Genomic DNA, 55,023 nt, shown 5'->3' on the forward strand with positions numbered 1-55,023 from the left:
CGGTGATGTTGCCGCCGCACGCCAGAATGTGGCCGGACACGGCGGCGACGATGCCGGGCCGGTCCTGGCACGACAGCGTTAAGATAAACGGCTGAACGGGCATCATGTCTCCGCAGGTTTAGGGGCGGCGTCCATGCCGAAGGTCCGCACGCGTAGATCGTCGACCGCATAGCTGCGCACGCTCGTCCAATAATGATAGGCCGCCCAGAAACCGGTGAGCGACAGCGCCAGCAACGCATAGCGCAGCGATGCGGCATTGCCGCCCAGCGGCCCGGTCAGCATGTCGCTGATCCAGCCGACGACGGTGGGCGCGATGATGAGGTTGGCGACATTGGCGGTGAGCAAACTGATCGCCATGCCTTGTGCGCGCATCGGGGCCGGCATGAAATTGAGCAGCAGCGCCATGGTCGGGCCGACATAGAGATAGATCGCGGGCACCACGATCCACAGCATCGCCGTCGCCACGGTGAGCGAATGCGTCCAGTAAATCAGGAAGGACGGGATCGTCGATGCCGCGACGATGACGGCGAGCAGCCGGGCGATCCATTTCGGATCCTGCATTTGCGGCAGCGCGAGGATGGCGCTGGTGGCGATCGTCGCGACCGTGCCCGCCCAGAAATAGATCGTGCCGAGGCGCGCGCCTGCCTCTGCGGTGGACAGGCCGTAAGCGCGCTCGAAATAGGTCTGCGTCCAGAACAACAGGCCCCAGCCCCACAGGCAAATCACCGTGCCGGCCGCGTTGATGTGCCACGCAGATCGCTGTGTCCACAGGAAGCGGCACGTCTCGACAAAGCTTGCAGCGGGGGCGCTGTCTTCGGTGACCAATTCGAAGCGGCCGCGTACCGGCTCGCGCACGGTCAGCAGGATCAGCAGGCCGAAAATCACGCCGGGCACGCCGAGCGCGATGAAGGCCGCGCGCCAGCTATGGAAATGCTCGACGATCGCACCCGCCAGGCTCGACCCCATCCACGCACCAAGCGGCAGGCCCAGCGCATAGATGGTCAGCGCATAGGCGCGCCTTCCGCGCGGGAAATTGTCGGCGATGATCGAGGTCGAGGGCGGGGTGCCGCCCGCCTCGCCGATGCCGACCGCGATCCGCGCCAGCAGGAATTGCACATAGTTTTGCGTCAGGCCGAGCAAAGCGGTCGCTGCCGACCAGAGGATCATCGCGCCTGCGACGATGTTCCGCCGATTGGCGCGATCGGCAAAGCGCGCGATCGGCAGCCCAACGAAGATATAGAAGAAGGCGAGCGAAACGCCGGTCAGCCAGGCGACGCCTGAATCGCTGAGGCCGAACTCCTTGCGGATCGGTTCGAGCACGGTGGCGACCACGTAGCGATCGGCGATATTGACCGCATAGACCAGCCCCAGCACGAGGACGACATACCAGCGCGCCGATTCCAGGCGCGGTGTCGTCGATGTCATCATGCTGGCCCCCATTGTGTTCGTTTCCCCGCCGTCAGCTGCCGTCGGGACTGTTGCACGGTGCAGGCGGCGGTTCGGTTACCCCGATGGCGCGCGTCCACAGATCGACCAGACTAGCGGCGTAACTGCTTGGCAGATAGACCTCACACGCGGTGTCGCTGATCGGCGCGATCCACACCGGCACATGGTGGATCGTTGTCGCGGCGATCTGGCCGGGGCCGAAATCCGGATTTTCGGAATCGAACCAGCCGCTCACGCTCAGCAGCCCGCGCCAGCCGGGGCCGGTGAGCGTGGCGCGGATCAGGCCGCCGCCAAGGGGCGACAGCGCGCCACGATCGGCGATGTGCGCGGTGATTGCGGGCGCGTGCTGCGCGGCGTCGATCAACCACCAGCGTCGCGGCTCGACCGGCAGGGTCCGCCCGGTTGGAAGATTTGGCGGCTCCGAATCGTCCCACAGGTCGAGCGCGATGACATCGCCCGCTGCGGCTATCGCCAGGGTAACCCGCGCCTCAGTCACGATAGCGTGTCCCTTCGGCATCGTAGAAAAGCGGTGCCGTAACGGTAACGCGGGCCGACTGGCTGCGGGTGGGAGACGTGGCGACCAGGCTCTCGCCGATCCGCATTCTCCCTCCGGCGAGCAAGCCCAGCGCGACCGCGCCCTCGCCCAGCACGCGCCCGGTGGCGGAGGTGACATGGCCCAGCACCGGCTCTCCGGTTGCGGTGACGAGCATTGCGCCTTCCGGGATCGGCGTGTCGCTGGTCAGGCCGACGAGCTGCAGGCGATCGGGGGCCGACAAGGCTGGGCGGGTCAACCCCGCCGCGCCGATGAAACCGCCGCTCTTGCGCAGCATCCGTTCAAGCTGGAGGTCGTGCGGGGTGGTGCGGCCATCGGCCTCCGCCCCGATCACGATATGGCCCTTTTCGATCCGCAGAAATTCGAGCGCCTCCAGCCCATAAGGCGCACCGCCGCGCGCACGGGTCGCCGTCTCCAGCGCATCCCACACCGTGCCAGCATCGCTCGCCACCGCATAGAGTTCGAAGGCGCGTTCGCCGCTATAGCTGGCGGCGAGGATCAGCACAGGCACCCCTGCGATTTCGGCATAGGCCAACCCCATATGCGCGGGCGGAGTGATGCCGGTCAGTTCGGCCAGAATGTCCTTCGCGCACGGTCCGGCCAGTGCGATCCCGGCGAAATGCTCCTGTTGCGCCACCACCGACACGCGCAAATGCGGGGCGAGCACGCGGTGGGCATAGCTGAGATGCGCCTCCATCCGCTCGGCCCCGCCAGTCGAACTGGTCAGCAGATAGCGGTTTTCCTCCAGCCGCCAGACGGTGCCGTCATCCATCACCATGCCGTCTTCGCGCAGCATGAAGGTGTAGCGCCCGCGCCCGACCGCGAGCTTGGCGATGCCGGTCGCGCACACGCTTTCGAGCAACGCCGCCGCATCCGGCCCGACCACCGCGAATTTGGCGAGCGTCGAGATATCGACGATCCCGGCGACGGTGCGCACTGCACATGCTTCGCGCACCGCCGCCTGATGCAGCGTTTCCCCCGCCACCGGATAGGCGCGCGGCCGGTGCCACAGCCCGAGCGGCTGCCAGAGCGGGGCGAGGCGTTGGTGGCGATCATAGAGCGCCAGCCTCCGGCTCGGCGCGGCATGGCCGCCGCCATCGGCCCCGGCCAGCGCGCCCAGCGTCACCGGCGTGAACGGCGCGCGGAAGGTGGTGAGCCCGGCTTGCGGGATGGTCACCCCGGCGACGCTCGCCAGTCGCGCGAGCGCGGCCATGTTGCTGGTCTTGCCCTGATCGGTCGCCATGCCGAGCGTGGTGTAGCGTTTGAGATGCTCGACCGAGCGATAGCCTTCGGTCCAGGCGAGATCGATATCGGCGGCGGTTACGTCATTCTGGAAGTCGATGAAGCTGGTTTTGGGGTTTGGCAGGTCGGCAACAGCCGTGCCGACCGGGGGAAGATCGCCCGCGGCCGCGCCGACGCTCGACACCGCTTGCCGGGAGGCACCGGGCACGAACGCCTGGATTTCCTCGTGCCAATCGAGCGCGCCACCCGCCTGACTGTGGAGATGGACGACGGGGGTGAAGCCCCCAGAAACCGCCAGCAAATCGGCCTCGAAGCGCGTACACTCGGTCCAGATATCGGCCTCGACCGAGTGCAAATGATGCCGTCTGCCCGAGGTCGAGATCGGGAAGGCGTTGGTATGGACCGGGTGCGCGGCGGCGTTGGCGATGGCGCTTTTTTCGGCGCGCGAATCCAGAATGGCGACGACGGTGCCGCCCGCCGCTGCAATCGCATCGGCAGTGGCATAGGCATCGTCATTGTTGGTGGCGATGACGACGCGCTGGCCCGGCAGCACTTTGAACCGTTCGATATAGCGGCGCACCGCTTGCGACAGCATCACGCCGGGCCGGTCATTCCCGGCAAAGGTCAGCGGCCGCTCGATCGCGCCGGTCGCGAGCACGATGCGGCGCGCGCGAACATGCCATAGCCGCTGTGCGGGCTGACCGGGAGCGGGCGACTGGCCGGGCTCCACCAGGCGCTGGACGAGCGTGACGAAGCCATGATCCCACACACCCGTTGCGGTGGTGCGCGTCAGCACGCGCGCTTCGTCGATCGCTTCGCTCACTATGCGGTCCTGTTCGACCAGCAGCACGCGCTCGCCTGCTTGCACCCCGGCACGCGCGGCGGCGATACCGGCGGGGCCGCCACCGACCACCAGCACATCGCAAAAGGCCGAACGGTGTTCGTAAGGGTCGGGGTCGGGCGTGGTCGGCGCCTTGCCCAGCCCGGCGGCGCGACGGATGAAGCGTTCGTACAGCAACCAGCGTGAGGGCGGGCCGAAGAAGGTCTTGTAATAGAAGCCCGCCGTCAGGAAGCGCGCGGCGAGCCCGTTGATCGCGCCCAGATCAAAAGCAAGGCTCGGCCAGCGATTTTGGCTGTGCGCGACGAGGCCGTCATAGACATAGACGTCGGTCGCGCGCGTATTGGGTTCGCGCCGTCCGCCTTCGCCAACCGTGACCAGCGCATTGGGCTCCTCAACGCCCGCACTCAGGATGCCGCGCGGGCGGTGATATTTGAAACTGCGCGCGACCAGGCCGATGCCGTTGGCCAGCAACTCCGCCGCCAGCGTATCGCCGGTGCGCGCGCGCAGCGGAACGCCATCGAAGGTGAAACGCAGCGTCGGCTCCGGGCCGCCGGGCAAGCGCGATGGGCCGCTCATCGATGCAGCGCCGGGTCAAAGGCGGCGACCGATGTGATTTCGTGCGTCTGGCGGTGGCGGCGCAACACCAGCCACTGCCGACAGCCAAAGGCGTGTCGCCACAATTCCTCATCGAAGCCGCGCGGATTGGCGCGCGCGTAGAGCCGCCGGACAGTTTCGTCTGCGGGCATATCCAGCGTCACGACCGAATCGAGCGTGCGTTCATAGCTGAACTCGCTCTGCGCGCGCGCTCCGCAAGAGGGGCAATCGATCTGCAGCATCAGCGCAACTGCGGCAGGACGCCGACGCCTGCTTCATCGATGGTCGCGCCACGCGCAAAGCGGTCGAACGCAAAGGGTGCGGCGAGCGGGTGGTTGTCGCCGGTCGCCAGCAAATGCGCGTAGCACCAGCCCGAAGCAGGCGTCGCCTTGAAGCCGCCGTAACACCAGCCGCCATTGAGATAGAGCCCGTCGACTGGCAACGCCGACAGGATCGGCGATCCGTCGAAGCTCATATCGGTCGTGCCCGCCCAGCACCGCACCATCCGCAAGCGCGACAGCGCGGGCACAAGCGCGATCGCTTCCGCCGCTGCTTTTTCGATCCTTGGTGGCAGGCCGCGCTGGGCGTAGCTTGGGAAGTGATCGGGGTCGCCGCCCAGCACGATCCCGCCTTTGTCCGACTGGCTGATATAGCAATGCAGCGACTGCGACATGATGACGGTGTCGATCATCGGTTTGACCGGCTCGGTGACGAAAGCCTGCAACGTCTGCGCCTCGATCGGAAGCTGGAGGCCCGCGAGCGCCGCGACCGGGCCGCTATTGCCCGCCACGCAAATGCCGATGCGACCGGCAGCGATGGCCCCCCGCGTCGTCACGACACCGCTCACCCGCCCGCCGGTCATGGCGAAGCCGGTGACTTCGCACTTCTGGATCACATCGACGCCCAGCGCATCGGCGGCGCGCGCATAGCCCCAGGCGACGGCATCGTGCCGCGCGGTGCCGCCCCGGCGCTGGATCAGCCCGCCGTGAATCGGGAAGCGCGCATCGGGTGCCATATCGAGCAGCGGCACCAGTTTTTGCACCTGCGCGCGCGTGAGCAAATCGGCATCGATCCCGTCGCAGCGCAAGGCATCGCCGCGCTGCGCCAGCACCGTCATGTCGCCGTCCGAATGGCCGAGGAACAGCGCGCCACGCGGGGAAAACATGACGTTGAAGTTGAGCGCGTCGCTCATCCCCTCCCACAAATCGAGCGCGAAATCGAACAAATCGTGCAGGGGTTTCTGGCGGTAGTTAGAACGCACGATCGTCGTGTTGCGCCCGGTATTGCCGCCGCCGATCCACCCCTTTTCGAGCACCGCGATGTTGCGCAGGCCGTGAACCTTGGCGAGGTAATAGGCCGTGGCCAGGCCATGCCCGCCGCCACCGATGATGACGATGTCATAGGATTTTTTGGGCTCAGGGTCGCGCCACGCCCGCTCCCAGCCGCGCTGCCCGGTTAGGCCCGCCTTGAGCAGCGCCAGTGCCGAATAGCGCTTCATGCCGCCCACCCGCGCTGCTCGCGCCAATCGGGTTCCAGACCCTTGAAGCGCGCCAGACCAAGCTTGGTAATGTCGGCGAAGGAGCAGGTGCCGTCGATGACGAGATCGCGAAGAGCATGGCCGCTGGCGGGCGATAGGCCAAAGCCGACCCCCGACATGGTCGCGACGGTAACGTTGGCGGGATGGTCGAGCCGGTCGAGGATCGGGCGGCCATCGGGGGTATTCTCGATCACCCCCGCCCAGGAGCGAATGACGTTCAGGTGCGCGGCCTTGGGGAACATCTCCGCGACACGGCGGGCGAGGTTGCGGATCAGCGGCGAGGTCGGGCGCGCTTTCGGGCCGGTCTCATCCACGTCGATCCACTCATGCGGTCCGCCGCCAAAGGCGAGATTGCCGCGCAGCGTCTGCCGCCCGTACAGGCCATTGCCATCGACGCCACCGATCGACATCAGCGGGGCGGGTTCGGTCACGATCATTTCGGCGCGGGCCGAGGCGAGCGGGAACTCGACGCCAAGGGGGGCAAGCAGCATCCCCGATTGCGGCCCCGCCGCCACGACCAGGGCATCGCAGGCGATCCGCCCGCGCGGCGTATCGATCGCGACGACCTTGCCGCCTGCGGTCTCGATCGAGCGGGCCGGGCAATGTTGCAGGATGCGCCCGCCCAAATCCTGCAGCGCCCAGGCATAGGCCTGCACCGTGCGCTGCGGATTGGCATGGCCGCCGAAGCGCAGATGAATGCCGCCGAGGCAGCTCTGGTCGGTCAGCGGCACCATTTCCTGCGCCTGCTGGCTGTCCAGATCATCGACGCGGTAGCCCATCGCGCTGCACATCCGCCCGACTGCGCGGTAATGGGCGAGCAGGTCCGGATCACGTTGGATGATGATGCGTTCGCGCTGATATTCGGTCGGGTAGCCGAGCAAATCGTCCATCTGCGGCCACAACCGTTGCTCCTCGGCGAAGAGCGGGCTCTGGTAATGCGAGGCCCCGCCGCCATTGCGGCCCGAGGCTTCCCAGCCGACGATGCCTTTGTCGAGCACGACCACGTCGAACCCGTCGCGCGCCAGCCACCAGGCCGCGCTGAGCCCGGTGACGCCCGCGCCAATCACGACGACCGCCGCGCCCTTGGGAAGCTCTGCCTCAGACATGCATGTTGCCGCCCAATCCCGCGACATGCTCCGCCTCTTCCGCCGTGCCGATCACGGCATAGGGCGTCCATTGCGTCGGGATGCCGAACCACACGTCCCATCCCGCCGTCATCGCGGCGCTTTCCTGCCAGTCGGCAAGGATGCCGAGCGGCACGGGCCGCACCGGCGCGCGGAAGCTGGCGACGGGCACCGCAGCGAGCGGGATGCCTTGCTGTTCGGCGAGCAGGCACGCCACCTGATCGCGGCAACGCCGCCCCTGGCACGCGCCCATCCCGGCGCGGGTCAAGCGCTTGATCTGGTCGGGATGGGCGGGCCCGTCGTTGATGAGCGACGCGAGCGAGCGCGCTGCCATTGCCTGTGGCCGCTCGAGATAGCGGGGCGGCTGCACGCCAAGCACATCGGCGCGGGTGACCTCTTCGCACTGGCAGACAATCGTATCGGGGGTGGCGGGCTGGCTGAGCGCGGTGGACCAGGCCTGGAGATAGGCGGGGTCGGGCCGGGTGACGGTGGCGGCGTCGCCGATCAGGCGGATCGTTTCGCTGGGGCGGGTGCCTGCCGCATCGAGCAATTCGGTGGCCGGAGTGAGGCCGAGCGCGAGCACGATCGTGTCGCAGGGGATTTCCAGCGCGCCTTCCTTCGCCGGGGAAGGAAGACGGGTTAGGGTAACGCCTTCAACTCCATCGATCCCGCTGCGGGTCGCAGCGATGTTGTGCCCCAGCAAAATCGGAACCCCCGCCGCCGCCACTTGCGCCGCCAGCGCTGCGGGGCCTTGCACCGTCTCCGCCACCTCGACCAGCGCCGCAACCGCGATCCCGCGCGCGAGCGCGAGCAGCGCCGTTTCCAGCGCCAGCGCGCCCGTTCCAAGGATCACGATCCGCTGACTCGCCAACGCATCATAGCGCGTCAGCAATGCGGCAAAGCCTTGCGCGCCCATCACCCCCGGCTGGTTCCACCCGGCAAAGCCCAACACCAGATCGCGCGCGCCGGTCGCCAGCACCAGCCGCCCGAACCCGACCATTGTCGCGGCTTCGGCATCGGCAATGCCCAGCATCGGCTCGGGCAAGGCGCGCAGTGCGGGGCCGTTGACATACAGTCCCCAGGCACAGGTGCCGAGCCGGACATCGACCCCGGCGGCGAAAGCGGTTTCGAGCGCCGGATTGCTGGCGAACACCTGCTCCAGCATCCGCGCGGGCTGTTGCACCGCCGCCGTCATGCGACCGCCGTAGAAATAGGGAACGTCACTGCCGATCAATGCGCCCGGCACCGGATTTTCGTCGATCAGCAACACCGACGCCCCGTCCGCCGCTGCCGCAATCGCCGCCGCCGTGCCTGCGGGGCCTGCGCCCACTACCACCACATCGAAGCGCGCATCGGGCGCGGGCACCTTGCCGTCGATCGCGTGGAAATCGCGCACCGTCATACCGCGTCGAGCGCTTGGGCAAGATCGGCCAGCAAATCCTCGACATGCTCGATCCCGACCGACAGCCGTAGCGTGGCATCGGTAATCCCGCCCGCCGCGCGTTCCGCAGGGGTGAGCGCATAATGCGTCGTGGTCGCCGGATGCGTGATGAGCGTTTCCGATCCGCCAAGGCTGACTGCAAAACGCAGCAGCGTCAGCCGGTCGAGAAAGCGGAACGCCTCCGCCTCGCCGCCGACCACCGCGAAGGAAAAGGTCGATCCCGCCGCCTTGCATTGGCGATCATACACCGCGCGTGCGGCGCTGCCTTCGGGCAGGAAGCCGAGATAGAGGATGCTCGCCACCTTGGGGTGATCGCGCAAAAATTCGGCGATGTGGCGGGCATTGTCCATTGCGCGCTCGACCCGCACATGCACCGTTTCCATCGATCGCAGCAGCAACCAACTGGTATAGGGGTCGAGATGGCTGCCAAGCGTGGTGCGCAACAGCCGGAGCGGCGCGACCAACGCTTCGCTGCCGCTGACGCCGCCCGCGAGCAAATCGCTATGGCCACCACAATATTTGGTCAGGCTGGTCATGCACAAATCAGCCCCCAGCGCGATCGGGCGCTGCATCAATGGCCCGAGCAAGGTGTTGTCGACCACCACCAACGGGCGCAGCCCGGTGCGCGCGCCAACGGCGTCGGCAATGTCGACGACCAAGGCGATGTCGACGATCGCGGCGGTCGGGTTGGCCGGGGTTTCGATCACGATCAGCTTGAGCGGCCCGTGGCTGAGTGCTTCCTCGACCGCAGCCGCGATGCTGGCGCGGTCGCACCCGTCGGTAAATTCGGCATGGCTGACGCCGAAGGCGGGCATCAGCCCGGTATAGAGCCCATTGGTGCCGCCATAGATCGGTCGGCTGAACACCACGCTGTCGCCGGGGCGCAAATGCGCGAGGGCGATCGCCGAATGCGTCGCCATGCCGCTGTTGAACACAGCGGCGGCTTCGGCCCCGTCCAGCGCCGCCAGCCGCGCCTCGACCATGTCGAGGCCGGGGTGGCTCAGCCGGGCGTAGATATGGCCGGGGCGCCCGACTTCGGGGCCGGTGCCCTCGAAATACGCTTCGTGAATGTCCTTCGCTTGCCTGGCCGAGGCGTAGGCGAAAGTCGAGGTCATGTAGATCGGCGGCTTGGCGGCGTTGGCGGCGCTGGCCGGATCGTAGCCCGCGCGCACCGCGAGCGTTTCGGGACGCCACACGGGAGGAGTCTCGTCGCTCATCGCGCCGCGCGATCAAGATAGGCGTTGGCCTTGGCGCAATACCAATCGACGAAGCGCATTGTCAGCGATTCGGCATCGGGGCTGTACGGGCCCGGCGTATAGCCCGGCGAATTGACGCCAAGCTGGTTATTTTCGGCCAGCTCCTTGTCCTGCAAATTGGTGCGCGTCCACAGGTCGGTCAGCGAGGCGATGTCATAGTCCACACCCTCCACCGCATCTTCATGCACCAGCCATTTGGACACGACATGCGTTTCGGTCGGCGACACCGGATATGCGCTGAAGGCAAAGGTATATTCGGCGGTCGAATGGCAGAAATTGTTGGGTTCGATCGCCCAGCGCAACGAGCCGGTATCGCCGCCGCCAATATCGCACATCAGCTTATTGACGGTGAATTGCCCGTCGGTGCTCATCGCCACCGTGCCGTCATTCAGCGGAAAGCGCACCGCTTGCCACCAATCCTCGCCCACTGGCCCCATCGGCATCGCCAGATCGGCCATGCGCCGTTCGAAGCGGGTCGCGGTGTCATCGGCGAAATCGAAATAGGCCGAGGCATTGATCGGGAAGGATCGCGAGAGTTCGGGGTGGCCGCTCGCGCAATGATAGCATTCGCGGCCATTTTCCATCACCAGCTTCCAATTGGCATATTCGACCAGCGTCGCTTGATGCGCGAGCTTGGCATGGCCAAGGTTGTGCGGCGCGAGCAGCGGCGTCAGGTCGCGCCGTATCGTGGCGATGTCGGGTGGCGTTTCGGCAAGGCAGACGAACACGGCCCCGGCAACGCGTTCGAGATGGATCGGCTTCAGGCTGTGCTCGCCCTTGTCGAAGACTTCGGGCATCCGTCCCGCCGCGAGCAGACGCCCGTCCAGACCATAGGTCCAGCTGTGATAGGGGCAGATCAGTCGCGCGACATGGCCTTCGCCGGGCTTGCACAGGATCGATCCGCGATGGCGGCAGCTATTGTGGAAGGCGCGCAATTCGCCGTCGCGGCCGTGGACCACCAGCACTGGCCAGCGACCGATCATGAAGGACAGATAGTCGCCGGGCTGGCGCAATTCCGCCTCGAACCCGACGAACAGCCACGACTGGCCGAAGATCGCCGCCAGATCGAACTCGAACGCTTCCTGACCGGTATAGAGCGCCTGGGGCAGCGAATGGCCGACCGGACGCGCCTGTAGCAGTGCCGAAATATCCCCGAGGTTCAAAACCGAAATCCTCCCACCTGCCCACCATAGAAGAGTGACATGGCGAGGAGGCGATGCTGAAATCGCATTTGCGCATGGCGATATGCCAAAAGCTGTGGGGTCCGGGCGCCGCCGCCCCGCACCGTTGCGCCGCCCGAAAAAACACGCTTGGTATCGAAAAACGGCATAGCCGCGCGTAAGGCTTGCCATGTGCCACCAGCCAGCAGGGGGATTCCCATCGCACGCACCACACCTGTCAACCGGCGCTGGTTGCCGCTGAACGCGCTACGGGCATTCGACGCGGTCGGCCAGCGGCTGAGCTTCACCGCCGGCGCGCAGGCGCTCAACGTCTCGCAAAGCGCGGTGAGCCGCCATGTTATCAGCCTGGAGGAACTGCTCGGCCACAAATTGTTCGATCGTTCGGGCCAGGCGCTGGTGCTGACCGAAGCGGGCAAGGTGCTGCTGCCCGAAGTCGGCAAGGCGTTCGACCGGCTGGAGCAGACGATGAACGCGATCTGCGCCAATCCCGCCGCCAGCCGTCCGATCCGCATCCACATCCCGCCGACGCTGTTGCAGCAAGTGGTGATGCCGATGATCCAGGCCTTCCACGCCGAGCATCCCGACATCCGCATCGATATTTCGAGCTCGCACGCGGTCGGCTTGCCCAGCACCGAGACGGATATGGCGATCGTGTTCGATCGCCCCAATATCGACGATCGCGTCACCGATCTGTTGTGGATGGTGCGCGTCGCCCCGGTGTGCGCTCCGCAGACCGCCGAACGGCACCGGGGCAAGACGCTGGAGCAGTTCCTGGCCGATGCGCCGTTGCTCCACGTCAAGCTGGAGGGGCAGCCGCGCGGACTGTTGTGGAGCGCTTATGCCAATCAGTGTCGCATCGCGCTCGACTCCGACCGTGGCCTTGCCTTCGACGCCAACGCACTGGCGGTCAGCTATGCGATGCAGTCGGATGGTGTGGCGCTCGCCGATATCGACATGTTCGCGCCCGAAATCGCCGCAGGCCAGCTTGTCATTCCCTATGAAGCGGTAATCAACGACGGGTTCGGTTACTATCTGAAACTGCGTGCCGACGATCTGGCCGACCCGACGATCAGCATGGTGCGGAGCTGGCTGATCGCGCACTTCGCCGCGCGAGGCCACGCGAAAGCGTAAGGTCGGCAAACGAAGCGTTTGAAATCGCGATCATTATGAGGGTGTTTCCGCCCACCGCACGCGCGATAGCAAAAAAAGTTCCATAACGCCGATTATCCCGTCCGGTTTTCGCGCGTCGGTATCGTTTTGTTAACGAGGAGATCTCGTTTGCCGATGCCGACCGCGAAACACTTTACGGGAGTCGACACCCGTTTTGCGCGGCCGGGCGGTTGGCGCAGCCTGTCGGGGGGCACCTGCGCAACGGCGAACCGAGCGCGCGCCTTGTCGGCAGTCGCCGCTCTCTCCTCGACCTATTGACCACGCTGACCAGCGCAGGAACGACACATGTTACTCGAATCGCAGGACTATCAAGGCTGGAATTCGCCGTGGGAGCCCAACGCGACCAGCGTCGATCGTGGCCCTTGTGCGTGGACCGTGCTGATTCCCTTTTTCAACGAGCGGAATTTCCTGGACGGGACCTTGGCCAGCCTTGCCGCGCAGGACGTGCCGTTCGAGCTGATTCTGATCGACAATGGCTCAACCGATGGCAGCGGCGATGTTGCGGCGGCGATCTGCCAGCGGCTCGGTCTTTCCTTCACGCTGCGCGTCGATCGCCGTCCAGGCAAGGTGAACGCGCTGCAAAGCGGGATCGAATGCACGCAAACGCCGTTCGTCGCGACGTGCGATGCCGATACGCTGTATCCGACCGATTATCTGCGCAAGGCGCAGCATCTGCTCGAAACGTCGGGTGCAGTGGCAGGCGGTGCCTATTTCGTCACGCCCACCGCGACCGCAGAGGATCACGCCCAGGCGGCGCAGCGCATGGCGCGCGCGGCCAAGCTGCTGCCAGCGCAGTGCCATACCGGCGGGGCGGGGCAAGTGTTCCGTACCGATGCGCTGCGCCGCGCGGGGCAATTTGATGCCAGCCGCTGGGGCTATGTGCTGGAGGATCACGAAATCATGCACCGCATGGCGAAGCTTGGTCGGCTGGCGTATGGCGGTGCTCTGTGGTGCGCGCCGTCACCCCGCGAACGCGATCGGGAATCGATCCGCTGGACGTTGCTGGAACGCGTTCTGTATCATGTGACTCCGAAGCCCGCCCGCGACTGGTTCTTCTACGATTTCCTCGGTCGTCGGCTTGCCGCACGCAAATTGACGAGCGACCGGATTCGCGAACGTCAGTTTTACGCGCAGACGGATTTTGCCAACCGTTCGGCCACACCAGCCTGATCGTCGGTAAATGTATGTGCGCGCTTGCGAAGTGACGCGCGGCGCGCTCTAGACGGCAGAATGCCGTGGCTGCTTCTTCATCGATGACCGAGGCCGGTCTCAAGGCGGTGTTCCTGGCGGAACGGCCGATGTTGTTGCGCTTGCTCGCGGCACGTCTCGGCAATCCCGCCGATGCAGAGGATGCGCTGCAGGATATTTGGCTCAAGCTCGACCAGCACGGCGCGCCGCCCGTCGCCCAGCCGGCCGCCTATCTGTATCGCATGGCTACGAATCTGGCGGCGGATCGGCGGATCGCATCGGCGCGGGCGGGCGCGCGCGACACCGCATGGCTGGAGGTGCAGCCTGCGGCCGAGGAGCATCCCTCGATCGAGCATACCCTGTTGGCGCGCGAGCGGCTTGCGCGACTCGAAGCCGCGCTCGCCGCGATGCCCGAGCGGATGAGCCAGGCCTTGCGCCTGTATCGCGTCGAAAACCTGCCCCAAAAGCAGATCGCCGAGCGGCTTGGCATGACGGTTAGCGGTGTCGAAAAGCTGTTGAGACGGGCTGTTAAAGAAATTCACGCATATAAACTGGCGGGCGAGGCGGAATCGGGCGATGTGTATCGTCTATCCGATGAAGGGGACTCTCATCGTGGCCGTTGAAGACGCGACTATCGTCGACCGCGCCATCGACTGGCATTTGCGCCAGGGCGATATGGGGGAGGCTGACTGGCGCGCTTTCGTCGCCTGGTTGGAGGAAGATCCCGCGCACGCGCAGGCCTTCGACACGGTTGCGCTCGACATGGCGATGTTGTCCGAACGCGCCGATCTTTTTCCCGCGCAACCCATGGTGGTAGCGCCAGTCGTGGTGCGGCCACCGACTCGACGTCTCTGGGCGTGGGTTGGCGGAGGGGCAGCGGTTGCGGCCGCAGCCAGTGTTACGCTGATGGTGGCACCGATCGGGTTCGGCAGTGCGAGCGCCGCCTATGCTGTTGAAACCAAGCCAGGTCAGCGGCAGGATATCGCGCTGAGCGACGGTACGCGGATTGAGCTGAACGGCGCGAGCCGGTTGGTGCTGGACCGCAACAATCCCAGAGTTGCCACGCTCCAGGCGGGCGAGGCGACTTTCCATGTCCGCCATGATCCGCGCGATCCGTTTACGGTGCGATCCGGCACGATGACGGTCCAGGATCTGGGAACCGTCTTCAATGTCGAACGCGATGGCGCGCGGTTTGATGTGCAGGTCGCTGAAGGGTCGGTTTTGTTCCAGCCGCGCCAGCAAGCGGTGACGCTGCGCTCGGGCGCTGCGGTCTCGGCGCGGGAGGATCTTGGCAGCGTGACGGTGATGAAGATCGACGCCGCCAAGGTCGGCAGCTGGCGAAATGGGGTGGTTGCCTTTGGCGGGGAACCGTTCGGGCGTGTCATCACTTCGGTCAGACGGATCGACGGAGTCATCCTTTCGATTGAGCCGAGCTTGTCGCAGCAGCCCTTTACCGGCATGGTCCGCTTCACGGGTGAAGCGGCGCGGGATGTTCCGCACATTGCCGCGCTGGTTGGGGCTGAGTGGCATCACGATGGCGAGCGATGGACCATCTCGCCGAAATAGCCGTAATTTGCTGTGCCTGAACAGAAAAACAAAACGGCTGGGACGTCGCATCGTCGCCTTTGTGTTTTTCGCCAGCATACCGGTTGCAGCGGCCGCCGATTCGCCGCGCGTTGCGGTCCCCGCTGAACCGCTCGACCAGGCATTGACGGCGCTGGCGCGCCAAATCGGCTTCGACATCATTAGCACCGAGCCGGGCCTGGCGCGGGTTCGGACCCGGGGCGTGACCGGCCAGATGCCGCCACGCGAAGCCTTGCGGCGGCTGCTGGATGGCACAGGCTATCGTGCGGTGGCGGTCGATGGCCGCAGCTACCGCATCGTACGGGCTCCGCGACTGGTCCTTCATCCGCGCCTGTTGGCGCGGCGGATTCCGGAACCGGCGTCAGGCGACGACATCATCGTTACCGCGGGCAAGCAGAAATCTACCTTGCTTCGGTTCCCCGGCAGCGTGCTCATGGTCGGCGGGTTTTCTCCGGGTGCATTGGCGGGGCGTCCCATCGATATGGACGAGGTCGCGCGGGGTACGCCGGTCTTGCAGAACACCGAGCTCGGCGTCGGTCGCAACAAGATTTTCATTCGCGGGGTTGCCGACAGCAGCTTCAACGGTGCCACGCAATCCACCGCGAGCATCTATTTCGACGAGGTGCCTCTAGGATATTCCGGGCCGGAGCCCAGCCTCAACCTTTACGATATGAAAGGCGTCGAGGTGCTGGAGGGGCCACAGGGGACCTTGTACGGATCGGGGGCGATCGGCGGGATCATACGGCTGACGCCCAATCCGGTTGATTTGCGGGTGGCCTCGGCTTCGCTGAGCAGCGGTGCGACCGCGACCGAGGGCGGTGGCGGCGGTTTCGATGTTGCTGGTATGGCCAACTTACCGTTGATCGAGGACCGCGTGGGCCTGCGCGTGGTCGGCTATCGGGACCGCGATGGCGGGTTTATCGCAGACCAGACGAGAAAACTTTCGAATATCAACCGCACCGACACGGTTGGCGGACGCGCGACACTCGCGGTCGATCCGGGTGGTGGATGGGGCGTCGAACTGGGTGCGCTAACGCAGCGAATCGACGCCGCAGATGCGCAATATGCCGAGCAGACGGTCGGCCCGCTCGCACGGCGCTCGCTGGCTCAGCCCTATAGCAGCGAGATCAAACTGCTGCGTGGCGTGGTGCGCAAACATTGGGACAACGGGCTCGATCTGATTTCGGCGACGGGCTATGTCGAGTTGCAGACGTCGGACACCTTCGATGCCACCCGCGCGATCGGCAGCAAGGGGCCGACGATCTACACCAACGAACAGTCGAATGTCTTGTTCGTGCAGGAGGCGCGACTGTCGCGCGCGGTGCCGGATCATATCGGCTGGTTGGTCGGCGTCGCGTTCCTGCATGATCGCGATATCCAGGCGCGGGCGCTCGGGCCGCCTGATCAGCCGCTCGATATCATCGGCGTGACCAACATGACCGACAGCCTCTCGGCTTTTGGCGAGGCGAGTTGGCCGGTGTCCTCGCGGCTGACGCTCACCGCCGGTACCCGCTTTACGGCCGCTCGAACCGATGGCGAGCCCTCCGTGCGCCCGCGCAACAACAGCTTCATCAAGGGGCGCGCCACCCGACGCGTCGATCCGACGCTGGGGCTGTCGTGGCTGATCGATAAGCGCACCGCCGTATTCGCGCGACTGCAATCGGGGTATCGCACGGGGGGGCTTGCCGTCGCGACGGGTGTTGGACGCGTTCTCGATTTCCGCTCGGACTCGATTCTTGTCGGCGAGGTCGGGATCCGCAAGCAACGCACCGGTCCGACCGGATTGGAACTTACCACTGCCGTGTCCTATGCGCGCTGGCGCAACATTCAGGCCGATTTATACAATACGCGGGGCCAGCCTTATACCGCCAATGTCGGCAATGCGGACATTGTCGGTTTGGAGGCTGCCGGCGATTGGGCGATCGTGCGCGGGCTGCACGCCAACTTTGCGTTTCTTTACACCTACAATGTCGTCGACGGGCCGCTTGCGCAATTGTCCGTGCGCGCCAATCGCAGATTGCCGGAGACCCCCGCCTTTGCCGGCAATGGGGGGCTGACCTACCGCTGGACGCGAGGCCGATCGTCGACCTTCAGTGCCGGGGTGTCGGGCCGCTATGTCGGGCGGTCGCTACTGGGAACGGGCGACTTCCTGGACGTCAGCCAGGGTAAATATGGGGTGCTTGACGCGCAGATCGGGTGGCATTGGCGCAATCTCGATGTGTCGTTGACTGGCGACAATCTCGCCAATGCGACGGCCAATCGCTTCGCCCTTGGCAATCCGACCATTCTGGCAACGCGGCAGCAAACGACGCCGCTGCGCCCGCGCAATGTTCGGCTGGGGGTATCGATCGCCTGGTAACGTGGTGTCCGCTACAATAGTGCGTGTCGCGCGCCTATTGCGGCCGCGTGGACAGTGGGACGTTGCCGGGGCGGTAGCGTTGCTCGATATGGTTCGCCAGATCGTCGGGGTAGAAATAGACCGGGCGCAGCGCACCCGTTGCATAGCGCGCGGCCTGATCGTTGAAGTGCGGTGAGGCCGGATCGCCGCTCTCTCCGCCTGCAGTCACCGCCCAGGCACGCAGCTTTGGACCGAATTCGACCACTGCGACAAAGCTGTTGCCGCTTGATCCGTAGAGCTTCCTGGTATTGGGATAGGGCTTGGCACCGAATGAAGCGAGGCTCCCCCATTGCGCCGAGGTGAACGGTACGGGGATGCTGGGCCTGGCATCGTCAAAATGTGGGGCGATGGCATCGTCGAGCCGCTGGAATCGATTGATCTTCCCCCAACCGACCCGCCAGTCGCCAAAGTCGCGGTTCAATCGATCTACCGCCTCGCCCAAAGCGGCGAGCTTGCGTTCGGCCGAGACTTGCGTGGCGATCGCTGCAGGCACGTTGATTTGTTCGGATTGGATGAAGCTGCCGACGTCGCGCCACATCTGGCCAGCCCATAGCACGCCAAGCGTCGTCGCCACCGAGTTCGCGCCCCAGCGATAGTCCCATGCCTTCAGTGTCGCGATCGGCTCGGCGAGTTTGGCGCGGCGCGGGTCTTTGCTCGGCAGCGTGTCATACGCCTTTACGAGTGGCGGAATCAGTTCGGCAAAGGCCGGCAAGTAGCTGTCATACGCCGCCGCGATCAGGCGCTGCGGTGTAAAGTCGCGATGCCCGGTGAGTAGCAGGTCGGCATGGACGCCGCGCTGGTTCGGGCCGAATTGATCCATGTAGCGCGGATAGTCCTTTGCCTTGGGGCTGTCCGGCCCGGCGGCGCTCCACGGCCAGTCATTGGTGTTGCGCACCCAGCCGATGCCGGGATTGATCGCATTGGGGAGCGACGCGACCGTGTGCAGGCCATTCCAGTCGGTCGCCGGGTCGGCCCCATCGACCGCATGGGTGTAATCAAAGCGATCGTCGCGCACGGGTACGAATTGCGGGTGGAGATAGGCGATTTCGCCCTTGGCATCGGCGAACAGCGTGTCGTTGGACGAATTGGCCTGGCGTTCGGCGACCTGCATGTAGCTGGTGAGATCGTGCGCCTTGGTGCGCAGCCAGCTTTGCTCGAGCGCGGGCACCGGCTTCGACATCAACGCCTCTGCAATCCATTTGCCGCCGCGTTCGGCAACGATCGGACCGTGGTGTGAGGCATAGGTCGTGAAGCTGCGCGACGCGAGCGTTCCGTCCGGCAGGCGATAGGCGAGGGTGATCGGTTTGGTTCGGTACGGGCGGACATCCTTGCCATAGACATAGAAGCGCCCGAAGCGCGTCAACGCGGTTTGTTCGGTAAATTCATCGACATTGTCGACGCCGGACGAGGTGTGCATCCACCCGGCCTGTTCGTTGAAGCCCTGATAGATGAAGAACTGCCCCCAGGTGGAGGCACCATAAGCGTTGAGCCCCTCGCCGCTGGTCATTTGCAATTCTGACCGGAAATAGAAGCTGGTGTGCGGGTTGATCAGCAGCAGTGCGTGGCCGTCCACGGTGTTTTTGGGGGCGATGGCGATGCCGTTCGATCCGCGCGGCTCGCGCGGCACCGGGCCCGCGTCTTCCGCCGCAACGGCGATCCTCTGTCCGCCATAGAAAGCGGCGAGCTCCGCCAGCGAAATGCGTTCGATATCGCCACCGATGCTGCCCTCGGTGAAGGACAGCGCCATCCACGGCTCAAAGTGCGTCAGCACCTTGGGATGCACTTGCGGATGGGTCGCCAGATAATAGTTCAGCCCGTCGGCCCAGGCTGTCATCAGCCGTTGCAACCAGTCTGGGCTGGCGCGGTATTGCGCCTGCAGATCGACCGGATCGACATAGAGCCGCTGGCGCAAATCGGCCCAGATCGCCCCTTCGCCTTCCGCTTCCGCAGTGCGACCGAGGGCGGTCAGGTAGTTGGCTTCGATGCGGCTGAAATCGTCCTCCGCTTGCGCATAGGTCGCGCCGAACACGGCATCGGCGTCGCTTTGGCCCACGACATGGGCGATGCCCCATGTGTCTCGGGTGATCGTGACGCGCGCGGCTTGCTCCTGCCAGTGCGCCTGGTCGCTCGGCGCAGGTGCCGCAGCGGTGACGAGGAAAGCGGTCGCTGCGAACAGCGCGCGGGCGGATCGGGCGGTGGTCATGCGAGGGAGGCTATCGGGCATTATGCGCGACGACAATCACCGTGTGGGGGCGAGAGATGTTTCAAATGGGTGGTCGAACCGCTTGCTGGGCGCGGCGCGTGGGTATCGTTGCGGACGACATCCGATTTGGTAAATGCGCCCGAGTAGCGGTAGCCTGTAATAATAGTGAAGTTTATCAGGTATATACCAAAATCAATTGGGTATTTTACGGATGCTCTATTGCATTGGCGCACCGTCGTTCTCATTTCTACACACGATTACGAGCAGGCCTGCCGGAGAAGCGGGCTGCGTGGCGGGGGTGCATTCAGACCATGATGCTCGTAGGGATCAAAGCGCCGATGATACCAATGCTTGGCCGTATGGGCTTGATCCCGTTTGCGACCGCGATTGTGGCCTTGTCCGCCTGTTCGTCAAAGGCACCGCCGCCACCGCCAACCCCGCAGGTCAGCGTAGCATTGCCGCTGCAACGCGATGTCGTCGACTGGGATGAATATGTCGGTCGGTTCGAGGCGATTCAGGACGTTCAACTGCTCCCACGCGTGTCCGGCACCATCGACCGGATCTTTTTTGCCAACGGTCAGCGCGTGCGGGCCGGTGAGGCGCTGTTCACGATCGACCCACGCCCTTATGTCGCAGCACTGGCGCAAGCGCGCGCTCAGGTTGCCAAGGCGCAGGCCGCGCTGACCAATGCGCAATCCGAATTGGCGCGCGCGGACAAGCTGTTGGCCGCCGAAGCGATCAGCAAGGAAGAATATGAGACCAAGCTTGCCGCGGTGCGCACCGCGCAGGCCGATTTGGGCGCTGGCCGCGCCAATGTGACGACGGCTGAGCTCAATCTTGGTTTCACCACGGTCCGTTCGCCGATCACCGGCGTCGTTTCGGATCGCCGCGTGAGTAAGGGCAATTATGCAACGGCGGCGACGACGGTGCTGACGCGCGTCGTATCCACCGATCCGATCTGGTTCTCCTTCGAAGGCGCGGAGAGCTTTTACCTGAAATATCTGCGCCAGGCCAAAACGGGCGAGCGCGGCTCCTCTCGCAACACCCCCAATCCGGTCGAGGTGCAGCTCGGCGACGAGAAGGGGTATCGCTGGCATGGGCGCATGGAGTTCGTCGATAATGCTATCGATCCCAATTCGGGCACCATCCGCGCGCATGCCGTTATCGCCAATCCCGATGGTTTCTTGACGCCGGGGCTGTTCGGTCGCGCGCGTTTGCTCGGCTCAGGCCATTATCACGCGATGCTGGTGCCCGATGAGGCGATTCTCACCGACCAGACCCGCAAGCTGATTTACGTCGTTGGCCAGGATGGCAAAGTCGTCGCGCGTCCGGTTGAAACCGGCCCGCAAGTGGAAGGGTTGCGCGTCGTCAAATCCGGCCTCGCACCGACCGAGCATGTCGTGATCGACGGCATTACGACGTTGCAACCGGGCATGGCGGTGAAGCAGAATTTGGTGAAGATGCGGCCAAAGGCGGCCGATACAGCGCCGCAATCCACCCAGGAAACAGCCCCGCCCGCTTCTGACGCAACCGCCAATTAAGGCCCCGCGCCCGTGAAATTTCCCCACTTCTTCATAGATCGACCGATCTTCGCGGCGGTGCTGTCGATCCTGATCGTCGTGTTCGGCGTGATCGTGTATCCGTCCTTGCCGGTCGCGCAATATCCGCAGATCGCGCCGCCAACCGTGGTGGTGAGCGCGACCTTCCCCGGCGCGAATGCGGAAACGCTCGCCGAAACCGTCGCCGCGCCGCTCGAGGAATCGATCAACGGCGTTGAGAACATGATCTACATGTCCTCCTCGGCCACCGGGGACGGGTCGCTGGCGATTACCGTGACGTTCAAGCAAGGCACCAATGTCGATCAGGCACAGGTGCTGGTGCAGAACCGCGTCTCGACTGCGGAACCGCGCCTGCCCAACGAAGTCCGCCAGATCGGTGTGACGGTGCGCAAGAACTCGCCCGACATCCTGCTGGTGGTCGCGCTGACATCGCCCGACGGGTCGTTGAACGAATCCTACGTGTCGAATTATGCGACCACGCAAATCATCGACCGGATCTCGCGCATTCCCGGTGTCGGTGGCGTCCGCAGCTTCGGCGGTCGCGATTACAATATGCGGCTGTGGATCGATCCCGATCGCGCCGCCGCGCGCAATCTGACGGTCGATGAAATCGTCGCCGCTGTCAGCGCCCAGAACGTGCAGGTTGCCGCCGGTGCGGTGGGTGCTCCGCCGTTCAACCAAGGCGGCACCGCCTTCCAGCTTGGCATCCAGGCGACGGGGCGACTGACCACGCCCGATCAGTTCGGCGAAATCATCATAAAGCGCGACACGCAGGGGCGGCTGACGCGGCTGCGCGATGTCGCGCGGATCGAGCTGGGCGCGCAGGACTACACGATCAACGCCGCGCTCAACGGCAAGCACATGACCGCGCTCGGCATCACGCAATTGCCCGGATCGAATGCATTGAGCACGGCCGAAGCGGTGAAGGCCGAAGTCGCCCGTGCCGCGAAGAGCTTCCCGCCCGGCCTGAGCTATTCGATCCCGTATAATCCCACGGAATATATCCAGGCGTCGATCGAGGCGGTCGAGCATACGCTGGTCGAGGCGCTGGTGCTGGTCGCGCTGGTGGTTTTGCTGTTCCTGCAAAGTTGGCGCGCGGCGATCATCCCGATCGTGGCGATCCCGGTTTCGTTGATCGGCAGCTTGGCCGTGCTGGGCGGTTTCGGGTTCAGCCTCAACAACCTGTCGCTGTTCGGGATGGTGCTGGCGATCGGCATCGTGGTCGACGACGCGATCGTGGTGGTCGAGAATATCGAACGCTTGATGGAGGAGGAGGGGCTCTCGCCCCGCGAGGCCGCGCACAAGACGATGGACGAAGTGTCGGGCGCGCTGATCGCGATCGCGCTGGTGCTGTGCGGCGTGTTCATTCCGACCAGCTTCATTCCCGGCATTTCGGGGCAATTCTATCAGCAGTTCGCGCTGACGATCGTGTCGGCGACGGCAATCTCGGCGTTTGTGTCGTTGACGCTGTCGCCCGCCTTCGCGGCGATGGTGCTCAAGCCAAAGCATGACGAGGAGCCTAAGCCGGGTTGGCGGGGGTGGGGCACGCGCTTTGCCCGTGGATTCAATCGCGGCTTCGATTGGCTCGGTCGGAACTTCGGCAAGTTCACCGCGCGCGCTGTTCGCAGTCTCGCGATCGTCGGAATCGCTTATGTTATCCTGATCTGTCTCGCCGGATGGCGTTTTACCGCGACCGCGACTGGCTTCATTCCGGCGCAGGATCAGGGGTATTTGATCGTCGCGGCGCAATTGCCGCCGGGATCGTCGCTGCAAAGGACGACCGAATTGATCCAGCGCGCGAGCGATATCGCGCGCAAGAACCCGGCAACGCGCGACACGGTCGCCTTTTCCGGCCTCGACGGTGCCACCTTCTCGACCGCCTCGAATGGCGGCGCGATGTTCATCACCCTGAAGCCCCGCGCGGATCGCGCCGATGCAACCCTTATCGCCAACCAGATGCGGCAAGCCTTCGCACCGCTTTCGGGCGGTTTGCTGTTGGTCATCCCGCCACCGCCCGTCGCCGGCATCGGCACGGGCGGCGGCTGGAAAATGCTGATCGAGGATCGCTCCAACCTCGGTTACAAGGCGTTGGAGGGGGCCGCATTCGCAATGATGATGAAGGCCAATCAGACGCCGGGCATTACCTCAGCCTTCACTACCTTCAACACCCGCACTCCACGCCTGTTCGCCGATATCGATCGCGAGCGGGCCGAGCAGATAGGCGTGCCGGTTTCGAACGTGTTTTCGACGCTCGGCACCTATCTCGGTTCGGCGTACATCAACGACTTCAACTATCTGGGGCGCACCTACCGGGTGACCGCGCAGGCCGACGCGCCGTATCGCGACCAGATTTCGGATGTCGGGCACCTGCGCACCCGATCGGCAGCCGGAAACATGGTGCCGCTCGACGCGGTGATGACGCTCCGCAACGATAGCGGCCCGTACCGCGTGGTACGCTACAACCTCTATCCCTCGGCCGAACTGCAGGGCGACACGGTGCCCGGTTATTCCTCGGGGCAGAGCTTGCAGACGATGGCACGGCTGGCCGATCAGATCCTGCCCAAGGGCATGAGCTACGAATGGACCGAAATCGCCTTCCAGCAAACGCAGGCGGGCAATACCGGCTCGCTGGTGTTCGGTTTGGCGGTGTTGTTCGTATTCCTGCTGTTGGCGGCCAATTATGAAAGCCTGGTGCTGCCCTTCGCCGTCATCCTGATCGTCCCGATGTGCCTGTTGGCGGCGATCGTGGGGGTGAACATCATGGGGATGGACAATAACATCCTGACGCAGATCGGCTTGGTCGTGCTGATCGGGCTTGCGGCGAAGAACGCGATCCTGATCGTCGAGTTTGCCCGCGCGAACGAAGATCAAGGGATGGAATTGCACGCGGCGGCCGAACACGCCGCCGAGCAGCGCTTGCGCCCGATCGTGATGACCTCGATTGCCTTCATCCTCGGCGTGTTACCGCTGGTGATCAGTTCGGGACCTGGTTCGGAAATGCGTAAGGCACTGGGCGTGGCGGTGTTCTTCGGGATGATTGGCGTGACGACCTTTGGCCTGCTGTTCACGCCGAGCTTCTACGTCATCAGCCGCAAGGGGGGCGATTGGGTTGCCAGCAAGCTCCGCCGCAAGCCGCGTGTGGCGACGGCGGGCGACCATGTAGAGGGTAATCCAGCATGACCCGCATGGTGCGTATCCTCGGGCTGACGCTGCCCGCGCTGGCATTGTCGGCCTGCGTCGTCGGCCCCAATTACAGTCGCCCGACCACGCCCGTTGCCGCCAGCGGCGGTGGCTTCGTCGAAGCGCGCGCCGGTGCGGCAGTCGCAGCAACACCGCTGCCCGAGCATTGGTGGCGGCTCTATGACGATCCATCGGTCGACCGGCTGGTAACCGAGGCGCTGGCACACAATACCGATATCCGCGTCGCCGCCGCCAATCTGGAGCGCGCGCGCGCGGTTTTGTCCGAACAGACGGGCGCGCGGCTACCGACCACCAGCCCGAGTGCGCAATATAGCCGCCAACAGGCCAATAGCGCGAGCGCCGCAGCCTTTGGCGGCGCTGCCGCCGCGCCGCAGACTTTTCGGTTCGATAGCTTCAAGCTGGGCTTCGATGCGTCATATGAGGTCGACCTGTTTGGCGGCGTGACGCGGGCGATCGAGGCAGCGCGCGGCGATGCGCAGGCGGCGCAGGCGCAGCTGGATGCGGCGCGCGTGTCGGTCGCCGCCGAAACCGCGCGGGCCTATGCCAGCGCCTGCAGCAACGCCGCGCAGCGTGCCGTCGCGGTCGAGACGGTCGCGTTGCAGCAGCGTACGCTGGGACTGACGCAAACGCTCTTCACTGCCGGGCGTGGCACGCGGCGCGATGTGGAGCGCGCCGATGTCTTGCTTGCGCAGACGCAGGCGAGCATTCCGGGCTTTGAGGCCGAACGCCGCGCGTCGCTTTATGCGCTGGCGGTGTTGACCGGTTTGCCGCCCGAACAAATCGATGCCGCTGCCGATGCCTGCAAGACACCTCCGACAATGCACACCGTGGTGCCGGTTGGCGATGGTGCTGCGCTGATCGCGCGCCGTCCCGATGTGCGCGCCGCCGAGCGTACCCTTGCGGCAGACACGGCGCGGGTCGGGGTGGCGGTGGCCGATCTCTATCCCAAGATATCGTTGCTGGGCAGCATTGGCCTCAACGCCACCCGTGGCAGCCAGGTGTTCAAGAGCAGCGCGGTCAATTATTCGTTCGGGCCGCTTATTTCGTGGAGCTTCCCCAACCAGACCGTTGCGCGCGCAAAGATCCGGGAGGCGCGCGCCGGAGCCGATGCCAGCCTTGCGACATTCGATGGCAAGGTGCTCGGCGCGCTGAGCGAAGTGGAGCAAGCGCTCGCGCGCTATGCCGGGGCGCTGGAGCGCAACGCCGCTTTGCGCCGTGCCGAAGCGGCAAGCACTTCGGCGGCGAAGCTGTCGCAAGTGCGGTTCAATTATGGGGCGGACAGTTTCCTGCTGCTGATCGAGGCCGAGCGCGACCGCGCCGATGCGCGTGCCGCTCTGGCACAATCGGATGCGGCGGTCGCCGATGCGCAGATCAGCCTGTTCAAGGCGCTGGGCGGTGGCTGGGAAGACGCGCCTGCGCCAACCCGGCGGGAGGCCGCAGCCCAATAATGCGCACGCTTCGCAGTGCCCTGTTCATGCCGGCGTCGAACGCCCGCGCGATCGAGAAGGCGCGGGGCCTGGCCTGCGATGCCGTGATTCTCGATCTGGAGGACGCCGTCGCGCCCGAGGCCAAAGCGAGCGCCCGTATTCAGGCGATGCAAGCGGCGGCGGATGGCGGGTTTGGCACGCGGACGTTGGCGCTGCGGATCAACGCACTCGATAGCGAATGGGGCATCGCCGATTGTGAGGCTGCGCGTGACGCCGGGTTCGACGCGATCGTTCTGCCCAAGGTGTCGCACCCCGATGATCTGTCGGCAGCGCGCGCACTGCTCGGCGACGTTCCGCTGTGGGCGATGATCGAGACGTGCGCGGCGATGCTCGCATTGCCTGCGATCGCCGCGACGCGTGGGCTGGGCTGTCTGATCGCGGGTACTAACGATCTGGCCAAGGACATGCGCTGCACCCCGGGTGCCGACCGCCTGCCGCTGCTGCCGCATCTGACCGCCATCGTGACGGCGGCCCGCGCGCATGGCCTGATCGCGCTCGACGGGGTGTCGAATGTGCTGGCCGAGACGCCCGAACTGGCGGCGGAATGCGCGCAGGGGGCGGCGTTCGGTTTCGATGGCAAGACGCTGATCCACCCGGCGCAAATCGCGCTCGCCAACCGCGCCTTCGCGCCGTCGGCCGAGCGCGTTGCATGGGCGGAGGCGGTGATCGCGGCCTTTGCGCAGCCGGAAAACGCCGACAAAGGCGCGATCCGCGTCCAGGGCGAGATGGTCGAGCGGTTGCACCTGAGCGAAGCCGAGCGGATCGTCGCGCTCGCACGCTGAGCGGCCCCGGCGCAACCGCCTTTGTCCCTTCTTCGTGGCTTTGTGCCTTTGTGCGAGAAAAGGCTCGCACGAAGACACAAAGCCACGAAGATAGAAGAAGAGTTATTTGCCGAGCACGCGCCCGGCCACCGCATCCAGCATCGCCAGTACGCCCGGATCGCGCGACGCGGGGGCGGTGATCAGCGCGTGGTCGAGCACGGTGTCGAGCGGGGAGGGCGTGCGCTCGCTTGGCAGGGCTGCGACCAAAGCCGCCAACGCCTTGCGCGCGATTTCGCCGTTCGCGCCCATTTGCTTGATGACTTCGGCCACTTCGACGAACGCGGCTTCCTCGCGCCAGCAATCATAGTCGGTGACCATTCCGATCAGCGCATAGGGCATCTCCGCTTCGCGGGCGAGCTTGGCTTCGGGCATTGCGGTCATGCCGATCACGTCGGCACCCCATTGGCGGTAGAGCAGGCTTTCCGCGCGGCTGGAGAATTGCGGGCCTTCCATCGCCAGATAGGTGGCACCCTTGGTCACTGCGCCGCCCGCTGCCGCGACCGCTTCCGCCGCATAGCCCGACAGGCGCGGGCACACCGGTTCGGCCATCGACACATGCGCGACCATGCCGGTGCCAAAGAAGCTGGATGCGCGCGCGACGGTGCGATCGATGAACTGATCGACCACGACAAAATGCCCTGGCGGCAGTTCCTCGCGCAGCGACCCGATCGACGAAATGGCGATGATGTCGGTGCAACCGCTGCGCTTCAGCGCGTCGATATTGGCGCGGAAGTTGAGCTCCGACGGGCTGATGCGATGCCCGCGTCCGTGGCGCGGCAGAAAGACGAGTTCGACGTCGCCGATCGACCCGAACAGCAATTCGTCCGACGGCTGCCCCCATGGCGTATCGACGCGGTGCCAGCGCGGATTGTGCAAGGCATCGATCGCGTACAGGCCCGATCCGCCGATGACGCCCAGTTTCCACTTTCCGCTCATGCGGGTTTCCCTTCCTGTGATTCCAGCCGTGCCAGCCACGCTTGCGCTTGCTTTGGTTCGCCGACGGCGTGTGCCGATACGGGGCCGCGCGATGCAACAAAATCCGCGTGGAGCGCAAAGGGCGGCATCGATAATTGTTCGCGCAGTTGATCGGCGGTTTCGCCCAATTCGGTCAGTTCCAGCACCGTCGGGGCCGCCTTGGCGGCGTGAGCCCGGTCTTTGGTGTGGCCGAACAAGCCCCACTGGCCCGCCGCCGTCCGCTGCAGCGCGGCGAGCAGCAGCGTGCGATATTCGGTTTCGATTTCGGCGCGACGGTCGTCGAGCCGGGCGAGGCGGTCTGCTTTTGCCATGGCTCAGACGACCGTCATGTCGCTTTGATAATGATGCCAGGCGAAGATCGCGGCGGCCCCACGGTGCGGACGCCACGGCTCGGCCAGGTCACGCACCAGCTTCTCGCTTGGGCGCGCCTCGTGGCCGAGGATACGGCCAATTTCAATTTGCACCGCCAGGTCGCCCGCCGGCCAGATGTCGGTCCGGCCTTCTGCGAACAGCAGATAGATTTCGGCGGACCAGCGCCCGATGCCCTTGACCGCGACCAGCTTGGCGATGGCTTCCTCGTCATCCGCAGGCAGATGGTGCAGATCGAGTTCGCCGCTCGCCACCAACGCCGCGAGGCTGCGCGCATAACCCGCTTTCTGGCGCGACAGGCCCGCCTCGCGCAGCGTCTCGTCGGTTGCGCCAGTGATATTGGCCGGGTTGTCGAGCGAGCCGACCAGCCCCTCCAGCTTGTTCCACACACTTTGCGCGGCCTTGGTGCTGACCTGTTGCCCGATGATCGTGCGCAGCAGCGTGGCATAGCCGCGCTCGCGCAGACGCGGTTCGGGATAGCCGACCCGGGCGAGTGCGGCCGCAAAGGCGGGTTCCCGCTCCGCCAGCGCGTCCAGCGCGGTTTTCAACTGATCGGCGCTGAGGCCCATGCGGTGATACCTTGATCGGGGCCGCATCTGGCGGCATGGCGGTGGAGACAGTCGCTATCGCAAAGGAACGTTCATGCCCAAGCTTATCGTCGTGACCCGCGAAGGGGAAGAACGCGAGCTCGCCGGTGAGGCCGGTCTTTCTGTGATGGAAGTCATTCGGGACGCGGGGATCGATGAAATTCTGGCGCTGTGCGGCGGCTGCTGTTCATGCGCGACCTGCCACGTTCATGTCGACCCGGACTTTGCGGCCAAACTGCCCAAGATGAGCGAAGACGAGAACGATCTGCTCGATTCCTCGGCCGACCGCGACGCGACCTCGCGCCTGTCGTGCCAGATCGAACTGACCGATGCGCTGGACGGGTTGAAGGTCCGCATCGCCGCCGAGGATTGAGGCGACAAGCGGGCGGCGCGGTCGCCGCCCGTACCCTCTATTTGAAGCGTAACACCGCCGTCGGTGCATCCTTGGTGGTCGGTGTCGCTTTCCACGTCACGGTCTTGCGCGTGCCCGTCGTCACCGCGCCGTCTTCCTGATTCTGGCTGACGATCTCGGCATCGGTATCGAGCGTGAAGGTGCCGTCGAGCTGGCTTGTCGGCCCCTTGTCGGTCATGCCGCCTGCCAGCCCCTTGCTGGCGTCGCTTTGATTGGCATAGCCCGGTGCCTTGATCCGCACCGTATTGTTCGCCCGCACTTCCAGCGCGATGAACGGAAACAGCACCTCCGCGTCCAGATTATACGGCCACAGAAAGCCGCGATCGAGCGTGCCGGAAATGGCATAATCGATGCTGAACTTGCCGTCGCCGAGATAGGTCACCTTGCGATAGCCAATTTCCTTGGCGAGCGTCGCGGCGATCGCGCGGTTCTTGGCATCGGTTGCGGTCTTGTCATCGGTTTCGGCGGGCTTGGTGTCCTTCGGGACCGGTTTCTGCTTAGCGATTTTCTGGAGCGTGGGCTCTTCATCGTCGGTGGCGGCGGGGTCGGTCCCCTTGGCATCGCCGTCGCCGCCATCCTTCATACCCTTGGCGAACTCGCCGCCCAGATCGACCGCGATCACCTCCCCGACATAGGTGAAGGTGAAGTGCCGGTCGGCGTCGATCCGCAAGCTCGACACGAACGTGCCGGGGGTCAGCACGCAGCTGGCCAAGGCAAAGGGCAAGAGCAGCACGCCGAGCAGCTTTGGTGTCAGCCGCCGCGCGAGACGTGCCGCCATGTCGAACCTCCCGTTCAGCGTGACGCCACCGCGTACAGCGCGATGGCCGCTGCGTTCGACACGTTCAGGCTTTCAACCTTATGGGAGATCGGCAAACGCGCAAGCTCGTCGCAATGCGATGCCGTATTCTGCCGCATCCCTTCGCCCTCGGCACCCAGCACCAGCGCGACGCGCTGCGTGCCCATCGCCTGGGTTAAGGTCTGCGTGGCCTCGCCGGTCAGCCCGACGCGCCAGAAACCGGCTTCAGCGATCTCCTCGAGCGCGCGCGCGAGGTTGACCACACGCACCCATGGCACGATTTCGAGCGCACCCGAGGCCGCCCGCGCGATCGTGCCCGATTCGGGTGGCGCATGCCGGTCGGGCGTGACGATGCCGAGCGCATCGAACGCGGCGGCCGAGCGCATGATCGCGCCGACATTGTGCGGGTCGGTCACCTGGTCGAGCACCAGCAACGGGCGCTGGTCGCCTTCGCCCTGCTGCAGCAAATCGCCGAGCCACATATCCTCCAGCGGATCGACCTCAGCCACCAGCCCCTGATGCGGGGCATCGCCCGGCACCAGCCGTGCGAGATCGGCAACATCGGCATAGACGATCGGGATCACCGGCGGGATGTCGAGGCTGGCGGCGGCCTCACGCGTCACCCAGAGTTTGCGCACTACCCGTTCGGGGTTGGCGAGTGCTGCGGTGACGGCGTGGCGTCCCCAAAAACGGGGGCGACCGGCAGGGGCCTGTGACGGGCGATGTCCACGGCGAGCCATCAGTTGGTCTCCACGATCGAAGCGCGCAGCGCGCGCGCAGTAAGCATAAGGTCAAAGGCAAGCGGTACAGACACGGGTTTATTCATCCTCGTCGGAATAAGCGAAAGGCTCGGTCACCGCCGGTTTGGTCGGCAAGGGCGGGCGGGGCAGGGCCTTTTCGGCATTGGCGGCATTGACCAGGAACGACGCGAGAATGGTCGAGGCCTGGCGCATGTCATTGCCCTTCAAATGGTCGAAGGTGTCGATGCTGGAATGGTGGACGCGGCTGTCATAGTCGAGCGGATCCTGGATGAACTGGAAGCCGGGCGCGCCGACCGCCTGCATGAAGACATGGTCTGTGCCGCCGGTGGTGCGGATCACCACGTCCTTCGCCCCCATCGGGCCGAACGGGGCGAGCCACTCGCGGAAGATCGGCACCACCGCCGGATTGTTCTCGGCATAGATGCCGCGCACCTTGCCCGAGCCATTGTCGAGGTTGAAATACGCGGCCAGCTCGCCCCAGCCGGGCTTTGGCGTGATCGGCCAACGGTTGGACCAGCCCATGTACAGCGCAAGCCCGGTCTGTTTCGGGTCGCTCGGGTTGCCACGCGTGGCGAGGTGGCTTTCGACATAAGAAAGCGAGCCGAGCAAGCCCTGCTCCTCGCCCGCCCACAAGGCGAAGCGGATCGTGCGCTTGGGGCGGATGCCGGTTTTGGCGATGATCCGCGCGGCTTCCATCACCATTGCCGAGCCGGCACCATTGTCGGCAGCACCATCGCCCGCGACCCACGAATCGAGATGGGCACCGGCCATCACATAACCGGCCTTGGGATCGGAACCGGGGATTTCGGCGATGACGTTATAGGCGCGCGTGTCGCTATCGTCGAAGCGCACGTCGCTGTTGATCTCCACTGTCGGTGCAGGGCCGATCTTGGCGAGGCGGGCAAGGCGGCGATAATCCTCCGCTGCGATCTGAACTGCGGGCAGCGACGGCGTATCGCCGACCCCGAAGGTGTAGCCCTCGCCGCTGACGAGTTTGCCGTCGCGATACGCCATCGTCGCCATTGCGACCGCCCCCTCGCTCTTCAGGAAGGCATCGAGCTTCTTCGCAAAATCGAGGCGCTTCAGGCGGCGGTCGGCGGCTTCGGGATTGTAGGTGGGCTGTTGATATTGGTCGAGCTTGCCAAGTTCTTCGCCGGTATAGCGCTGGAAGGGAGCCTCGCCCGGTTCGGAGCCAGTGTTGGGCAGCGTGACCATGACGATCTTGCCCGACAGCTTGCCGCGCCACTTGTCGAAATCGCGCACGCGTGAAATCGGCGCGACGATGACCGGTGCCGCAATCGGCCCGTTGGTGCCGGGCGTCCACGCAATGGGGATCGCGGTGAGCTGGATCGGGCGCGGGGTCAGCATCTTCACGCTGGAACTGACGATGGACCAGCCGCGACCGAAATCGAAGCCTTCCTTGTGGACGTTCTTCAGCCCCCATTCGGTGAACTTCGCCTGGGTCCAGGTCTCCGCCGTGCGCATCGCGGGGGAATTGGTCATGCGCGGGCCGATCACGTCGGCGAGATGTTCTGCGGTCAGCATCACTTCGCTATGGGCAATGCCCTCGTCGATGATTCGCGTGGTTTGCGTGCGATCAACCGACTGGCCGAGCGCGGGCGCGGTGACGAGCGCTGCGCAGGTGGCAAGAAGCAAGACACGACGCATGATGAAACCCCCAACGAAAAATGACTGTGTCCGCGTGGGTATGCGCGGCGCGAGGCGCGTGCAAGGTCGCTCTTGTCGCAATGTGGTTGACCTTAGCCGTTGACAGGGGCGCATGTGGTCGGCATTGGCACGCCTCGCTTTTTTTGAAGCGACCATCCTTTCCCAAAGGATGCGCGCCTGGGGACAGGTGGCCGAGTGGTTAAAGGCAGCAGACTGTAAATCTGCCCGTGCAAGCGTACGCTGGTTCGAATCCAGCCCTGTCCACCAACCTTCTTGCCGGAAGGAAGCAAGCGATGAACTCGGTTTACACCGCGCTCGGCACCACCATTTTCGAAGCGATGTCGGCGCGTGCTCGGGCGACCGGCGCGATCAATCTTGGCCAGGGTTTCCCCGACGGGCGCGGCCCCGAGGATGTGCTCGCCGAAGCGGCGCGCGCGCTGATCGAGGAGTCGAACCAATATCCGCCGATGGCAGGCACGCCCGCGCTGCGGCAGGCGGTGGCGGACCATTACCGCGTGCATCAGGGGCTCGATCTCGATCCGAGCGAGGTAATCGTTACGTCTGGTGCGACCGAGGCGCTGGCAGCGGCGATCTTCGCTTTGGTGTCGCCGGGCGACGAAGTGGTGATGTTCCAGCCGCTCTACGACGCCTATCTGCCGCTAGTGCAGCGCGCCGGGGGCGTGGCGAAGCTGGTTCGGCTCGAGCCGCCTGAATGGCGCATCACCGCCGATGCGTTGGCGGCGGTGGCCAGCGACCGGACGCGGTTGGTGCTGCTCAATTCGCCGCTCAACCCGACGGGTACGATGATCGCGCCCGATGAACTCGCGTTGCTCGCCGATTTCTGTGTGAGCCATGATGCGATCGCGATCTGCGATGAAGTGTGGGAGCATGTCGTGTTCGACGGGCGGCACCACCGCTCGCTGATGGCGCAGCCCGGGATGCGGGCTCGCACGGTCAAGATCGGTTCGGCCGGCAAGATCTTCTCGCTGACGGGGTGGAAGGTCGGCTGGATGTGCGCCGCGCCCGCGATCTCCTCGGTGCTGGCCAAGGCGCATCAGTTCCTGACCTTCACCACGCCCCCCAATTTGCAGGCGGCGGCGGCGTTCGGGCTGTGCAAAAATATCGGGTATTTCGAGGACATGCGCGCGGGCTATCAGCGCTCGCGCGATCGTCTGGCGGCGGGGTTGACCGGACTCGGTTATAGCGTGCTGCCGAGTGCGGCGACCTATTTCCTCAATATCGACCTGATCGCCTCGGGCGTCGACATGGACGATGTCCTGTTCGCGCGCTGGCTGCTGGAGGAGGCGGGAGTGGCGACGATCCCGGTGTCTGCCTTTTATGCCGAGGACGCGGTACGGAGCGTCGTGCGACTGTGCTTCGCCAAGCAGGACGCGACGCTGGATGCTGCGCTGGAACGGATGGCGCGGCGACCGTGATGCGCTCGCGTCAAATCGTTTTCAGTAGCCCCCGCTCGGTCAGGTAGCCCGTCACCAGCCGCGCGGGCGTCACGTCGAAGGCCGGGTTCGCGGTGCCGGAGGCGGTGACGCGGATGCGCCCGCCTTCCCCTGCGACATGGGTCACTTCGTCGCCCGAGCGCTCCTCGATCGGAATGTCCGCCCCCGTCGCGGTGCTTGCGTCGAAGGTGGTGTAGGGCAAAGCGACATAGAAGGGCACGCCATTGTCCCGGGCGGCGAGCGCTTTCAGATAGGTGCCGATCTTGTTGCAAACATCGCCATTGGCGGTCACGCGGTCGGTGCCCACAATGACGGCATCGACCTGGCCCGTCATCATCAAATGGCCACCGGCATTGTCGGCGATCACGGTGTGCGGCACGCCATGCCCGGCAAGTTCAAAGGCGGTGAGCAACGCGCCCTGATTGCGCGGGCGCGTCTCGTCGACCCAGACATGCACCGGAATGCCGGCGTCATGCGCCAGATAGATGGGCGCGGTGGCGGTGCCGTAATCGACCGTCGCCAGCCACCCGGCATTGCAATGCGTCAGGATGTTGAGCGGACGATCGGGGTGCTTCGCATGAAGCGCGCGGAACAGCGCGAGGCCGTGTTCGCCGATCGCCTGGTTCAGCGCGACATCCTCGTCGCAAATGGCATCGGCGCGCGCGAACGCGGCTTGGGCACGGTCAGTGGCGGGGAGGGGGCGTACCGTCTCCATAACCTGATCGAGCGCCCATTTCAGATTGACCGCAGTCGGGCGCGAGTCGAGCAACAACGTGTAGGCCGCATCAAGCGCGCCGTCCGATCCGTCCTCCGCCAGTGCCATCGCCAGCCCATAGGCTGCGGTCGCACCGATCAGTGGCGCGCCGCGCGTCCACATCTCCCGGATTGCCCGCTCGGCATCGCGCGCTGAGCGGAGTTCGACCCATTTCACGGTCCACGGCAGTTCGCGCTGGTCAAGAATGCGCGCGCCGGCACCATCGGCGGTGCGCGTGATCGAGCGTTGATGCGTGCCTTGGAGGATCATCGCGGGTCCTTAAAAGAGATCGTCGAAGGTGATGATATCCCCGCCGTCGCCCGAGCGATCGATCAGTCGCGCGTTCATCCCCGCACCGCGTGCTGCTGCGATTTCCTCGGGCGTGTCCGACAGGAACAGCACCTCGCCCGGCGACATCCCGATCGCCGCGGCGATCCTGGCATAGGAGGAGGCCTCACGCTTCGGCCCGGTGGTGGTGTCGAAATAGCCCGAAAAGAGCGGGGTCAGATCACCTGCCTCACTATGTCCGAAAAGCAGTTTCTGCGCGGGCACTGAGCCGGACGAAAAGACGTAGAGCTTGATCCCCGCCGCGTGCCAGCGATGCAAGCCTGCGGCCGCATCGGGATAGATATGCCCGGTAAAAGCGCCGGAGGCATAGCCATCGGCCCAGATCATGCCTTGCAGCGCCTTGAGCGGGGTCGCCTTTCGATCTTCATCGATCCAGCGCAGCAGCGTGGCGACCGCGTCGCCGGGTTCGCTGGCGGCGACTTCGGCCAGGATCGGCGCGGTTTCCGCCGGGTGCGCCGCAATATAGTCGGCCAGGCGTGTACGGGCATACGGAAACAACACCTCCGCGACGAAGGCGATGCTTGACGTGGTGCCCTCGATATCGGTGAGGATCGCCTTCACGCGGTTGCGGGTTCCAGGCGCGGGAAGCGCTCGGCAATGTCGCTGCCGGTAAAGGCGGCGACCCAGCCATCGGGGTTCACGAACAGCCGGATCGCGGTAAAGCGCGGGGCTGCCCCCATATCGAACCAATGCCGCATCCCGGCTGGCACCGAGATCAAATCCCCCGCGCAGCACAGCATGTTGAACACGCGCCCGTCATGGTGGAGCGTGAACAGCCCTTCGCCGTCGATGAAGAAGCGCACTTCATCCTCGCCATGCGTGTGTTCGGACAGGAATTTTTCGCGCAGCGTCGCGCGGTCGGGATGATCGGGCGCGATCCGCGCGACATCGATCGACTGATAGCCGCCCTCTGCCGTCAGCCGCGCCACTTCGTCCGCATAGACCGTGAGCACATCGCTGTCGGTTGTGACGGGCTTGAGCGGCCAGCGTTCGAAGCGGACTCCCGCCTGCTGCAGTGTCGCCTCGATCTCAGCAGCGTCGGTGGTGTCGAGCAGCGGCGTCGCGGCATCATCCTCGGCAAAGACTTGCAGGCGGCTCATCGAAAGCTCCTTTCGGCCAGTTCGGCGGCGATCATCCATTCCACCGCCTCGATCACGCGCTCGGCCTCGGCCATGTCCTGGCCCCAGCCATACAAACCGTGGCTGCGGATGAGATAGGCCGGGATTGCACCCGGTGCCAGCAGGCGAGGGGTGATTGCCGCGTCGAGCACGGCCATGTCCTGGCTGTTGTCGACGATCGGCAGCACCGCCGATGTCTCATGCGTCACGATGCCGGGCAGGGCCTTCAGCATTTCGTGGCCGGTAAGGGTATATCCATCGCCTGGCGTCGCGCGGCTGAGGCCTACTGCGGTGGCCGAGTGGCTGTGCAGTATTGCGCCGCATGCGGGAAACAGACGGTATAGCGTCAGGTGCAGCGCGGTTTCGGCGGAGGGTTTCTTTCCGTCGAGCGACACGCCTTCGGCATCCACGCGCATCACATCGTCACGCGTCAGGCGTCCCTTGTGGCGACCGGATACGGTGACGGCGAAGCTGCCGTCGTCCAGCCGCGCCGAATAATTGCCCGATGTCGCGGGAGCCCAGCCTTTGCCATCAAGCCAGCGCCCGACCGCGACGATCGCGTCCTGCGCCTTGGGAAAGGAGATTGCGGTCATGCCTGTGCCGGGACACGGGCTGGAGCGGGTAACGGGAATCGAACCCGTGTATTCAGCTTGGAAGGCTGCTGTACTACCATTGTACTATACCCGCTAAGCCCAGCAATTCCGCCATTCTGTGGCGTCTCGTCAGACTGCGTTCCGACATTCCGATTGTCGGAATTCCGACAATCCGCGTCGATGCGCGTTTGCGATAGCGTGCACATGGCGTTGACGCAAGCCGCGCGGCTGGGGGTGCTGGTCACGCACTCGCCCCGTTGCGCTTGGCATTGCGCGCGTCGCGTTCGGCGCTCATCATGATCGCGCGCGCGGCCATGCCGGTGGTGCGCGGCATGTACACCTCCAGAATGCGCTTCGTTTCGTCGAGACTGTGGCCGGTGATCGCGGCGATCAGTTGATCGGCCAAGCCCAGCTCTCCAAGCACGACGACACAGGTGCGGCGGAAATCGCGGAATTGCAGATCCAGCAAATCGGCGGACAATTCGGCAAGGCCGTCGCGCTTTGCCTTGTCCGCTGCGCTCTGGCGGAGTTCGGCGAAGCGACGCTGGAAATACATCGCCCGGCTGCGGCGCTCCTTATTGTCGCCGCTGGTCCACGTCTTATTGTCGCGCTCGTCATACAGGAGCGTCGCAATGCCGACCGCACGCGCCCGCTCGATCGCGGCCTCGATGCGCGTGCGCTCATCAGCGACCACGGGCACCTCGATCCAGACCCTCGTCTTTCCCTGGCGCAGGCGAATGCCCATGACGCGCCCGTCGGGGGCCATGGCAGCCAAAGAGGCAAATACCTCCGCATCGAGCTTGTAGGACGGGATTTCGACATATTGCGTCTGGAGCGTGCGCAGCAAATCGCCTTCGCGTTGGCCGATCTTCCAGCCCAACAGCATGGCCAGCGCCATATTCGGCTCCCCGGCATCGTCTGCAGCGGCGAGCAAGGCCGCACGCGCCTCGGGACTTGCCACCTGCTGGCGCGGTGGCGGAGCGGGCAAATCGAAATCAAGCGCCGGGTTGGTCTCGATCCATTTCTTGCTCTTGGCATAGGCGCACAGCGTTCGCAGCACGCGCAGCGTGCCATGTGCCGTAGTGAGCCGAACGACACCCTTTTTGGGGACGAGCAGCGCATCGCGGAACACCGCGACATTGTCTGGCGTGATCGCCGCGATCGGCTCCGATCCTGCCCAGGCGGAAATCGCCTTCAACTTGCTGTCATATTCGATGCGGGTGTTTTCGCCGATGAACCGGTCATCGCCAAAGCGGCCGCCCTTCTTCACGCGCGGATAGCCATCGGCCTTATACTGGGCGATGACATGATCGACGGTGGCGCGCGCGACGAACTTGGCGATGGCGCGCGGTTTGGCACCGCCGGTGCGCCAGTTGGCGACTTCCTCGTTGCGCTTCTTCGCTGCGGCGATCGCGGCCTCGATGTCGCGGCCAAGCGCCTGGCTCTTCCATCCCGCCTTGCTGAGCGTGGGCGATGGCGTCCAATAATAGCGCGTGCCCGTGGCGGTTTTCTTGGCGACCAGACCGGGAACGGAGATTTTCATGGTGGCGGGCCCTCAGATGGTGGCGCGAAGGGTGTCCTAATGTCCGCCCATTTGGGCGGAACGGTCAAGCGGCGTGTTGCAGTGGCTTTGTCGGGTTCCGGACCTGCGCGCGCGCCATCGTCTCGGCCCGCGCGGCAATGGCTTCGGCGCTTTGACTGCCAAACCAGTAGAGTTCGTGCAGTTCCTCCAGGAGGGTGAGCCGCGTATCGGCGATGGCCGGATCGATGCGACCGGCAAGGATCCAGCGCGGGTACAGTGTGCGCCGCAGCCCGATCTCGCGGCGCAAGGCGTGCACCTTCTCCGTCCAGGTGGCGAACGGTTGCTTGGCTCCGCGTGCCTCGATCGGGAAAATATGTTCCCACAGAATGGCCGACATCACCCGCAACTCCCGCGCCATCGCCTCGTTGGTCATCCGCCCCTTGGCCACCAACGCCGGATAGAGTTCGCGCCGCGCCGCCATTTCCTCGCGCAGCTCGTTCGCGCAATCGTCAAGGCTATGCGCGCAGGGGCGGGACTGCGGATCCTCGCGATAGAAGCGGAAGTGCGGGTCGAAGGTCACAGCAAGCTACCCTGCCGCTCGCTCATAACGGCATGCCGTCATGCCACAGCCCCGCGCATGGCAGCATCGACGCGTCGCGATGTGGGCGCGGGGTGCTGCGATACATCCGCAGGACGGTAGGTAGAGCTGCGGTTATCCCCTTCCCCGTAGCCCCGGCCGGCCCTCACCAGTCCCGCTGTCTGCGACGCGTCGGCTACACAGACAACGGCGGTTTCACGCGCGTCGCGTCTACCGACATAGTAATTCGATCCGCAGCGGATTGAAATGGATCCGCTCACGACGGCATCCCGTCATGCTGCACGCCGTCGAGAAGGCGACCGGCAGCCTTCTTGCCGAGCATCGCGACCTTGTATTCGTGATAGATAGATCCCAGTTCAGAGATCGGGCGAAGGACACCTGCGCTATTCAGCCAGTGCGTGCCAGCACCCACTGCGCGATGGTGACTGGTCGTCTTGGGGCCATTAGTCTCACGCCAATCCCCCCATTGCTTGAACAGGAACGGCACGCTCGCAGCCGCGCACTGGTCGCGCAGGGAGCGTGCCCAGTCCGGATGCATCGGTCGCGCGCCGGGGCCGCTCTCTCCACCGACAATTACCCAGTCAAGCTTGCCCCAAGCAATCGAAGGAGCACCTACCAGTGCGTTTACGTTGAAGCGGACCGATTTGATCGCTTTCCACTCGGGCCCTGCATCCGAGGCAGGATCGAATCCCCCCTCGCCAAGAAAGACACGGGTCAGATCGATCGGTCCTAACAGGGGCTCGCACGAGAGGAACCGCGTCGCCGCCGGTGTCGCCAGCAAATCGGGAATGCGTTCGTCGGCACGCTGCTGATCCTCGACCGAGACGCCCAGCCAGACGTTCGGCAACGGCCATTGCCACTGCGACAGTATTAGCGATCCGTCGTCGGTCCAGAGCGCATCATTCTCGGTGTCGGCCAAATCGAGGTCAAGGATCAGCTCCTCGCATGCTATCTCAATCTGATATCGCCTTCCTGTTTCGCCACCGGCGGGAATATCGATGATCCCGGCAGACCCGCAATCGATCTGGCGAGCAGGCGTGCCCTGCCACCGCTCCGCGAAATAAGCCCGCATCCGCGCCGACCGCTTGGTCAGCACTTGGTGCTGGTGCTGCGGCGTGAGCGCCATCACCGCAAAGCAGCGGTCGATCCAGTCGTCTGGCACGTTCTCGTGGAACAGGTCGCCATGGGCGTTCCAGAAGATGCGCCGTGGGCGCTTCCACCGCAGCGGTTGGAGCAAGGCCCGCTCATTGAACCGCACTTCGCCCGTCCAGACATGCCCGGCCTTGCTCGGCTTTGTGAGCCCGGTAGACGGGTGCCCCGGAAGATTACGACCGCCTGCGCGCATCGCGTAGCAGTTGGTGCAACCGGGCGAACACACGGTACAGCCATTGACGACATTTACCGTCGCATCGGTCCATTCGATCTGGGTGCCGTCACCCATCCCCTCACCCTCCCTTGCGCGAGAGGGCGGCGGCGGCGACATACGAGAACCGGGCATTCTTGATTGCTAGGGGTAGAGCGTCGAAACGGGCCACATTCTCTGCAAGCACCTTCGCCAGCCATTCAGGTACGGCAGGCACTTCCTCCACCATCCCCCGGTCCACCCCCTCGCGCATGGCGGCTAGTGCGGCGCGTGCTTCGTCTTCGTAGCCTTCCCATTGGTCGCCATCGTGATCCCACGGATTGACGACATGCGAGATCGCCCTCGCCACCCGCTCGACCTCATCCCCGGCGTCGGGGCGGGCGCGAAGACCTGCGTACTCGGCTTCAGTGATTGCCAACCACCCACGCCCTAGTTTCTTCGTTCCCTCAACAGTGCGGACTTCGAACGGGTTTTCGTCGGTGAAGTGATACCGACCGGCATCCCCGGCATCGGGGTGGGCGGTGTGGGCGAGGCGAAAACGCGCAGCAAGCTGAATAGCGGTATGGCCGTCGTTGGGGAGGCGCACAGCATATCCTCGGGTATGCGAAACGATCGCCTCAGCAAGATCACGATCAGCCTGCGTCACATCCTCGCGCACCCGCGCTATAGCCTCTTCGAAACGGTCAGAACGATCGCCCTTCATCGGATCAGGGCCGATATCGGGATACGCCACCCGGTCCACCCCTTCGCGCATGGCGGCGGAATACTGCGCGGCAATCGCCTCGGCCTGCTTGCGATAGCGGCCCCTTGCAACATCCGGATCATGGTCTTCGTAATGTGCTGCCACGCACGTGCTGCTGTTGCAGCTCGCGTCGCCGATTTCCTCTGCGGTGCCCTTTTCGTAAGCGCACACCTCGTCCCAATCGAGGCCATCCGCCTTGGCTAGAACACGGCACACCCGCTCGACCTCATCCCCGGCGTCGGGGCGGGCGGTGTAGGAACGCGTATTCCATGCATCGGCTGCCTCGGCACGGGACGCGCGTGGAGGAAGTTTAAGGCACCTATCGGTGCGGCACCAAACCTCAAAATTGATCGTTAAAAACGCCCTGTTACCGCACCGGGGGCACGGTAGAAGTTGCGTCACATCCTCGCGCATCGGCGCGGCTTCGGGCGGGGTCATGCCACTTGCCCCGTCAAATGCTTTTGGACAGCCAGGCCGTCGGCATTCAGCGCGAACAGCAGGATGCCAGCTTCACTTTTCCGGCTGGTGGTGAGGGCTGGGCGGAGGCCGTAAGGCTTGCTCAGGCGGATCGCCGTCGCTTCGCTGCAGCCGAGCATGCGAAACTCGGCATCCATATGCAGCACGGTTGATTTCTGGCCGCGCGACAGGCCGCGCGCCACTTTGGCATGGTCGATCATGCGTTGGCCTTTCGATAGAGGGTATCGCGATCGTAGCCGGAGCCGGCGATCCCGAATTTGGTGAAGCCGCGCTTGCGCAACAGCGTCGAGACAAGGCGGCGGGTGACGGCGAAACCGAGCGCATGGCGTGGCTGATCGAGGGCGCGCGCGGCATCCCCCAGCTCGACCTCGATGCGATCGGCCAGCCAGTCGCCAAGAATGGCGTTGGCGCGCTCGAGCTGCGCGGGCGTGAGAAGAGCGGCCATCACGCGTCTCGCTCCGCTACGGTGCAGACGGCGATCGGCGGGCGCTCGATGGTGCAGGACAGCTTTATTCCGCAGTCCTCGCATTGCGACACCCTGGCCGTATGATCGTGATAGCAGTTCGGGCAGGTCCAGCACTCGACGTGCGGGCCATTGCTGCAGCGGTCGCCCGGCTTGGCGTCGTTCATCGGACGGCTCCGATCCCGATTTCAATCAGGATGCCGAGCCATTGGACGCAAAGAATGCATCCTCGAGCCTCGTCACCGTGCGGGCGGCCGTCATTCGTGAGCGCGGAGCCGCGCCAATGGCCGTATTCGATGTGGGGAATGAGGTGGCGCATCAGAACGGCACCTCATCCAGCGTGATCTCTTCGGCGAAGCGCTTTCCAGCTTTATAAATCAGCTCCTCGACGTGCTCGATTGCTAGTTGGTCGCTGATCTTATTATCGATGATAATGCGCAAAATGGCCGATGATCGGAGCGCTTCGTCACCACACTCCCACTGGCATCCATCTTGGTGACCAATCAGACTATCCGCCAATTCCTTAAAGTGATCTCGATCCGGTATCGTTTTACATACTTGAACCTGTTCCCCGGTCCTGAGGTTGCTCACCTTCATCTCAAGGATTTCGACTTGTCTTTGCAGCGCAGTTAGCGCGTCTTCCATCTCGCTCATGCGGACTTCCTTTCGTGGTGGCACATGGCGGCGATCAACTCGTGGCCATGCTGGTTGAGGGTGAAAAAGGGCATGGTGCGGGCGTGCCAGTTGCGTTCGCCAAGCTGATGCTCGCGCACCAGCGCCGGGCGATCCGGGCGATCGAGCAAGAGCGTGCCGATCGTCCGCCAGCGAATGCCGTCGCGTTTCTGCAAATCGGTCTGGTGGCGCGGCACGGCGCGATCGAGCGCCCGCAGCGCGACGCGTTGCGCGGCGGACAGGCTGTGCCAGACGCGCGCGCGGGCCGATCGGCACGGGGCACAACGACAACCGGCCCGCGGGGTGCGAGCGTCATGCTTCACAGGCCGTACCCCATGGCAGTGAGCGCTTTCGCGACCAAATTCCACACATGAAGGCGCAAGCGCTCATGGCCGAATACCTTCCCTTCGCGCTGGATGGTGTTCGAGAGCATGGCCTTGTGCAGCGCCTCGAGCGAACGACCTCGCATCGTGCGCGCGCGATAGTCGCCGCGCTGCACCGTTCCACCGATATTATCGATGGTCATGCGAGCGATCTCGCTCTTCTCTCCTGTGATCGCTGACCAAAGCTCCACCCTGATGACGATCATGCCGCGTCTCCCGTCATCGGGTGGAAGCGCGCGACGCGGACGCGGCCATCGCGGCAGGGCGCGCAGCGACCGTCGACAAGGCGGGGCATATCCTCGCCGCATGTCTCGCATTCGCCGGGTACGCCTTCGGGCACCGGCACGCGGGCGGCGCGGATCGAGCGGGCGAGGTGTTCGCTTTCCAGTTGCTGGGCAGCGTCGACAAGATCAGCCATGGGGAACGCTTTCGGGAAGAGGCAGCCCGATCTGGCGGGCATAGGTTTCGAGCTCGCGCGCACGGTCGCGCGCGGCGGCGACGCGACTGGCCAGCCGACGCCAGAGCTGATCGCGCGCGTCGATCAGACGGCCAAGTTCATGGTCCTGCTCGCGCGTGCGGTTGCGGCACCCGATCGCCTCGAGCTGGGCGATGCGCGCATCGCGGCGTTGGAGATCATCGAGACCCATTACCGGCCTCCATGTTCTCGGAGCGATCCTCGGTTTGCAGACAGGTCCGCGCCTGGCGATAGTCGCGATAACCGCCCGCCTGCGCTATTTGTTCGAGCGCTTCATGGTGCGGCACTCCTGTCGTGCGGCTCAGCTTCTTCGCGCGCCGTTTCAGCCCCTCTAAAGTGGTGAAAAGACTGTTGTTCAGACCGGCCACCATCAGCCAAGCCTCCCCTGCGACCAGGCGATGACGACGCGCAGCAACATCATGCCGATCAGGCAGGCGGCGATGGCGACGGCCGCGCGGCCGACCAATCGATCATAGGCCTGCGCATCGTGGATCAGCGGTGCGAGCCGCGACCGCTGGCGCAGCCACATGGGATGCAGCGACCGGGGATGCACCGCGCGGTAGCGCGGACGGCGCGGGAGCGGCTTCATGCGGCGCGCCCTCCGTCGATCACGCTCAACGCCCGCGCCCGCATATCGAGGCGGGCGCTGGCGGCGGCGAGGTGCGAGGTATCAACCACCGCGACCAGCCCGGCCGGGATCTGACCGGCAAGCCACGCATCGACGGCGGCGGCGGGCCAACGGCTGTCGCGATGCGCGGCGCGGCTGGTGGTGCCATCCGCCTGGCGCAGCGGGAGCGGTTGCGGAAAGCCATCATGCGCGATCAGCGCATCGACCAGCCTGCACAACCACGAGACCGCGCGGTCGCGATGGCCCAGCATACCGCCCACGGCGAACAGGCCGTATAGCGTGCCATTGGCGAAGGTGGGGAGCGACGGCAGCGGCGTGATGGCAGCGGCGTCGAAGGTTTCGGTGTCGGGCGGCTGTAGCCGCCGGTCGTGCAAGCTCATGATGCGCCTCCGTTGAGAACGGAGCGCGTTGTAACGCATAACGTTACTGTGTCAAACTAAAAAGTAACGTTATGCGTTACCAGCGCATTGCGTCAGTCGTCGCCGCCCTCTTCGCACGGGTGGTGCGTCTCGCGTTCGCAATGGATGTTGTCCAAAATGCGTGCGGCGCTGTAGCAGGCCGCGATCGCGGCGATGCACAGTCCGATCGCGGGCCATACCAGCCACCATTTGCCGGGAATGCCCAGTCGCTCCCACGCCTTTGACACCAGGATCGGTAGCGTGAAGAGCGACAGGGCCAGCCATGCGCTGGCGATCACGACATCATATTGGAGAAGGCGGTGAAGCACTTCTCGGTTATGCCGCGTCGCGCTGCCGTTGGTTGAAGGGCACAAGGGCCTCGGTGACCCGTTCAATATTGCGCTGCTGTTCCGGATCGGCGGCGCGGTAGCGCGACAGCAAGGCGCGCTCGTCGGTGGCGAGGCGCATCGGGTTGTCCTCGTCGCACAGCAAGTCGGCGGGGGAAACGTCCAGCGCTTCCGCCAGCCGACGCATCATGCCGAGCGACAGTTCGCGCTTGCCGCGTTCCATCCCCGATATCTGCATCTTGGACACGCCGACGCGAAAGCCGAGCTCTTCCTGGCTCAGCTTGGCCGCACGGCGCAGCTCGAGAATGCGGTTCGGCATGTCCTCCATACGAAGGAAAGATAGAACGGTCGCGGTCACAACGCAGCTACGTATCGCGTTACACGGGATTGTCAAATTGTAACGCATAGTGTTACCAGCTTTGGAATGAAGGCTGCTCCCGGAAAATTGAAGCAATGGCAACGGGAGCGCGCGCTCACCGATGCCGAGGCCGGTGCGCATTTTGGGACGACGCGGATGACGTGGCTGCGCTGGAAAAACGGCGACATGATCCCCGGACCCGCCTTCATGGTTGAGCTGTACGTCGAAGGCGTCGCGCAGCCCAACGACTTTTACGACCTCCCGGCGCTCCGGGTCGATCGGAAGGCGGCGTGATGGAAATGGCAAGACGTTCGCGGTCATGTGCGGGCCCCCTGGCGAATCATTCGCCTATGTTCCGCATTTGTTCCTCATTTCGTTCCAACAAGTCAAATGGCTCCGTAGGAAAAATCCTAGACGGATGTGCGTGGTGAGCGCGCGCGGCGGCCCGCTCGGCTGGCTCGACAAACCGTTCGATCGCACCGCCGACGGCACCCCCGCCCGCCCAGCTATGGAGCAAGACCTATGTCGCTGAACATCACGGCGTTTTCGCTGCGCACCTTGCGCAACGGCGCATTGCCGCTGACCCCGTTGCTTGATGCCACTGCAGGCGCGACGGTAGTGGCGCTCGGCGCGCAATCCGGCCCTATCCCTGGCCCTTGCCTGATCCGGCTGATCGCCGATGAGGATCAGCGCATTTCCGCCAGCAAGGCGGCGGGCTATGTCGCACCGGCGGCGACCGGGATCAAGCTCAAGGCGGGCATCGCCCAGGATTACGAGCTCCCGGCCGGTGTCTGGTATATCAACGCGGTGGCCGGTTAATCCCGTGTCGCCTTCGGTCATCACCGTTCGCGAAATCGAGCTGCAATTGCGCGCGCGCTGCGAAAGCGTGGTGCGCGATTGCCTGCCCAATGCGGTGCGCGACGGGCATTTCCTGCGCGTCGGATCGATCGCGGGCGAGCGCGGGCAATCGCTGGCGGTGACGGTCGATGGCCCGAACAAGGGGTTGTGGACCGATTTTCGGGCAAGCCCCGGCATGGTCGGGGCGAGCGGCGACATGCTGCACATGATCGCGCTGACCAAATTCGGCGGCAATCTGGGCGATGCGGTGCAATATGCCAAATCGTGGCTGGGGATCGACCATCTCGACCCGGCGCGGCTGGCGACGATCCGGGCCGAGACCATCGCGATCGATGCCGACGCCCAGGCCCGCGCGGCGCAGGAAACCGAGGCCAAGAAGCGCGGCGCGCGGTCGCTGTGGCTTAACGGCGTGCCGCTGACCGGCGATTGCCCGGCCTCGCGCTATTTGGAGGGGCGCGGCATCGATGTCGCGCGGTTGGGGCATTGGCCGAACGCGCTGCGCTACCATGACGCGGTGTGGAACCGCGACGCGGGCATGAAGCTGCCCTGCATGGTGTCGCAGATGATCACGCCCGATGGCGTCCATGTCGCGACGCATCGCACCTGGCTTGGCCGCGATCGGCATGGGCAATGGGTCAAGGCCGATGGTGCCGATCTGGGCGTGCCGCGCGGCAACGCCAAAAAGGTGCTGGGCAAATCGGGCGGCGCGTTCGTGCCGCTGCGCAAGGGCGCGTCGCGCAAGACGCTGGGCGCGCTTTCCGGCAGCAAGAGCGGGCGGCCCGAAACGATCTACATGACCGAGGGGATCGAGGACGCGCTCACCGTGGCGATGATCAAGCCCGATCTGCGCGTGCTGGCGGGCTATTCGTTGCGCAACCTCGGGCTGATCGCCTTTCCCGCCGCCATCGCGACGATCGTCATCGTGTGCGACCGCGACGACGCGCCACCCGGTGCCGACGAGACCGAGCGGCGCAAAGCGGCCGACAAGCTCGAAGCGCTCGAACAGGCCATGGCGCGGCAACAGGCGCGTGGCCATCACGTCCAGTTCGTGATGCCGCCAAGGGGCGTGAAGGACATCAACGCCTGGCTGCTGTCGGATCTTGGGGAGCGTGTCGCATGACCCGGCGCGCGCGCCCCGACCCGGCCACATTGCCCGATAATGTCGTGTCGATCGCAGCGGCGCTCGATGCGCCAGTCGATGCGCCCGCGCTCGCCCAGGCGGGCGATGCCGCGCCCTTTGGCGGGTATGATGAGGATGACGGGCTCGATCGCCCGCGCATTCCGCCGGGATGTCCGGTCAAGCCGCTCGGTATTGGCACCGATGGCCAGACCTGTTTCTATCTCAACGTGCTTGGTCAGCTCGTGGCGCTCGGCCCGCGCGACCATGGCAAGAATAACTTCAACGCATTGTTTGCGCCGCAGACGCATTTACTGTCGAAATATTGGCCGCGTTGGTCGGAGCCGAAGGTCAGCGCCAAGACGGGCGAAATCATCAAGCCCAGCGAAATCGTCGGGTTCAAGCAAGACGAAGCAAGCGAAGCCCTTATTGGCGCATGTGGCCTGGCGGGGATTTTTGATCCGCAGGGCCGGGTGCGCGGGCGCGGCGCGCATAAGGGGCGCGGCGGCGCGCTGATCGTCCATTTCGGCGACAAGGTGATGGTCGGGCGGCGGCGTATCAACGGCACCGCCGCTGACGCCGAATGGTTCCCGACCGGCCTTATCGACGGCTATGTCTATCCGGCCGGCGAAGCCACGCCGCGCCCGCATCACGAGCCGGTCGACGAACAGCCGGTCGAGCAATTGCTGGCGCTGATCGGCACATGGCCGTGGCGGCGTCGGCTCGTCGACCAGATGCTGGCCTTGGGGTGGATTGCGCAGACCTCGATTTCCGGCGCGCTCCCCTGGCGCTCGCATCTCTTCGTGACCGGCGGGCGCGGCACGGGCAAATCGAGCTTTAACGGCAAGGATGGCCTGATCGACCGGCTGCTGGGCAGCGCGGTGCTGCGCACGGGCGGCGCGACCGAGGCGGCGGTGCGGCAGAAGCTGCGCAACCAGACGATCGCAGTCATTTTCGACGAGTTCGAACCCAACGCGTTCAACGCGCACAAGCTGTCGGCAGTGCTCGAGCTGGCGCGCGTCGCCTCGTCGGGCAGCGACATGCACAAGGGATCCTCGGACCATCAAGCGGCCGATTTCACGCTCAATTCCTGCTTCCAATTCTCGGCGATCCTGATGCCGCAAATGGAGCCGCAGGACCGTAGCCGCTTTGCCGTGCTCGAGCTCGAGCCGTTGCCGCGCGACGCGCGCAAGCTGGATCTGGAGAGCGCGAAATTGCCCGCGATCGGCGCGGCGTTGATGCGCCGCATGTTCGATGGATGGTGGCGCTACAAAGAGACCTATGACCTCTATCACGACGCTTTGACGAGCGGCGGCCATGACGCGCGTGGTGCGGATACCTTCGGCACCTTGCTCGCCTGCGCCGATCTGGCGCTGTACGATCATGTGCCCGATGCCGACTTGCTCGACCATTGGGCGCGGCTGTGCGCACCCGAAAGCCTCGCTGAGATCAACGACGCAGTGCAGGACCATGATGCCTGCCTCAACCACCTGCGCACCACGCCGCATCAATTTCGCGGTGGCGATCTGCGCGAGGGGCTGGGCACGTGGATCGGCCGTGCGGTACGCGCCGGAGAAGGCGACCAGGGCGCGCGCGACAAGATCCAGGAGCTTGGGCTCAAGATCGTCAATCGCAAGCCGCTCGGCCCCGGCCCGGATGGGCGGGAACGGTGGGGCGCAATCGACGCGATGCCGGGCCAGCCGACCTATCTTGCGGTCGCGCTGTCGCACCGCGAGCTTGCCACGATCTATGGCCCGACCAAATGGGCGGGCGGCGGCTGGGCAACCACGCTCGCCCGTGCGCCTGGCGCAACGCGTGGCATCAAGACCAAGTTCGCCCGCGCATCGCTGACCGCCGTGCTCGTGCCGATCGAGCTGGTGATCGACCCCGACGAGGTGCCCGCTTTCGTTGCCTGCCCAGGCGGGCCGCTGGCATGATGGGCGCACCAAACCCAACGCGCGCGGGCAGCGTAGCGCAGCGGAGCGGTGCGCCCGCGCTCCGCCTCCACTACTATCGCGAGGGCGACGCTATCTATCGATCGCGCCCGTTCGACTTGTTTTTTACTTTGTCCCTTGCCCCCGGCCCAGTTGGGGCAGATAAGAGTGTGGCGCAGCCAGCCTCGCGGTGCCTACGGGCCGGGGGGCGCGGTTCTAGAGTTCTGGAGCGACGAACGCACAGAACCAGCAACACATTGGTATTCAACGGTTCTGCGGTTCTGTTCCAAACCGCTACGCGTGATGTGCGCGTGTGCGTGCGTATGCGTGCGTGTAGGGAAGATACCGAGAACTACAGAACTTCAGAACCCAATCAAGAAAACGGGAGAAATACGCCATTTGCCGGGCGGCGCGCGGTTCTCTACCGGTTCTGCGGTTCTGGCGCGAATATAATATGGGGTGGATATGCGCTGCCCGGTCGCATCGTCGCCGAAACGCCCGATCCACAGTGTTACGGAGGGGCTGCGCCGCAAAACTTTTGGGCTTGGTGCGCGGTGGATCTGGCCCGGCTGGCCTGCGATCGGGGTGGCCTGGCGCGGCTGGGTCGCGCGGGCGGAAACGGCGGATTTCTGCGGGTTTGCGGGGGGCGGATCGGGCATGTCGGAATGCCGGTGTCGGAATGCGGCGCGCAACATGCTGTAAAATCAGAGCTTTCCGGGGATGGTCATAAGCTTTCTAGGTTGAGCCCATGCGGCACGCTGGGCGGCGCAGGCGGGCCGATCGGACGGGGGGGCCTGAGTGCCCAGCCCGAGGGGGTAGGGCCCCCAACGGCCGCGCGCCCTGATGCTCGCATGTTGGCGCACGCGATATTCCGGATTTTGATCGACCTTCCGTTTTACGGGATTGATGCCGACCGGTCGAAAGGGGGCGAACGGCCAAGGTTGAGCGGCAAAACGGGGTCGGGGGATAGCTTGCCCTCGTCAGTGCGACGCCAGGATGCGCGATCGGCGCTCAATTCGAGGAGTGAAACGCGGGTCGGGGATAGTGGTGGTCCCGGTGCTTGGTCGCCATTGGGCGAAGTAATGAAGCTATGGGGAGGGCGCGGCCATGTCAACGCCTGACACCGGCGACGCTGCGATCGTGCGCCAAGTGGTTGACGACGCCAAGGCTTTGCTGGCTGACCGCGCAATGGAGGAGCAACAGCTCAACCTGCTGGAGCCGGTAACGCCTGAGGAAATGCTGGAGGCGCGCCAAGCGCTCGGCCCCGAGGCTGGTCGAATGGCCGTTTTGACCGAGGCGCGAAGCCGCAAGCGCGGTCGGCCGGCTGGCGCTCGCAACAAGCGCACCGATGATTTTGCGCGCTACATCCAGACCTTCGGGCAGCATCCGGCAATCACGCTGATGCAGCTGTCATCGACGCCGGAAGATGTCCTGATCGAAACCTCGAAGCAGGAAAAGGTTCACAGCTTTCGGAAGGATGGCACGCCCAACGTAGTTGTCGAGCGGATGAGCTATGCCGAGGCGCGAGCGCTGCGCGTGAGGTGTGCCGAAGCGCTGTTGCCGTACCTCGAAAGCAAAAAACCGGTCGCGGTCGACATGACCTTTTCGGGTGTTGCTGACCTGATCATCCAGGGCGTCACCCATACCGATGGCGAGATAGAGGAAATGCTCGAGGGCGATTTCCACGAAATTCAAGATGAGGAAATCAACAATGGCTGACGCGCCCGTTCTCACAAATGGGAACACCCTTTCGCCGATGGCGCGGGCAGTTCGTCGGCTGGTGTTGCTGGATCGGGCGCGGACGGCGCTTGGTGGTGCAGCGTGCCTTGCCGACATTCTCGGCATTGGCCGTCGCGCCGTCAACCACAAGCTTGCCGCCGATCGTGGCTTGAGCGCGGGTGAAATCGCGGCCGTGGCAAACGCACTCGATCAGCGTGCAGCCGAGCTGATCGCGCTTGCGAACGATATGCGGGCGGTCGCGGCATGACGGTTGCAGCCAAACCCATCGCACTCACGTCGCCGGGGCCGGTGGCGGAGGCGTTCATGCGCAGCCGCGCGTTCATCGTCGTGATCATCGGCCCGGTTGGTTCAGGCAAGACGATGGCGATGCTGCAGAAGGGCGTCCGCAATGGCGCGATGCAGGGCGCGCGGATCGATGAACGCGGCATCAAGCGCCGACGCGCGAAATTTGGCGTCATCCGTGAGAGTTACCCTAGTCTCGATGCGAACACGCTACCGTCATGGTTCAATATCACGCCAAAAGAGTATGGGCATTTCAGCGCCAAGGCACCGTACAGCCACAAATTCCAGCGTGTGCTGCGGCGCGATGCGTCTCGCCAGCCGACCGACGTGCTCGACATGGAAGTCGAATTTCGCGCGATCGGCGATCAGGGTGTAGAGGCGGCCACGCGCGGCTGGGAGTTGAACTGCGCAGGTGTCGACGAAGGCGATTTGCAGCCCGAGGAATTGATCAGCTACCTGTCGGGTCGCGTCGGGCGTTTTTCGAGCCTTGATCCCAAGCTAGTGGTCGATCCGCAGATACTGATCTCCAGCAACGCGCCATTCACCGATAATTATCTCTACAAGCTGGCGATCGAGAAGGAACTCGGCGGATTGCATGATCTCGCCAGCCCCGAATTGCTGGTAGCGCTCGAGGGGCGACCGCTGATCGAATGCTTCATCCAGCCGGGCGGGCTCGAGCCTGGCGCTGAGAACCTGCACAATCTGCGCGGCGGGCGTGGATATTACCTCCTGCAGCAAGCGACCAACAAACACCGGCCCGATTATGTCGACCGGATGATCCACAACAAGTTCGTGCCGGTGCGGCACGGCCTGCCGGTGCATCCGCAATTCAGCTATAGCGAGCATGTCGCCAAAGAGACGATCGAATGGGATCGCCGACGCAAGCTCATCGTCGGCGTCGACCAGGGATTGTTCGCAGCAGCCGTGCTGACACAGCGCACGGTGATGGGCGAGCTACGAACGCTGGGCGAGGTGGTCGCGTTTCAGGATGGCGGCAAGTCGCTGGCAAAGGTCGGCCCGACGGCGTTCGGCAAGATGCTCCGCGCCAAGATCATCGAGCGTTGCCCCGATATCACCGCCGACCAGATCCGCGTGGTCGCCGATCCTGCCGCATTCGCCGCGGCTGATCGCGATGCAGAGGCGCGCGAATTGGACTGGGTTCCGCCTTTTCAAAAGGCATTGGGCTTCAAGGTCTACAAGGCGAAAACGAACCGCGAGCAGCTTCGGCTCGAGGCGCAGCGCAAGGCGATGAGCGAACGCGGCGGATATCTGATCGACCCGTCGTGCAAGCATCTGATCCGGGGGCATCTCGGCGGGTATCACTATCGCAAAGCCGACATGACCGACGGCGAGACGCGGGGTCATCTCGAGATCGCCGACACGATCCACACCCATATCGAGGATGCCGAGCAATATGCCGCGCTCGAGGGCGAGCACGTCATCTCCGACATTCGAGGCAAGTCGCGGGAGCGGCGCACCGTGCGGGTGGACGGCGATTACAACGAACTTGGAGGGATATGATGGCACTTCTCGGCAAGATTATCGCGGCCCCGCTGAAGGCGCTGGGCATCATCTCGACACCCGGACAGGCCCCGACCGCACTGCCCACGGCAACGCGTGACGATGCGGCGGCGGCGGTGTCGGCCACGGACGAACTCCGGCGTCGCAAAGGCGGCGCGGCGGACCTCGTGAACGGCGCGGCGGGGGTCCAGGCCCCGCTGACCGGCGGCAAGCTCACCCTGGGAAGCTGAAAGGAACGATCATGGACGACACTACGACCAAAACGCGCGAGCAGGAATTGATGGAGCAATTCAATGCCGGGCTCGATCCTGCAGGGGCAACCGCATTGCAGATCCGCATCGACGAGCTGACTGCCCAGAACAAAACGCTCAACGAGGAACTTGGGCTCGACGAACAGGAAAAGATCGATCTCGAAGAACACGCGGCGAAACTGCAGAAGGATCTCGACGCGGCCAATGCCACGATTACGGCGCTGCAAGCGGCGGCATCGGCCTCTAAAACCAGCGTCAAGCGTGGCGAGAATGCCCCCAAGTCACGCAAGATCGGGCCGGTCGGCGATGGTCTCACCGGCGACGCGCTGACCGAAGCGCTGACGAAGGCCGATCAGGGCGGCAAAAAGGTCGAAATCGTGCTGAGCGACGGCACGCGGGAAATTACCGGGATCGCGCCGATCGTCGTCACCGGCGATGTGTGGCGGGATCACACGCTCGGCAAGATGCTGCGCGACGCGGTGACGGTCCACGGCCCGGCCAATGGCCAGGGCGGCTATGCGATCGATGGGTATGCGCTGCTGATCGACGGAAAACAGGTCGCCTATTGCAAGCGCAGCGATGTCATCAACGTCGCGACCGGCAGCACCGTCAACATCGCAGACGACATCTACTTCTAACCGACAGATGCGGGCGCGCGGTGGTCGCGCCCGTTTCTTCCAACAGGGAAATTCCGATGGCCGACGATACGCTGCAGGATGACGATCTGGTCAAGGCGCATCTGCGCAATCATGACCGCCTGGCGGCGTTGCGCGCGCCGATGGAAAGCCTGTGGCGGGAAATCGACGAGCGCGTCAATCCGCTGGGTGCCGGTGGCTGGAGCAAGAATACGCCCGGCACCATCCACGGCGCGGCCAATTTCGATGTGACGGCGGTGGAAAGCCTCGATCGCTTTTGCGCGGCGATGGCGGGCATCACGATCCCGCGTAACACCCAATATATCCGGCTGCGCTTCGGCGATAAGGATCTCGACAAGATCCCGGCGGTGCGGCGGTGGTGCGAGCGCGCGGGCGATCGCCTTCATGCGATCCGCTATGCGCCCCATGCCGGGTTCGAAGTGCAGGCCCAGGAGGATTTTCGCCAGCTCGGCAGCTATGGCACCGGCCCGCTCTGGACCGGCGAACGCAAGGGCGTCGGTCTGTTCTACAAGGCGCTGCACCTGTCGGAATGTTACATCGACGAGGACTTTGCCGGGCGCATCGATACGGTGCACCGCAAATACAAGCGGACGGCGCGCCAGTGCCTGCAGGAATTCGGTGCCGATGCGCTCACCGGCAAGATGCGCGAGGCGATCCAGCGCAACAAGCTCGATGAGGAATTCGAGATCCTGCACATCGTCTGCCCCAATGGCGATTTGCAGCCCGACGCGCTGGACCGGCGCAGCATGGCGATCGACAGCATTACCATCGCCATCGCCGACAAGGTGATCCTGCGGCGCAAGGGCTTCCATTCGATGCCGATTTCGGTCTCGCGGCACGTGACCGGGCCGGGCGATATCTATGGCCGGTCGCCCACGATCAAGGTGCTGCCGACGATCAAGGGCCTCAACCAGATGGCGCAGACGATCCTGCGTTCCGCCCACAAGATGGTCGATCCCGCGCTCGCCTTTTTCGACGATGATGGCATCACGTCGCTGGTGACGCGGCCGGGCGGGGCCAATCCCGGCCTGGTCAACGAACAGGGGCAGTTGATGGTCGCGCCGATGCCGACCGGATCAAACCTGCCGATCGGCCTCGAAATGCAGCAAAGCGAGCGCGCCGTGGTCAAGACCGCGTTCCTGGAGGATTTCTTCAAGATCCTGACCGATCCGGGGGATCGCATGACCGCGACGCAAGTGCTGGAAATGGTCGCAAAACAGGGCGTGCTCGTCGCGCCTTATGCTGGGCGCTACGAAAGCGAGAAGCAAAACCCGGTGACGCAACGCGATCTCGACCTCGCGTTGCGCGCGCGCCAGATCGAACCCTTTCCGGATGAGGTTATCGAAGCCGGGGCCTATCCGGTGATCGAATATGAAAACCCGCTGTCGCGCATGGCCCGCGCCGAGGAAGCGGCGGGCCTGACCCGCTGGATCGAGGCGATGGCTCCGCTGGCGCAAGTCGATGATGGCGCGGTGTTCGATCATATCGATGTCGATGCGGCGGCACCGGGCCTTGGCGATGTGCTGGGCGTGCGGCCCAGTTGGATCGCAACGCCCGATCAGGTCGCAGCGAAGCGC

The 55,023-nt window shown here is 64.7% G+C and carries 58 protein-coding genes and 2 tRNA genes (2 of these 60 cut by a window edge); 21 read left to right on the forward strand and 39 right to left on the reverse strand.

Annotated elements, in window-relative coordinates; all coding sequences use genetic code 11:
• The 10 genes in view from purU to ACP7BY_RS11595 are tightly spaced (at most 31 nt apart) and all read right to left on the reverse strand, a layout consistent with a single transcriptional unit that may run on beyond the window.
• Positions 1-103: the 5' portion of a formyltetrahydrofolate deformylase gene (gene purU, locus ACP7BY_RS11550; protein ID WP_137903021.1), read on the reverse strand. It extends 758 nt beyond the left edge of the window; only the first 103 of its 861 coding nucleotides appear in the window; its start codon is at positions 101-103; its stop codon lies off the left edge, out of view.
• Complete coding sequence (locus ACP7BY_RS11555) at positions 103-1,428, reverse strand: spinster family MFS transporter (RefSeq protein ID WP_033967176.1); 1,326 nt, start codon at positions 1,426-1,428, stop codon at positions 103-105. The genes purU and ACP7BY_RS11555 overlap by 1 nt, the downstream gene beginning before the upstream one ends.
• A gap of 31 nt (positions 1,429-1,459) precedes the next feature.
• The gene (locus tag ACP7BY_RS11560; protein ID WP_137903001.1) at positions 1,460-1,942 is read right to left on the reverse strand and encodes a sarcosine oxidase subunit gamma; all 483 of its coding nucleotides are present in this window, start codon (positions 1,940-1,942) and stop codon (positions 1,460-1,462) included.
• The gene (locus ACP7BY_RS11565) at positions 1,935-4,658 is read right to left on the reverse strand and encodes a 2Fe-2S iron-sulfur cluster-binding protein (protein ID WP_137903000.1); all 2,724 of its coding nucleotides are present in this window, start codon (positions 4,656-4,658) and stop codon (positions 1,935-1,937) included. Before ACP7BY_RS11565 ends, ACP7BY_RS11560 begins: the two co-directional genes overlap by 8 nt.
• A complete protein-coding gene (locus ACP7BY_RS11570) occupies positions 4,655-4,918 on the reverse strand; it encodes a sarcosine oxidase subunit delta (protein ID WP_033965013.1) in 264 nt (87 codons plus the stop codon). Before ACP7BY_RS11570 ends, ACP7BY_RS11565 begins: the two co-directional genes overlap by 4 nt.
• Positions 4,918-6,174: a sarcosine oxidase subunit beta family protein gene (locus ACP7BY_RS11575; RefSeq protein WP_033965025.1), complete on the reverse strand. Its 1,257-nt coding sequence runs from the start codon at positions 6,172-6,174 to the stop codon at positions 4,918-4,920. Before ACP7BY_RS11575 ends, ACP7BY_RS11570 begins: the two co-directional genes overlap by 1 nt.
• Complete coding sequence (locus ACP7BY_RS11580) at positions 6,171-7,319, reverse strand: NAD(P)/FAD-dependent oxidoreductase (RefSeq protein WP_231565092.1); 1,149 nt, start codon at positions 7,317-7,319, stop codon at positions 6,171-6,173. The genes ACP7BY_RS11575 and ACP7BY_RS11580 overlap by 4 nt, the downstream gene beginning before the upstream one ends.
• A complete protein-coding gene (locus ACP7BY_RS11585; protein ID WP_137902999.1) occupies positions 7,312-8,739 on the reverse strand; it encodes a (2Fe-2S)-binding protein in 1,428 nt (475 codons plus the stop codon). Before ACP7BY_RS11585 ends, ACP7BY_RS11580 begins: the two co-directional genes overlap by 8 nt.
• Complete coding sequence (locus ACP7BY_RS11590; protein ID WP_033965015.1) at positions 8,736-9,995, reverse strand: cystathionine gamma-synthase family protein; 1,260 nt, start codon at positions 9,993-9,995, stop codon at positions 8,736-8,738. Before ACP7BY_RS11590 ends, ACP7BY_RS11585 begins: the two co-directional genes overlap by 4 nt.
• Complete coding sequence (locus ACP7BY_RS11595; RefSeq protein WP_033965016.1) at positions 9,992-11,197, reverse strand: aromatic ring-hydroxylating oxygenase subunit alpha; 1,206 nt, start codon at positions 11,195-11,197, stop codon at positions 9,992-9,994. The genes ACP7BY_RS11590 and ACP7BY_RS11595 overlap by 4 nt, the downstream gene beginning before the upstream one ends.
• Positions 11,198-11,386: 189 nt before the next feature.
• Between ACP7BY_RS11595 and ACP7BY_RS11600 the strand changes: the two genes are divergently transcribed.
• The 5 genes from ACP7BY_RS11600 (at position 11,387) to ACP7BY_RS11620 (ending at position 17,516) form a co-directional block, all read left to right on the forward strand.
• Entirely contained in the window at positions 11,387-12,346 is a 960-nt protein-coding gene (locus ACP7BY_RS11600; RefSeq protein WP_249340872.1) for a LysR family transcriptional regulator, read from the forward strand.
• A gap of 324 nt (positions 12,347-12,670) precedes the next feature.
• Positions 12,671-13,555 (forward strand): glycosyltransferase, encoded by an 885-nt coding sequence (locus tag ACP7BY_RS11605; RefSeq protein WP_171010558.1) that lies wholly within the window; start codon positions 12,671-12,673, stop codon positions 13,553-13,555.
• A gap of 83 nt (positions 13,556-13,638) precedes the next feature.
• A complete protein-coding gene (locus ACP7BY_RS11610; RefSeq protein WP_033965017.1) occupies positions 13,639-14,196 on the forward strand; it encodes an RNA polymerase sigma factor in 558 nt (185 codons plus the stop codon).
• Positions 14,186-15,139 carry a FecR family protein gene (locus tag ACP7BY_RS11615; protein ID WP_137902998.1) on the forward strand — a complete coding sequence of 318 codons (954 nt, stop codon included), beginning with the start codon at positions 14,186-14,188 and terminating at the stop codon, positions 15,137-15,139. Before ACP7BY_RS11610 ends, ACP7BY_RS11615 begins: the two co-directional genes overlap by 11 nt.
• A complete protein-coding gene (locus ACP7BY_RS11620) occupies positions 15,108-17,516 on the forward strand; it encodes a TonB-dependent receptor domain-containing protein (RefSeq protein ID WP_405053304.1) in 2,409 nt (802 codons plus the stop codon). Before ACP7BY_RS11615 ends, ACP7BY_RS11620 begins: the two co-directional genes overlap by 32 nt.
• 34 nt (positions 17,517-17,550) lie before the next feature.
• On the opposite strand, the gene ACP7BY_RS11625 is transcribed toward ACP7BY_RS11620, so the two are convergent.
• A complete protein-coding gene (locus ACP7BY_RS11625; RefSeq protein ID WP_033965020.1) occupies positions 17,551-19,758 on the reverse strand; it encodes a penicillin acylase family protein in 2,208 nt (735 codons plus the stop codon).
• A gap of 338 nt (positions 19,759-20,096) precedes the next feature.
• Between ACP7BY_RS11625 and ACP7BY_RS11630 the strand changes: the two genes are divergently transcribed.
• Genes ACP7BY_RS11630 through ACP7BY_RS11645 form a run of 4 tightly spaced genes read left to right on the forward strand, consistent with a single transcriptional unit; the run spans position 20,097 to position 26,787 of the window.
• The gene (locus ACP7BY_RS11630) at positions 20,097-21,299 is read left to right on the forward strand and encodes an efflux RND transporter periplasmic adaptor subunit (RefSeq protein ID WP_249340871.1); all 1,203 of its coding nucleotides are present in this window, start codon (positions 20,097-20,099) and stop codon (positions 21,297-21,299) included.
• Between the two features lie 12 nt (positions 21,300-21,311).
• A complete protein-coding gene (locus ACP7BY_RS11635; RefSeq protein WP_137902996.1) occupies positions 21,312-24,497 on the forward strand; it encodes an efflux RND transporter permease subunit in 3,186 nt (1,061 codons plus the stop codon).
• A complete protein-coding gene (locus ACP7BY_RS11640) occupies positions 24,494-25,966 on the forward strand; it encodes an efflux transporter outer membrane subunit (RefSeq protein ID WP_033965022.1) in 1,473 nt (490 codons plus the stop codon). Before ACP7BY_RS11635 ends, ACP7BY_RS11640 begins: the two co-directional genes overlap by 4 nt.
• Positions 25,966-26,787 (forward strand): HpcH/HpaI aldolase/citrate lyase family protein, encoded by an 822-nt coding sequence (locus ACP7BY_RS11645; protein WP_033965023.1) that lies wholly within the window; start codon positions 25,966-25,968, stop codon positions 26,785-26,787. Before ACP7BY_RS11640 ends, ACP7BY_RS11645 begins: the two co-directional genes overlap by 1 nt.
• Before the next feature lie 102 nt (positions 26,788-26,889).
• On the opposite strand, the gene ACP7BY_RS11650 is transcribed toward ACP7BY_RS11645, so the two are convergent.
• From ACP7BY_RS11650 to ACP7BY_RS11660, 3 genes are read right to left on the reverse strand one after another with little or no spacing between them, the layout of a single operon-like run.
• On the reverse strand, positions 26,890-27,762 hold the full coding sequence (locus tag ACP7BY_RS11650; protein ID WP_033965666.1) for an S-methyl-5'-thioadenosine phosphorylase: 873 nt from the start codon (positions 27,760-27,762) through the stop codon (positions 26,890-26,892).
• Positions 27,759-28,112: a hypothetical protein gene (locus tag ACP7BY_RS11655; protein WP_033965665.1), complete on the reverse strand. Its 354-nt coding sequence runs from the start codon at positions 28,110-28,112 to the stop codon at positions 27,759-27,761. The genes ACP7BY_RS11650 and ACP7BY_RS11655 overlap by 4 nt, the downstream gene beginning before the upstream one ends.
• A 3-nt stretch (positions 28,113-28,115) precedes the next feature.
• A complete protein-coding gene (locus ACP7BY_RS11660; RefSeq protein WP_033965664.1) occupies positions 28,116-28,739 on the reverse strand; it encodes a DNA-3-methyladenine glycosylase family protein in 624 nt (207 codons plus the stop codon).
• 73 nt (positions 28,740-28,812) lie between these two features.
• On the opposite strand from ACP7BY_RS11660, the gene ACP7BY_RS11665 reads away from it, so the two are divergent.
• On the forward strand, positions 28,813-29,130 hold the full coding sequence (locus ACP7BY_RS11665) for a 2Fe-2S iron-sulfur cluster-binding protein (RefSeq protein WP_033965663.1): 318 nt from the start codon (positions 28,813-28,815) through the stop codon (positions 29,128-29,130).
• Positions 29,131-29,167: 37 nt separating this feature from the next.
• Here ACP7BY_RS11665 and ACP7BY_RS11670 read toward each other — a convergent pair whose 3' ends face one another.
• The 3 genes from ACP7BY_RS11670 to ACP7BY_RS11680 all read right to left on the reverse strand — a co-directional run bounded on the left by ACP7BY_RS11670 (position 29,168) and on the right by ACP7BY_RS11680 (position 32,394).
• The gene (locus tag ACP7BY_RS11670; RefSeq protein ID WP_249340870.1) at positions 29,168-29,947 is read right to left on the reverse strand and encodes a hypothetical protein; all 780 of its coding nucleotides are present in this window, start codon (positions 29,945-29,947) and stop codon (positions 29,168-29,170) included.
• Between the two features lie 14 nt (positions 29,948-29,961).
• Complete coding sequence (gene rlmB / locus ACP7BY_RS11675) at positions 29,962-30,705, reverse strand: 23S rRNA (guanosine(2251)-2'-O)-methyltransferase RlmB (RefSeq protein WP_033965662.1); 744 nt, start codon at positions 30,703-30,705, stop codon at positions 29,962-29,964.
• Between the two features lie 78 nt (positions 30,706-30,783).
• Positions 30,784-32,394, reverse strand: a complete 1,611-nt coding sequence (locus ACP7BY_RS11680) for a M20/M25/M40 family metallo-hydrolase (protein ID WP_033965661.1) — start codon at positions 32,392-32,394, stop codon at positions 30,784-30,786.
• 181 nt (positions 32,395-32,575) lie between these two features.
• On the opposite strand from ACP7BY_RS11680, the gene ACP7BY_RS11685 reads away from it, so the two are divergent.
• Positions 32,576-32,661: transfer RNA gene (locus ACP7BY_RS11685), tRNA-Tyr, on the forward strand.
• A gap of 26 nt (positions 32,662-32,687) precedes the next feature.
• On the forward strand, positions 32,688-33,830 hold the full coding sequence (locus ACP7BY_RS11690; RefSeq protein ID WP_033965660.1) for an aminotransferase: 1,143 nt from the start codon (positions 32,688-32,690) through the stop codon (positions 33,828-33,830).
• A 10-nt stretch (positions 33,831-33,840) separates the two neighbouring features.
• Here the strand turns inward: ACP7BY_RS11690 and mtnA are convergent, their stop codons facing one another.
• The 22 genes from mtnA to ACP7BY_RS11800 all read right to left on the reverse strand — a co-directional run bounded on the left by mtnA (position 33,841) and on the right by ACP7BY_RS11800 (position 45,408).
• On the reverse strand, positions 33,841-34,872 hold the full coding sequence (mtnA, locus tag ACP7BY_RS11695) for an S-methyl-5-thioribose-1-phosphate isomerase (protein WP_137902995.1): 1,032 nt from the start codon (positions 34,870-34,872) through the stop codon (positions 33,841-33,843).
• Positions 34,873-34,881: 9 nt separating this feature from the next.
• Positions 34,882-35,511, reverse strand: coding sequence for an acireductone synthase (gene mtnC / locus ACP7BY_RS11700; RefSeq protein WP_033965659.1), 630 nt, complete (start codon positions 35,509-35,511; stop codon positions 34,882-34,884).
• On the reverse strand, positions 35,508-36,050 hold the full coding sequence (locus ACP7BY_RS11705; protein ID WP_033965658.1) for a 1,2-dihydroxy-3-keto-5-methylthiopentene dioxygenase: 543 nt from the start codon (positions 36,048-36,050) through the stop codon (positions 35,508-35,510). The genes mtnC and ACP7BY_RS11705 overlap by 4 nt, the downstream gene beginning before the upstream one ends.
• On the reverse strand, positions 36,047-36,661 hold the full coding sequence (locus tag ACP7BY_RS11710; protein ID WP_137902994.1) for a methylthioribulose 1-phosphate dehydratase: 615 nt from the start codon (positions 36,659-36,661) through the stop codon (positions 36,047-36,049). Before ACP7BY_RS11710 ends, ACP7BY_RS11705 begins: the two co-directional genes overlap by 4 nt.
• A gap of 20 nt (positions 36,662-36,681) precedes the next feature.
• Positions 36,682-36,755 (reverse strand) — tRNA-Gly (locus ACP7BY_RS11715).
• A gap of 147 nt (positions 36,756-36,902) precedes the next feature.
• Positions 36,903-38,204, reverse strand: a complete 1,302-nt coding sequence (locus ACP7BY_RS11720; RefSeq protein ID WP_033965657.1) for a hypothetical protein — start codon at positions 38,202-38,204, stop codon at positions 36,903-36,905.
• A gap of 64 nt (positions 38,205-38,268) precedes the next feature.
• Entirely contained in the window at positions 38,269-38,763 is a 495-nt protein-coding gene (locus ACP7BY_RS11725) for a hypothetical protein (RefSeq protein ID WP_033965656.1), read from the reverse strand.
• A gap of 274 nt (positions 38,764-39,037) precedes the next feature.
• Complete coding sequence (locus ACP7BY_RS11730) at positions 39,038-40,222, reverse strand: phage Gp37/Gp68 family protein (protein WP_033965655.1); 1,185 nt, start codon at positions 40,220-40,222, stop codon at positions 39,038-39,040.
• Positions 40,223-40,226: 4 nt separating this feature from the next.
• On the reverse strand, positions 40,227-41,324 hold the full coding sequence (locus ACP7BY_RS11735) for a hypothetical protein (RefSeq protein WP_426288145.1): 1,098 nt from the start codon (positions 41,322-41,324) through the stop codon (positions 40,227-40,229).
• Entirely contained in the window at positions 41,321-41,563 is a 243-nt protein-coding gene (locus tag ACP7BY_RS11740) for a hypothetical protein (protein WP_033965652.1), read from the reverse strand. Before ACP7BY_RS11740 ends, ACP7BY_RS11735 begins: the two co-directional genes overlap by 4 nt.
• A complete protein-coding gene (locus ACP7BY_RS11745; protein ID WP_033965651.1) occupies positions 41,560-41,808 on the reverse strand; it encodes a hypothetical protein in 249 nt (82 codons plus the stop codon). The genes ACP7BY_RS11740 and ACP7BY_RS11745 overlap by 4 nt, the downstream gene beginning before the upstream one ends.
• Complete coding sequence (locus tag ACP7BY_RS11750) at positions 41,808-41,993, reverse strand: hypothetical protein (RefSeq protein WP_033965650.1); 186 nt, start codon at positions 41,991-41,993, stop codon at positions 41,808-41,810. Before ACP7BY_RS11750 ends, ACP7BY_RS11745 begins: the two co-directional genes overlap by 1 nt.
• Before the next feature lie 151 nt (positions 41,994-42,144).
• Positions 42,145-42,480, reverse strand: a complete 336-nt coding sequence (locus tag ACP7BY_RS11755; RefSeq protein ID WP_033965649.1) for a hypothetical protein — start codon at positions 42,478-42,480, stop codon at positions 42,145-42,147.
• Complete coding sequence (locus tag ACP7BY_RS11760) at positions 42,477-42,821, reverse strand: hypothetical protein (protein WP_033965648.1); 345 nt, start codon at positions 42,819-42,821, stop codon at positions 42,477-42,479. Before ACP7BY_RS11760 ends, ACP7BY_RS11755 begins: the two co-directional genes overlap by 4 nt.
• Positions 42,818-43,087 carry a hypothetical protein gene (locus ACP7BY_RS11765; protein WP_033965647.1) on the reverse strand — a complete coding sequence of 90 codons (270 nt, stop codon included), beginning with the start codon at positions 43,085-43,087 and terminating at the stop codon, positions 42,818-42,820. Before ACP7BY_RS11765 ends, ACP7BY_RS11760 begins: the two co-directional genes overlap by 4 nt.
• Complete coding sequence (locus ACP7BY_RS11770; protein ID WP_033965646.1) at positions 43,084-43,299, reverse strand: hypothetical protein; 216 nt, start codon at positions 43,297-43,299, stop codon at positions 43,084-43,086. Before ACP7BY_RS11770 ends, ACP7BY_RS11765 begins: the two co-directional genes overlap by 4 nt.
• On the reverse strand, positions 43,292-43,528 hold the full coding sequence (locus ACP7BY_RS11775; protein WP_033965645.1) for a hypothetical protein: 237 nt from the start codon (positions 43,526-43,528) through the stop codon (positions 43,292-43,294). Before ACP7BY_RS11775 ends, ACP7BY_RS11770 begins: the two co-directional genes overlap by 8 nt.
• Positions 43,515-43,727 carry a glyoxalase superfamily protein gene (locus tag ACP7BY_RS11780; RefSeq protein ID WP_033965644.1) on the reverse strand — a complete coding sequence of 71 codons (213 nt, stop codon included), beginning with the start codon at positions 43,725-43,727 and terminating at the stop codon, positions 43,515-43,517. The genes ACP7BY_RS11775 and ACP7BY_RS11780 overlap by 14 nt, the downstream gene beginning before the upstream one ends.
• Complete coding sequence (locus ACP7BY_RS11785; RefSeq protein WP_033965643.1) at positions 43,727-43,945, reverse strand: hypothetical protein; 219 nt, start codon at positions 43,943-43,945, stop codon at positions 43,727-43,729. Before ACP7BY_RS11785 ends, ACP7BY_RS11780 begins: the two co-directional genes overlap by 1 nt.
• Entirely contained in the window at positions 43,942-44,364 is a 423-nt protein-coding gene (locus ACP7BY_RS11790; protein WP_426288146.1) for a hypothetical protein, read from the reverse strand. Before ACP7BY_RS11790 ends, ACP7BY_RS11785 begins: the two co-directional genes overlap by 4 nt.
• 92 nt (positions 44,365-44,456) lie before the next feature.
• Positions 44,457-44,711: a hypothetical protein gene (locus tag ACP7BY_RS11795; RefSeq protein WP_033965640.1), complete on the reverse strand. Its 255-nt coding sequence runs from the start codon at positions 44,709-44,711 to the stop codon at positions 44,457-44,459.
• Positions 44,712-44,718: 7 nt separating this feature from the next.
• Positions 44,719-45,408: a helix-turn-helix domain-containing protein gene (locus ACP7BY_RS11800; RefSeq protein WP_081988758.1), complete on the reverse strand. Its 690-nt coding sequence runs from the start codon at positions 45,406-45,408 to the stop codon at positions 44,719-44,721.
• A gap of 201 nt (positions 45,409-45,609) precedes the next feature.
• Between ACP7BY_RS11800 and ACP7BY_RS11805 the strand changes: the two genes are divergently transcribed.
• From ACP7BY_RS11805 to ACP7BY_RS11845, 9 genes are all read left to right on the forward strand, one after another.
• Positions 45,610-45,906, forward strand: coding sequence for a hypothetical protein (locus tag ACP7BY_RS11805; protein WP_033965638.1), 297 nt, complete (start codon positions 45,610-45,612; stop codon positions 45,904-45,906).
• A gap of 4 nt (positions 45,907-45,910) precedes the next feature.
• Positions 45,911-47,065, forward strand: a complete 1,155-nt coding sequence (locus ACP7BY_RS11810; protein WP_033965637.1) for a DUF7146 domain-containing protein — start codon at positions 45,911-45,913, stop codon at positions 47,063-47,065.
• Positions 47,062-48,999 (forward strand): hypothetical protein, encoded by a 1,938-nt coding sequence (locus tag ACP7BY_RS11815; RefSeq protein ID WP_052192393.1) that lies wholly within the window; start codon positions 47,062-47,064, stop codon positions 48,997-48,999. The genes ACP7BY_RS11810 and ACP7BY_RS11815 overlap by 4 nt, the downstream gene beginning before the upstream one ends.
• Before the next feature lie 1,104 nt (positions 49,000-50,103).
• Positions 50,104-50,715 (forward strand): hypothetical protein, encoded by a 612-nt coding sequence (locus ACP7BY_RS11820; protein WP_033965632.1) that lies wholly within the window; start codon positions 50,104-50,106, stop codon positions 50,713-50,715.
• On the forward strand, positions 50,708-50,983 hold the full coding sequence (locus tag ACP7BY_RS11825) for a hypothetical protein (RefSeq protein ID WP_033965631.1): 276 nt from the start codon (positions 50,708-50,710) through the stop codon (positions 50,981-50,983). Before ACP7BY_RS11820 ends, ACP7BY_RS11825 begins: the two co-directional genes overlap by 8 nt.
• Positions 50,980-52,539: a hypothetical protein gene (locus ACP7BY_RS11830; protein WP_033965630.1), complete on the forward strand. Its 1,560-nt coding sequence runs from the start codon at positions 50,980-50,982 to the stop codon at positions 52,537-52,539. The genes ACP7BY_RS11825 and ACP7BY_RS11830 overlap by 4 nt, the downstream gene beginning before the upstream one ends.
• Positions 52,536-52,769, forward strand: coding sequence for a hypothetical protein (locus ACP7BY_RS11835; protein ID WP_156143035.1), 234 nt, complete (start codon positions 52,536-52,538; stop codon positions 52,767-52,769). Before ACP7BY_RS11830 ends, ACP7BY_RS11835 begins: the two co-directional genes overlap by 4 nt.
• Before the next feature lie 11 nt (positions 52,770-52,780).
• The gene (locus ACP7BY_RS11840) at positions 52,781-53,428 is read left to right on the forward strand and encodes a hypothetical protein (protein ID WP_033965628.1); all 648 of its coding nucleotides are present in this window, start codon (positions 52,781-52,783) and stop codon (positions 53,426-53,428) included.
• Positions 53,429-53,484: 56 nt separating this feature from the next.
• Positions 53,485-55,023 carry the 5' portion of a portal protein gene (locus tag ACP7BY_RS11845; protein ID WP_426288147.1) on the forward strand. It continues 111 nt past the right edge of the window, so 1,539 of the gene's 1,650 nt are visible here — the first part of the coding sequence; it begins with the start codon at positions 53,485-53,487; its stop codon lies beyond the right edge, outside the window.

This window comes from Sphingomonas sp. PSPC2-2 (assembly GCF_049897725.1).
Classification (GTDB): Bacteria; Pseudomonadota; Alphaproteobacteria; order Sphingomonadales; family Sphingomonadaceae; genus Sphingomonas.

Bases quoted from the DNA above. Each gene is read 5' to 3' on its own strand.
- ACP7BY_RS11765 (WP_033965647.1), bottom strand. From the start codon at position 43,087: ATGATCGTCATCAGGGTGGAGCTTTGGTCAGCGATCACAGGAGAGAAG.
- ACP7BY_RS11680 (WP_033965661.1), bottom strand. From the start codon at position 32,394: ATGCGTCGTGTCTTGCTTCTTGCCACCTGCGCAGCGCTCGTCACCGCG.
- ACP7BY_RS11835 (WP_156143035.1), top strand. From the start codon at position 52,536: ATGATGGCACTTCTCGGCAAGATTATCGCGGCCCCGCTGAAGGCGCTG.
- ACP7BY_RS11815 (WP_052192393.1), top strand. From the start codon at position 47,062: ATGACCCGGCGCGCGCGCCCCGACCCGGCCACATTGCCCGATAATGTC.
- ACP7BY_RS11580 (WP_231565092.1), bottom strand. From the start codon at position 7,319: ATGTCTGAGGCAGAGCTTCCCAAGGGCGCGGCGGTCGTCGTGATTGGC.
- ACP7BY_RS11830 (WP_033965630.1), top strand. From the start codon at position 50,980: ATGACGGTTGCAGCCAAACCCATCGCACTCACGTCGCCGGGGCCGGTG.
- ACP7BY_RS11630 (WP_249340871.1), top strand. From the start codon at position 20,097: ATGATACCAATGCTTGGCCGTATGGGCTTGATCCCGTTTGCGACCGCG.
- mtnA (WP_137902995.1), bottom strand. From the start codon at position 34,872: ATGATCCTCCAAGGCACGCATCAACGCTCGATCACGCGCACCGCCGAT.
- ACP7BY_RS11565 (WP_137903000.1), bottom strand. From the start codon at position 4,658: ATGAGCGGCCCATCGCGCTTGCCCGGCGGCCCGGAGCCGACGCTGCGT.
- ACP7BY_RS11770 (WP_033965646.1), bottom strand. From the start codon at position 43,299: ATGGCTGATCTTGTCGACGCTGCCCAGCAACTGGAAAGCGAACACCTC.
- ACP7BY_RS11575 (WP_033965025.1), bottom strand. From the start codon at position 6,174: ATGAAGCGCTATTCGGCACTGGCGCTGCTCAAGGCGGGCCTAACCGGG.
- ACP7BY_RS11800 (WP_081988758.1), bottom strand. From the start codon at position 45,408: ATGACCGCGAACGTCTTGCCATTTCCATCACGCCGCCTTCCGATCGAC.
- ACP7BY_RS11665 (WP_033965663.1), top strand. From the start codon at position 28,813: ATGCCCAAGCTTATCGTCGTGACCCGCGAAGGGGAAGAACGCGAGCTC.
- ACP7BY_RS11730 (WP_033965655.1), bottom strand. From the start codon at position 40,222: ATGGGTGACGGCACCCAGATCGAATGGACCGATGCGACGGTAAATGTC.
- ACP7BY_RS11660 (WP_033965664.1), bottom strand. From the start codon at position 28,739: ATGGGCCTCAGCGCCGATCAGTTGAAAACCGCGCTGGACGCGCTGGCG.
- ACP7BY_RS11735 (WP_426288145.1), bottom strand. From the start codon at position 41,324: ATGACCCCGCCCGAAGCCGCGCCGATGCGCGAGGATGTGACGCAACTT.
- ACP7BY_RS11625 (WP_033965020.1), bottom strand. From the start codon at position 19,758: ATGACCACCGCCCGATCCGCCCGCGCGCTGTTCGCAGCGACCGCTTTC.
- ACP7BY_RS11825 (WP_033965631.1), top strand. From the start codon at position 50,708: ATGGCTGACGCGCCCGTTCTCACAAATGGGAACACCCTTTCGCCGATG.
- ACP7BY_RS11805 (WP_033965638.1), top strand. From the start codon at position 45,610: ATGTCGCTGAACATCACGGCGTTTTCGCTGCGCACCTTGCGCAACGGC.
- ACP7BY_RS11670 (WP_249340870.1), bottom strand. From the start codon at position 29,947: ATGGCGGCACGTCTCGCGCGGCGGCTGACACCAAAGCTGCTCGGCGTG.
- ACP7BY_RS11755 (WP_033965649.1), bottom strand. From the start codon at position 42,480: ATGAGCGAGATGGAAGACGCGCTAACTGCGCTGCAAAGACAAGTCGAA.
- rlmB (WP_033965662.1), bottom strand. From the start codon at position 30,705: ATGGCTCGCCGTGGACATCGCCCGTCACAGGCCCCTGCCGGTCGCCCC.
- ACP7BY_RS11645 (WP_033965023.1), top strand. From the start codon at position 25,966: ATGCGCACGCTTCGCAGTGCCCTGTTCATGCCGGCGTCGAACGCCCGC.
- ACP7BY_RS11740 (WP_033965652.1), bottom strand. From the start codon at position 41,563: ATGATCGACCATGCCAAAGTGGCGCGCGGCCTGTCGCGCGGCCAGAAA.
- ACP7BY_RS11605 (WP_171010558.1), top strand. From the start codon at position 12,671: ATGTTACTCGAATCGCAGGACTATCAAGGCTGGAATTCGCCGTGGGAG.
- ACP7BY_RS11750 (WP_033965650.1), bottom strand. From the start codon at position 41,993: ATGAACGACGCCAAGCCGGGCGACCGCTGCAGCAATGGCCCGCACGTC.
- ACP7BY_RS11780 (WP_033965644.1), bottom strand. From the start codon at position 43,727: ATGGTGGCCGGTCTGAACAACAGTCTTTTCACCACTTTAGAGGGGCTG.
- ACP7BY_RS11590 (WP_033965015.1), bottom strand. From the start codon at position 9,995: ATGAGCGACGAGACTCCTCCCGTGTGGCGTCCCGAAACGCTCGCGGTG.
- ACP7BY_RS11570 (WP_033965013.1), bottom strand. From the start codon at position 4,918: ATGCTGCAGATCGATTGCCCCTCTTGCGGAGCGCGCGCGCAGAGCGAG.
- ACP7BY_RS11840 (WP_033965628.1), top strand. From the start codon at position 52,781: ATGGACGACACTACGACCAAAACGCGCGAGCAGGAATTGATGGAGCAA.
- ACP7BY_RS11640 (WP_033965022.1), top strand. From the start codon at position 24,494: ATGACCCGCATGGTGCGTATCCTCGGGCTGACGCTGCCCGCGCTGGCA.
- ACP7BY_RS11745 (WP_033965651.1), bottom strand. From the start codon at position 41,808: ATGGCCGCTCTTCTCACGCCCGCGCAGCTCGAGCGCGCCAACGCCATT.
- ACP7BY_RS11690 (WP_033965660.1), top strand. From the start codon at position 32,688: ATGAACTCGGTTTACACCGCGCTCGGCACCACCATTTTCGAAGCGATG.
- ACP7BY_RS11620 (WP_405053304.1), top strand. From the start codon at position 15,108: ATGGCGAGCGATGGACCATCTCGCCGAAATAGCCGTAATTTGCTGTGC.
- ACP7BY_RS11775 (WP_033965645.1), bottom strand. From the start codon at position 43,528: ATGGGTCTCGATGATCTCCAACGCCGCGATGCGCGCATCGCCCAGCTC.
- ACP7BY_RS11585 (WP_137902999.1), bottom strand. From the start codon at position 8,739: ATGACGGTGCGCGATTTCCACGCGATCGACGGCAAGGTGCCCGCGCCC.
- ACP7BY_RS11820 (WP_033965632.1), top strand. From the start codon at position 50,104: ATGTCAACGCCTGACACCGGCGACGCTGCGATCGTGCGCCAAGTGGTT.
- ACP7BY_RS11705 (WP_033965658.1), bottom strand. From the start codon at position 36,050: ATGAGCCGCCTGCAAGTCTTTGCCGAGGATGATGCCGCGACGCCGCTG.
- ACP7BY_RS11790 (WP_426288146.1), bottom strand. From the start codon at position 44,364: ATGAGCTTGCACGACCGGCGGCTACAGCCGCCCGACACCGAAACCTTC.
- ACP7BY_RS11785 (WP_033965643.1), bottom strand. From the start codon at position 43,945: ATGAAGCCGCTCCCGCGCCGTCCGCGCTACCGCGCGGTGCATCCCCGG.
- ACP7BY_RS11610 (WP_033965017.1), top strand. From the start codon at position 13,639: ATGACCGAGGCCGGTCTCAAGGCGGTGTTCCTGGCGGAACGGCCGATG.
- ACP7BY_RS11710 (WP_137902994.1), bottom strand. From the start codon at position 36,661: ATGACCGCAATCTCCTTTCCCAAGGCGCAGGACGCGATCGTCGCGGTC.
- ACP7BY_RS11720 (WP_033965657.1), bottom strand. From the start codon at position 38,204: ATGAAAATCTCCGTTCCCGGTCTGGTCGCCAAGAAAACCGCCACGGGC.
- ACP7BY_RS11650 (WP_033965666.1), bottom strand. From the start codon at position 27,762: ATGAGCGGAAAGTGGAAACTGGGCGTCATCGGCGGATCGGGCCTGTAC.
- ACP7BY_RS11555 (WP_033967176.1), bottom strand. From the start codon at position 1,428: ATGATGACATCGACGACACCGCGCCTGGAATCGGCGCGCTGGTATGTC.
- ACP7BY_RS11655 (WP_033965665.1), bottom strand. From the start codon at position 28,112: ATGGCAAAAGCAGACCGCCTCGCCCGGCTCGACGACCGTCGCGCCGAA.